Genomic DNA, 55,924 nt, shown 5'->3' with positions numbered 1-55,924 from the left:
GCGGCCGGCGAACAACAGCGCCGTGACCACCGGCCCCAGCTCGCGAAGCAGTGTGAGCGCCACCATCTGCCCAACGGCCTGCTCAGAGCCATAGCTGCTGAGAATGCTATAGCCCTGAAGGGCCAGCACCATGCCGATGAATACTCCGGAGACCACCACAATCGCAAGCGAGAGCACGCCAACGGAATAGAGCTGCCGCACCAACAGCGAAAATCGATTATCCAGGCCACTGGGACCGAACAAGGCATGAAAAAGAAACAGCGTCGCACGCCCAAGTGCTGCGACCACATTCATTCCACCCTCACCTACCAGACGGATCCGTTCGATCAAGGAACGCTTACGCATCGGTGCCTCGCAACAGATCATCGGCATACGCCGGCGCCGGAAAGTGGAAAGGCACGGGACCATCCGCAGCCCCCTTCATGAACTGCCGAATCCGCGGATTGGTCGACTCGTGAAGTTCGGCCGGCGTGCCCTGCCCCAGCACCTGTGCGTCTCCCACCACATAGATGTAGTCCGCGATGCTCGCCGTTTCGGCCAGGTCGTGGGAAACGACGATGCTGGTGATCCCCAACGCGTCGGTAAGCAATCGAATCAACTGCACCAGAACGCCCATGGCGATCGGGTCCTGCCCCGCGAACGGCTCGTCGTACATCAGAATCTGTGGATCCAGCGCAATCGCGCGCGCCAACGCTACACGCCGCTTCATTCCTCCCGACAGCTCTTCCGGCATCAGCTCGACCGCGCCGCGCAAACCAACCGCCTGAAGTTTCATCAAAACAATGTCGCGAATCATCTCTTCAGGCAGCTTAGTGTGAACACGCAGCGGAAAGGCGACGTTTTCGAACACATCCAGGTCCGTGAACAAGGCGCCGCTCTGGAACAGCACGCCCATCTGCTTGCGCATGTCGAATAGCTCACGGCGCGACAGCGTCGGCAAATTGGTGCCCGCCACCCAGACCTCGCCGCGGGTCGGTTTGAGTTGGGCTGCGATCAGGCGCAGCAAGGTAGTCTTGCCGCAGCCGGAAGGGCCCATGATGGCCGTCACCTTGCCGCGGGGAATGACTATGTCGACGTTATTGAAAATGCTCCGCTCACCGCGCTTGAAGGTGACGCCCTTCAGCTCGACGGCGTTAGCGTTGGCGGCGCTCATTGGATCTCCTCGGATACAGCCTGCGAATCAGACGCCCTCCGTTCTTTCGGAGGTACTTCGCAGAGCCGTTTTTAGCGGCGCGAACTATAGCACCGCGCCATGGGCCTCCCAAGCCGGTCTCTGTATCGATGCATGAGCGAGCGCACATTTGTTCAGCTTGGGTTCAGTTACAGGCGCGACGATCAGCACGACGCTTTTCAGTGGGCGGCGCCAGGTTTGCCGCTATAATCCCGCGTTTTCATTCAGGCGATCACACAGACATGAGCCAGAGCAGCCAGCTGATCGAGACTGCCCAGCGCACCATTCGCATGGAAATTGAGGCGGTGGAGCAGCTCCGCACACGCATCGATGAACATTTTGTCAGAGCCTGCGAGCTCATCCTTCAGTGCAAGGGGCGCGTCGTCGTTGTCGGCATGGGCAAGTCAGGGCACGTCGGCAATAAGATCGCCGCTACGCTCGCCAGCACGGGGACCACTGCATTCTTTGTTCATCCGGCCGAGGCCAGCCATGGCGACATGGGCATGATCACGCATGATGACGTGGTGCTGGCCCTGTCCAATTCAGGGACCACCAGCGAAATCGTGACATTACTGCCGCTGATCAAGCGCCTGGGTATCACCCTTATCAGCATGACGGGCAATCCCGAGTCGGTGCTTGCCAAGGCAGCGGCGGTCAACATCGATGCGAGCGTCGCCATTGAGGCCTGCCCGCTGAACCTGGCACCGACTTCATCGACCACTGTCAGCCTGGTATTGGGTGACGCGCTGGCAATCGCGCTACTGGAAGCACGCGGCTTCACCGCCGAGGACTTCGCTTTTTCACACCCGGGCGGCGCATTGGGTAGACGCCTTCTGCTGAAAGTCGAGCACGTGATGCATGCTGGTGATCGCCTACCACTGATCAGCCGCGGCACATCGCTCCGCGAGGCCTTGCTGGAAATGACTCAAAAAGGCCTCGGCATGACGGCGGTTGTTGAGGCAGACGGCCGCCTGGCTGGGATCTTCACCGACGGCGACCTGCGCCGCACACTGGACAAAGGCATCGACGTTCGCCAGGCAAGCATCGATCAGGTCATGACGCCTCACGGCAAGACAGCGCATGCCGACATGCTCGCCGCCGAAGCATTGAAAATCATGGAAGACAACAAGATCAACGCGCTGGTGGTGGTTGACGAAAACGATCGACCAATCGGTGCGCTGAACATGCATGATTTGTTACGCGCAGGGGTGATGTAAGTGAACGACCTGCTACGACGTGCCCGCGACATCCGCCTGGCCATATTCGATGTGGACGGCGTGCTAACTGACGGCAAGCTGTACTTTCTTGTCGATGGCAGCGAATTCAAGACCTTCAATACCCTGGACGGCCACGGCATCAAGATGCTGATCAACTCCGGCGTACGCACCGCAATCATTAGCGGCCGCAAGACGCCTGTGGTTGAGCGCCGCGCGCAAAACCTGGGCATTCAGCACCTGTATCAGGGACGTGAAGACAAGCTGGTGGTGCTCGACGAATTGCTCGGTGAACTCGGTCTCGACTACGCTGAAGTCGCCTACCTGGGCGATGACCTGCCCGACCTCCCGGTAATTCGCCGGGTAGGCTTGGGCATGGCGGTCGCCAGTGCCGACGCGTTCGTTCGCCAGCATGCCCACGGCGTGACATCCGCCCGTGGTGGCGAGGGCGCGGCGCGAGAGTTCTGCGAACTGATCATGCGTGCCCAGGGCAGTCTCGACGCGGCTCAGGCCGCTTACCTCTAGAGGCAATTATGCTAAGCAGGCTCCGCTTCCCCGCCATTCTGCTGCTGATCGCACTGCTTCTGGTCGCGATCGGCTACTGGAATATTCGCCCTGAAAGCTTTATGCAAGAGGCGCCGATCACCCAGGGCGTAGAGTCGCCCATTGACTTCTACGTCACCAATTCACGCACGGTGCAATATCAGCCGGACGGCAAGCGCAACTATGAGCTGATTGCCGAAAAGGTGGAGCATATCAAGGCCAGCGATATCAGCTTGCTGACGCGCCCCGATCTTCGTTCCTTTCGAGGTACCGAGCTGCCGTGGCATGTTACCAGTGAACGCGGCGAGGTCGGCCCGCAAGGTAAGGAAGTCGAGCTGATCGATAACGTCAAGGTCGAACGCAACGATGCCAAAGGGCGCCCGACCATTATCACTACCAGCCGGATGACCGTCCTTCCCGAGAAGGATTATGCCGAGACCCGCCAACCCGTTAGAATCGTCGCCGCAAACGGTGTGACGACCGCTACGGGCATGAAAGCGTATCTAGACGAAGGCAGGATGCTCCTGCTATCCAACGTAAGAGGCCAGCATGAGCTGCGTTAAGACCCTCCCCCTCCTGATCGGTTTAGGCATTTTTCTACTTGGCGCGAACGCCCACGCACTTCCCGAGGATCGCAACCAGCCTATCCGTGTCCAGGCCGATACCGCCGAACTGGACGACCGGCAAGGTGTAGCCGTGTATCGCGGCGATGTGGTCATCACCCAGGGAACAATGAAGATCACAGGCGACACTGTGACCATCACTCAAAACCAGAATGGCGATGTCGAGGTGTTCACCTCCATCGGCAAACCGGCCTACTACGAACAGAAACCAGCTGCAGACAAGGAGATCGTCAAAGCTTACGGCCTGACGATTCAGTATTTTGCCGCGAACGAGCGCATCGTCCTGATCGACCAGGCCAAGGTCGTCCAGGAAGGCAACACCTTCGAAGGCGAGAAGATCGTCTATGACACCCAGCGACAGATCGTCAACGCTGGTCGCGCCACCAATACCGATGTCACCACACCCCGCCCACGCGTGGACATGGTTATCCAGCCTCGCAAGAAAGAGCCGGCAACGGAGCAGCCCGAGTAATGGCGATTCTCAAGGCCCAGCATCTAGCGAAGAGCTACAAGAGCCGTCAGGTCGTACGCGATGTCAGCTTGTCCATCGAAAGCGGGCAGATCGTCGGACTGCTGGGGCCTAATGGCGCCGGCAAAACCACTTGCTTCTACATGATCGTTGGATTGGTCAAAGCCGATCAGGGCCGTGTACTGATCGACGACCAGGATGTGACACACCTTCCCATGCATGGCCGTGCACGCTCGGGCATTGGTTACCTGCCGCAGGAAGCATCGATCTTTCGCAAGCTTTCGGTCTCTAACAACATCATGGCCATCCTGGAGACGCGTAAGGATCTTGACCGAAACGGTCGCCAACAGGCCCTGGAAGGTCTGCTGCAGGAATTTCATATCCATCACATCCGCGACAGCCTCGGCATGAGCTTGTCGGGTGGCGAACGGCGTCGCGTTGAAATCGCCCGCGCGCTAGCCACGGCGCCCAAGTTTATCCTGCTCGATGAACCCTTTGCCGGCGTTGACCCTATTTCAGTCGGCGACATCAAGCAGATCATCCATCATCTCAAGGCCAAGGGCATCGGCGTATTGATCACCGATCACAACGTCCGCGAAACTCTGGATATCTGCGAAACCGCCTATATCGTGAATGACGGCCAGTTGATCGCCGAGGGCGATGCAGAGACCATTTTGGCCAACCAGCTGGTGAAGGAAGTCTATTTGGGACACGAATTCCGACTTTGATAGCGGTTTTTTCTGCTCGACGCACCGACAGGGCTAGGCAAAGGCTTTGTTGCCAGGCATATAATTTGCTTACATCGGCGCGCGGCGCCAGCGAAATCGGAACAGGCGCGGTTGCGCCGGCAAACAAGGTTCGAAGTCCTCTGCCATGAAACCATCGCTAGTCCTGAAGATGGGCCAGCAGCTGACGATGACACCGCAGCTGCAACAAGCCATACGATTGCTCCAGCTATCCACACTCGATCTTCAGCAGGAGATTCAGGAGGCGCTGGACTCCAACCCCATGCTCGAGCGCGAAGAAGACGGAGAAGATTTCGATAGCTCCGACCCGATGGCCGAGTCGGTCGAAAAGAAAAGCGAAAGTCCGACAACCGACTCGCCCGAGCACAGCGAGCCGGACAATCATTACGAGGAACCCATCAACACGGTGGAGAATCTCGAGGACGGCGATTGGGGCGACCGCATTCCCAACGAGCTTCCGGTTGACACTGCCTGGGAAGACATCTACCAGACCAGCGCCAGCAGCCTGCCGAGCAACGATGATGATGAATGGGATTTCACCACCCGCACATCATCAGGGGAAAGCCTGCAAAGCCACTTGCTCTGGCAGCTCAACCTCGCGCCGATGAGCGACACCGACCGCCTCATCGCAGCCACCTTGATCGACTGCATCAACCCTCAAGGTTATCTCGACGAAACGCTCGAGGAAGTCCTCGAGTCGTTTGACCCTGAGCTTGAAATCGAACTCGATGAGATCGAAGTGGTGCTGCGCCGCATCCAGCAGTTCGAGCCTGCCGGCATCGGCGCGCGCGACTTGCGCGAATGCCTGCTGCTGCAGCTTCGCCAGCTCCCCGAGCGCACCGACTGGTTAAGCGAAGCGATGCGATTGGTCAGCGATCACCTGGATATTCTCGGGGCGCGCGACTACAGCCTGCTGATGCGTCGCATGAAGCTCAAAGAAGACGAGCTACGCCAGATCATCGACTTGATCCAGACACTCAACCCGCGCCCGGGCTCGCAGATCGAAGCCGGCGAGCCTGAGTATGTCGTGCCTGACGTAATCGTACGCAAGCACAATGGCCGCTGGTTGGTCGAACTGAATCAGGAGGCGATGCCGCGCCTGCGGGTGAACGCTCAGTATGCCGGATTCGTCAAACGTGCCGACTCAAGCGCTGACAACACCTTCATGCGCAACCAGCTTCAAGAAGCCCGCTGGTTCATCAAAAGCCTGCTCAGCCGTAACGAAACGCTGATGAAAGTGGCCACCCAGATCGTCGAACACCAGCGAGGCTTTTTCGAGCATGGCGACGAAGCCATGAAACCACTCGTGTTGCACGACATCGCCGAGGCGGTGGGCATGCATGAGTCGACGATCTCACGGGTCACCACGCAGAAGTTCATGCACACGCCCCGCGGCATCTACGAACTCAAATACTTCTTCTCGAGCCATGTAAGCACTGCTGAAGGCGGAGAGTGCTCGTCCACCGCCATTCGCGCAATCATCAAGAAACTGGTGGCCGCGGAAAACCAGAAAAAGCCGTTGAGCGACAGCAAGATCGCTGGTCTACTGGAGGCACAAGGGATTCAAGTCGCGCGCCGCACCGTAGCCAAGTACCGCGAGTCACTCGGAATCGCCCCCTCAAGCGAGCGCAAGCGGTTGATGTAACACCAGGCGACCTGGTGGATTTGTTCCGGCGACGGGTGTTCAGCCCGTCAATTCGCACGTGGCAATAGGAGATGCAGTATGCAAGTCAACATCACTGGCCTTCACCTTGAAATCACTGAAGCCCTGCGTGACTACGTCGAGGAGAAATTCGAGCGGATAGAACGCCATTTCGACCGCATCATTGCCGTACAAGTCATCCTTCAAGTCGAAAAGCTCAGGCAAAAGGCCGAGGCCACGCTGCACGTAGCGGGGCGAGAGGTGGTTGCCAATGCCGAGCATGAGGATATGTACGCAGCCATCGACTTGCTTGCCGACAAACTCGATCGGCAACTGATCAAACATAAAGAAAAGCAGCTCGACCACCATCAGGGCGCCCTGGCTCGCTGACCCATCATGATCCGTATTGAAAACATACTGACCCCCGGACGCGCCCTGGTTGGCGTTCCGGGCGGCAGCAAAAAGCGCGTTCTGGAACAGATTGCCAAGGTTCTCGGCGCGGACCTGCCCGATATCGATAGCCAAGCTATTTTCGAAAGCTTCATCGCCCGGGAAAAACTTGGCTCCACAGGCTTCGGCAACGGCATCGCAATACCGCACTGCCGTATGCCCGGCTGCACATCACCGCTAAGTGCAGTGCTAAAGCTCGATACACCGGTGGACTTCGACGCCATTGACGGCGCGCCTGTCGACCTCTTGTTTGTATTGTTGGTGCCGGAGGCAGCAACCGACGAACACCTTGAGCTGCTTCGTCTGATTGCCAGCATGCTAGACCGCGAGGAAGTCCGTGACCGGCTGCGCCGGGCCACGTCGGATCATGAGCTGTACCAGACCGTGGTCGACATCCAGAACGGTCACTAGGGGCAGAGACCTCCGTCGCCCAACGCTGAGTGAGGAAAGAGACGTGCCCCCTATCTGCCTGCACACAATCTGCTGCGGCTACGCACAGCAATCTTCTCGTGGCCGAGCTTGGCCCTTCGGCGCCGCTCGATGCGCCTGATCATCGTCAGTGGGCGCTCTGGGTCCGGCAAGAGCACTGCCCTGGACGTACTTGAGGACAATGGTTTCTACTGCATCGACAACCTTCCCGCCGGCCTTCTTCCAGAGCTGGCGGAAAGGGCCCTGTTGCACACAGAGTTGCTGCAGCCCCAAGTCGCAGTGTCGATCGATGCGCGCAACCTGCCGAGTCAGCTAAAACGCTTCCCCGAGCTGCTCGAGGACGTCCGTGCCCGCTACATCCAATGCGATGTGCTTTATCTCGATGCGGCGGACGAGACGCTGCTGAAACGCTTTTCGGAGACGCGTCGGCGGCATCCGCTGACCAACCAGAACCGCTCCCTGGCCGAAGCCATCCGTGACGAAGAATTGCTTCTAGCGCCCATCATTGATCACGCCGACCTGAAGATCGACACCACACACCTTAATCTCTATCAGCTACGAGACACGCTGAAGCTGCGCCTGCTGAACAAGCCTGAACCGGGTACCGCTTTTCTCTTCGAGTCCTTCGGTTTCAAGCGAGGCATGCCAGTCGATGCCGACTTGGTGTTCGATGTGCGCTGTTTGCCTAACCCTTACTGGAAAGCTGATCTGCGCGATTTTTCCGGGCTGGACCAGCCCGTGATCGAATATCTCGCCGGGCAAGCGGACGTAGAGGAAATGTTTCAGGACATCCTGGCCTACCTGAGCAAATGGCTTCCGCGCTTCGCTGCCAGCAACCGCGCCTATGTCACCGTCGCCATTGGCTGTACGGGTGGGCACCACCGCTCGGTGTATCTGGCCGATCGGCTGGGCCAAGCGCTGCGCGAACCTCTGAAGAACGTCCAGGTCCGCCATCGCGACCTGGCTTAGGAATCCACATGCCTTCGTGCGAAGTTACCATCATCAACAAGCTCGGCCTGCATGCCCGAGCGGCAGCGAAATTTGTCGGAGTCGCCAATCAGTTTCCCTGTGACATCCGTGTCGGCCGCAGCCCTGCAAGCAGGGTCGACGGGAAAAGCATCATGGCCGTCATGATGCTGGCCGCCAGCAAGGGCACCACGCTGCAACTGCACACCCAGGGCGATCAGGAACACGAAGCGCTTGCAGCGCTGATCGCCCTGATCGAAGACTATTTCGAGGAAGGCGAATAGCGCTGCAACCGCGGCCGATACTTCAGGCCTGATATCGCCAGCGTCTCCAGATCTTTTTTATCTGGCTGTGGCTTGCAGCTGATTGCTACTGCCCCGCCACCTTCATTCGCTCGATCAGTACCGATCCGGTGTGAATGCTGCTGCGCCGCTCAACATCACGACCTACTGCAATGATCTGGCGGAACATGTCTCGCAGGTTGCCGGCTATGGTGACTTCCTGCACTGGAAACTGGATTTCGCCGTTCTCAACCCAGAAACCGCCGGCACCACGCGAATAATCCCCCGTCACCAGATTCAAGCCCTGTCCCATCAACTCGGTAACCAACAGCCCACGGCCCATACGACGGATAAGTTCAGCCTGGTCCTCATTTCCCTGAGTAACGAACAGGTTGTGCACCCCGCCCGCATTAGCGGTGCTAGGCATGCCCAGCTTGCGACCTGAATAGGTGCCCAGCACATAGGAGACCAGCTGGCCATTCTCGACAAACGGCTTGGCATAGGTCGCCAAGCCGTCGCTGTCATACGCCGAACTGGCCAGACCACGCGGCAGATGCGGTCGCTCGTCCAGATTGAGCCATTCAGGAAACAACACCTCCCCCAAGGCGCCTTCCAAATAGGATGACTGCCGATAGAGATTGCCTCCGGAAATCGCCGCAAGAAAGTGCCCGAACAGCCCCGTAGCGAGCTCCGCAGAAAACAGCACCGGCACATCGCAGGTCGGTACGGGACGCGCGCCCAAGCGGCGAACGGCACGCTCGGCAGCACGCCGGCCAATCGACTCCGCAGAGGCCAAGTCACCTGCTACGCGGGAGACATCGTAGTGATAATCCCGCTGCATCTGCCCGTCGGATTCAGCGATCATCACGCAGCTGAGGCTGTGACGCGAACTGCAGTAAGCCCCGATGAAGCCATTGCTGTTGCCGTAACCGCGGCAGCCCTGGTGCGTACTCAGGCTGGTACCGTCGGCATTGAGAATGCGCTTGTCCGTGGCGAAGGCCGACGCCTCACAGCTGAGCGCGAGTTCGATCGCTTGGTCGGGAGTGATCTGCCAGGGATGATAGAGGTCCAGATCTGGCACCTCTTTAGCCATCAGTGCCGGATCGGCGAGCCCGGCAAATTCGTCGGCAGACGCATGCTTGGCAATCGCCAGCGCGGCCGCCACGGTTTCGCGTACCGCTTCGTCACCGCTGCCGGTGGTGCTTGCCGACCCTTTGCGCTGCCCGACGTAGAGGGTGATACCGAAGCCCTGGTCGCGATTGAATTCGACCGTTTCCACCTCACGTTGACGGACCGTCGTTGACAGGCCCTGCTCCATCGAGACGGACACTTCACAGGCACTGGCCCCTTGTCGGCTGGCCTCTTCTAGGATCTTTGCGACCTTTTCACGCAAACCGGGCAACGCGTGCGGACCGATACCCTCGACTTCACTCATACATACTCCAACACTGATTCGATCAAGTTACAGCCAGCGGTGCTCGGCTGAGCTCCGTCGCCAGGCTGCTGTTATCATGGCGGCATTAACTACTGGACCAGCCCCATGTCTGATATTTCCGATCTCGACGGTTTCGAGGAAAAAAGCAAAACCCAGGTCAAACGCGAATTGCATGCTCTCCAGGACCTGGGTGAACGTCTTACTAGCCTCAAACCCGATGTGCTAGACCGGCTGCCTCTCACCGACGCACTGCGCAAGGCGCTCGCTGATGCGCCAAAACACACTGCGCACATTGCCCGCAAACGCCACCTGCAATACATCGGCAAGCTGATGCGCGATCAGGATGTCGACGCCATCCTCGCCTTGGTTGACCAACTGGATGCCTCGACCCGCCAGTACAACGAGCGCTTCCACGCCCTAGAGCGGTGGCGCGACCGTTTGATCGCAGGCAATGACGAGACCCTAGAAGCCTTCGTCAACGAATATCCCGAAACCGACCGTCAGCACCTGCGTGGCCTCATCCGTCATGCCCAGCACGAAGCGGCGCGAAACAAGCCGCCGGCGGCCAGCCGCAAGATTTTCAAATACATCCGCGAGCTGGACGAAACCCAACGAGGTTTGCGATAACCAATGACACAGGTCTGCTCGCGTCCAGCACAGCGCTTTTAGGCCCCGGTTCCTCCGACTGTGATCCCATCGATTTTCACGGTCGGCTGGCCGACACCGACGGGCACAGACTGGCCGTCTTTTCCACAGGTACCGACGCCGCTGTCCAGCGCCAGATCGTTACCCACCATTGAAACCCTGTTCATGACCTCTGGTCCGTTGCCGATCAGCGTCGCGCCTTTCACCGGCGCGGTGATCTTGCCGTCCTCGATCAGGTACGCTTCGCTGGTCGAAAACACGAACTTGCCGCTGGTGATGTCCACCTGCCCGCCGCCAAGACTCGCGCAGTAGATACCCTTCTTGACCGAGCGGATGATCTCCTCGGGGTCGCTTTCGCCCGCCAGCATGTAGGTGTTGGTCATCCGCGGCATGGGCAGATGCGCATAGGACTCGCGCCGCCCGTTTCCGGTAGGGGCAACCCCCATCAAGCGCGCGTTAAGCTTGTCCTGGATATAGCCCTTGAGTATTCCGTTCTCGATCAGCGTGGTGCACTGGGTCGGCGTGCCTTCATCGTCGACGCTCAGCGAGCCACGACGATTGGCCAGCGTGCCGTCATCGACGATGGTGCACAGCTTGGACGCAACCTGCTGGCCCATTCGGCCGCTATAAGCCGAACTGCCCTTGCGATTGAAGTCGCCTTCCAGCCCATGTCCGACCGCCTCGTGCAGCAAGACCCCGGACCAGCCGGGTGCCAACACTACAGGCAGTGTGCCGGCCGGCGCGGCAATGGCTTCCAGATTCACCAGTGCCTGACGCAGGGCCTCACGGGCATAACCCATCGCCCTATCCTCACTGAGGAAATATTCATAGCCGGTACGCCCACCACCGCCCTGGCCGCCGCGTTCGCGACGTCCGTTCTGCTCGACGATGACGCTGACATTGAAGCGCACCAAGGGGCGTATATCGGCTGCCATACCGCCGTCCAGACCGGCCACAAGAATATGCTCCCAGACACCCGCCAGGCTTACCGTGACCTGCTTGATACGCGGGTCCAGCGCACGAGTGGCAACATCGATCCGCTTGAGCAGCTCGACCTTCTCCGCCCGGCCAAGCCCGTCTAGCGGATTTTCCTGGCTATACAGCGGTGAAAAAGCAGCTTTGGATAGAACCTTCACTCGCCCCTGCTGGCCGCTTCTGGCGATGGAGCGCGCCGCCTCGGCGGCCTGCCGTAGTGCTTCAGCGGTGATGGCGTTGCTGTAGGCGAAACCGGTCTTCTCACCGGAGAGCGCGCGAACCCCCACGCCCTGCTCGAGGTGGAAGCCTCCCTCTTTCACAATCCCGTCTTCCAGCACCCAGGACTCGGTCACCTGGTCCTGGAAATACAGGTCGGCGGCGTCGATCCCGGGGCCCGCCAACTCACTAAGCAACTCGGGCAGATCATCGAGACCCAGCCCGCCGGGGGTCAGCAAACGCTCGGTGACAGGTAACAACAGTTCACTCATATCTACTCCAAAGTCCCCGAAACGATGCGGGGCGCGGTAAAACGACGATGATCCAGCACCGGCATACGTTGGCGCGCCGCCGTCTGCTCGGCCGTGTCTCGCCTGACGACCAACGCCGCCTCGCCGATTGTCTGCTCGCTTAGCACGCGCCCCCAGTAATCTACGATAGACGAATGGCCGTGGGTCAACCGTCCGCCAGGGTGTTCGCCACCCTGCGCCGCCGCCAGCATATAGCATTGCGTCTCGATAGCCCGCGCGCGTAACAACATCTCCCAATGCGCCTCGCCTGTCACAGACGTAAAGGCCGACGGGACACTAATCAATTCGGCTCCGGCAAGACGCAGGGCCGTATACAACTCAGCGAAACGCAGGTCGTAACAGACGCTCATGCCCAGCCGACCGACCGGCGTATCAACCACAACCAGACGATCGCCCGCCGCGTAATCATCCGACTCCCTGTAGCGACCACGCGCATCGCTGACGTGCGCGTCGAATAGATGCAGTTTGTCGTAGCGCGCCACCCGCTGCCCCTGATCATCAACGAGCAAAGAGCAGGCCCTGACCTTTGAACGCGGCTGCCCATCGGCCGGCAACGGCAAGGTGCCGGCCACTATCCATAACCTGAGGTCTATCGCCGCCTGTTTCAACCATGGGAGTATCGGCCCCTCGCGCTCGGCTTCGGCACGCCCGACCGCTGGCAGATCGGCGCGGCCCATGGCCGCGAAGTTTTCCGGTAGCACCGCAAGCTGCGCCCCCGCTTCAGCGGCGCTCTCCAAAAGGCGCCTGGCGTTGGCGAGATTCACCTGGATGTCGGCCTGGCTGGCCATCTGAATAACCGCTAGGGTCATGTTAGGTGCTCACTTGGGCGCGGCGCCCGACTGCCGGAACGAGGCTCAGTTGGGCTTTTCAAAAGGTTTGTCAAAGGTGATTTTTGGCGACTTCCACGGCCCCACGACGTTGTATTGAACCGTCGCAAAACGCGCGACCTTATCGCCGAGCAATTTATCGACCACAAACAGCGCGCCGCCGATGGCTGGCGCGCCGACAATCAGCGCGGCCAACGGCAGATTGTTGCTGACTGGGAGTGTCACCAGCAGCTTGGCGTCGATGCGATCCTCGACGAGGTCCAACCGACCGTCCAGCTCCAGGTTGCTGGACGGCCCGTCGACCGTCAGCGGCTCAGCCGTCACGTAAACGCCCTCTGTCGCACGCAAATCGGCCTTGATCCGGTCATAACTCAACCCCTTGCTGAACAGATCGGAAAAATCCAGCCGCAGCCGCCGACCAATCGAGTCGAAGTTCAGCAGTCCAAATATCCGCAGCGCCTGCGCGCCTCCATCCACCTCCCTGAGCTGACCTTTACGCAACCGCGCGTCAAGCCGGCCGGAGAATCGATTCAAGGCGAAGAAGGCCGGTGAGCCGGACCAGCCCCCGTCCACTTCCAACCTGAAGTCCTCGCTGGTAGTCGAAGGAGCAAAACCCCAGGCCTGCAGCACGTCGGCCAGATTGCCACCCTCAAGCCGCCCCTTGTAAGTGGTCGTTGCGCCGCCCCATCCGCCGCTCCCCGTGAGCTTGATCCCCTTAAGATCCAGGTCGAGGTCCTGAAATGAGACGCCCTCAGCGCTGGGGCGCATTTTCAATGCACCCGCGCCCAACAGTTCATTACCCAGAAACAACCCCTCTACCGAGATATCCACTGCTGGTAGATCTTTTGGATCGACGCCGGCCAGAAGATCCTGCTGCGATGCGCCATCTTTCTTCGGTTCGGCTGCGGGAAAGCGCAAGTGCGAAAGGTTCAGCACGATCGGCCTGTCCTCGGTATCTGGCAAGCGGACGTTCCCAGCCACGGTCTCACTCTGCAAGCCAAGCAGCCACGCCGTAGAACGACGCCGCAAGTCGACATGAAGATTGTCGACTTCTGTACCGAATCCGGAAAACACGCCTATCTCGAGTTGGACTCGTCTTAACATCGAGCTACCTGGGTTTGTCGCTGCGCCCGCATATTGATCGCCCAACGCCTGCCACTCGCTGAGATCAAACCGCGGCACGCTGCCACGCACGTAGAATCCCTGGTCGGTGCGCAGGTTCGCTGGGGCGCCACCGAGCACCAGCTCGCCGCCCCCCTCGCGCCAGTTTTCGCCTGGCGCAACAAAGGTGAGGGCTGCGAGGGCGTCATACCGAAGCGTATAGCGCTGTCGCTCACCGCCAAAGGTCATTCGCAATGTGGTATCGCGCCGATCCCCTGCCGGTTTACCGAAGGGTGCAGGCAACGCCAGAGAGGTTCCCAATAGCGAGGAATCAACCTGCAGATGATTGTCAGCGCTGCTCAGAAAGAGACTCAACCGGACAGGGACTTGCCCAGACGCGGGAACGGGCTGCTCGATTTTTCGCCAGGCCAGCAGGGGCGAAACACCTAAGGTTCCTGCCGCTTCGATTCGAGTGGATGGGACGCCCCGCTCTCCAGTCGCCGTCGCCCGGCCCTTGATCGCGCTGCCCAGTGCACGTCCGATGAACGCCGGTGCACTGAACCCACGCTCGCTTTCATAACGAAAGGCACCCTCTAACGCGTCCACCTTCAGATTCGCCTGTGCAATGAACAGCGAGGCATCGGCGGTAGTGAACTCGGCATCAACCTCAGGCCGCCCGCCTTTGCTCAGCGGAATCCCGAGCCTGAGCCTACCACTCAGCGACCCATCGCCTCGCCAGTCGGCGAATAACCCGTTCGTGCCGATGGGCGCGACCTGCATCAGGGTCAACGCATCCCGAACATAGCCGTCCACCTGCCCATCGATATCCAGCCTAGGTGGCTGGCCGTCGTGGTTGCGGAGGATTTCAGCCGTGGCGTCGTGCACGCGACTGTCGAGCATCCGGGCTTCGGCGAGGCGCACGCGTACGCCGCTGTTCTCGATAAGCACCTCTCCGCGCCCTTCACGCAACACCGGCCACCCGGGCTGAAACGCCAGCTCGGCGTCTTTCACCTTGAAATACAGACTCAGGCTGCGCGCTGTGGCAGCCGCTCCAGCAGCCAGCGCCCCCTGATACTCGAAATAGCCCTGCTCAACGGTGCCACCGCGAATTGCCGTATTGAGCCATTCGGTCAAAGCCGGGCTTAGCGCCGGCGAACGTGTCGGCAAATACTTTCCGGTGAAGCGCGCATCCCCGTTAGAGAGCCCAACACGCAGGTCCATATAATCTTCTGCCGCGCGATCGCGCATCAGACGTATCAGGAAATCGCCGGCTATATCGCCTTCGTCGCCCTCCACCTGCAAGTAAGGAGCAGCCAGGGTGACCGCCTCACCATCAAGGGACCAACGAAAGGTCCCACGGGCACGCCGGTAGTCCCAAGGACGTGGAAACAGCTTGGCCAGGTGCAGCTCGAAATTACGGTTGTCGAAACGCAGCTCTCCACCGCCTAGATCGCCCCGTACCGCGCCGCTCACATTGCGTATCGCCGGGACCCATTGATGCGCAGCGATACTGATCGCATCGAGATTGGCAGTGAAAGCCAGACGCTCGTCGCCGTCGAGCGCAGGCCGGTAGTCGAGCTGCAGATTGCGCAGTGTTCCGCTTGGCTCAAGACCACGCAAATACTCATCGGCCCGCTCAGGCAGCGGCATCATTGCAAGGATCAGCTCAGCCACCGGGGCAACAGCGATGCGGTCGGCCAGCAGATGCCAGCTCTCTTCGGCCATGTCCTGCTTGGCAACCAGCGTCGTATCACGCCAGCGGTTTTCCTCAAAGGTAAAAGCCAACCCGTCGAGCTGGAGCCGATAGCCATCGCTCGCGCGATCAAGGAAGGCGTTGACCACCAGATCATTCACCTGAACCGGATCACGGGACAGCCGACCCAGCCGCGTAGCCGGTGCATTTAGCCGAGCCACCGCCCGGGACAAGCCGCGGTCGCGCCACTCGAACCACATCTCGCCACCCGCTTGGAGTTGTCCGAGGTTCCAGCTGCCCGTCAGACTGGCCGGCAACCAGGTGGCCCAATCACTTTGCGGTAGGCTGAGGTACAGTTCTGCCTTGCTGCCCAGCCAGTCGTTCGGCTGAGCCTGCGCCTCGGCATGCAAGCTCAGGGGCTGACCGTCGGGCAGCAAAAGGCGACCATCCAACCACAGACGCTGCCCCTGGGTTCGCAACTGAAGGTTGGCATAGGTCAAGGTCATCGGCGCTTGATCGCGAGCCTCGACGGTAACTTGGCTGTCCAGCAACCGCAGCCGCCCGATGCTTTGTAACCGGGTGACCAGCCTCTGTATATCCAGCGGCTGGTCGCCGCGGTCTGGGAGCCCATCGACTCGCCATTGACCGTCAGAGGCTTGCACCAGACCGAGGTGAAGGCCGGCAAATTCCACGGTATCCAGCTTCAGCTGTCGCGCCACAAGACTGCCTGAAACGTCAGGGACCAGCGCCAAGCGATCCAGCCTTACCGCCCCCTCGCCCACACCAAGCATCACGTTGCGCGCGACCAGCTGCGGAGATAAACCCTGCCAACGGCCTTCCAGCTCGCCGAGCGTAACCGGCATATTGAGCAAGTCGCGAGCGGCGTTCTGTACCTCGAGGCGATATTCAGCCGCCAGCGGCACCAGCTGCCGGCCAAGGCTCACATAGAGCGCAAGCAAAATCAGGCCCATTGCACCCAGCCAGAGACTGCGGCGCAATGCGGCGAGTACGAAAGCCAAGAGCCGACTCATACGAAAACGCCCCACACACCTACGCCCGAACGGTCAGGCTTGCCTCTAATCAGAGCAGCACCACGTCGTACTGTTCCTGGGAATACATGGTCTCGACCTGGAATTTGATCGAGCGCCCGATGAAGCTTTCAAGGTCGGCAACGTTGCCCGATTCCTCATCGAGCAGCCTGTCGATAACCTTCTGGTTCGCCAGCACCCGATAACCTTCGGGCTGGTAGGCACGGGCCTCGCGCAGAATTTCGCGGAAGATCTCGTAGCAGACAGTTTCCGGCGTTTTCAGCTTGCCCCGCCCCTGGCAACACATGCACGGCTCGCACAGCACCTGCTCAAGACTTTCGCGGGTGCGCTTGCGGGTCATCTGCACCAGTCCAAGCTCGGTGATGCCGATGATGTTGGTCTTGGCGTGATCCCGCTCCAGCTGCTTTTCCAGCGTTCGTAGCACCTGGCGTCGATGCTCCTCGTCTTCCATGTCGATGAAGTCGATGATGATGATTCCGCCGATATTACGCAGGCGTAGCTGACGTGCAATCGCTGTCGCGGACTCGAGATTAGTCTTGAAAATGGTTTCTTCGAGGGTCCGATGACCGACAAAGGCGCCGGTGTTGACGTCGATGGTGGTCATCGCTTCGGCCGGGTCGATGATCAGATAACCGCCGGACTTGAGCATGACCTTGCGCTCGAGCGCCTTCTGAATTTCGTCCTCCACGCTGTACAGGTCGAAGATTGGCCGCTCGCCGGGGTAGTGCTCGAGGTGCTCACCAAGCTCGGGCATGAGCTCGCCGACGAACTGGCTGACTTTCTGAAAGTTCTCGCGCGAGTCGATGCGAATCTTCTCGATACGTGGATTGACCAGATCCCGCAGGGTCCGCATGGCCAGCGACAGGTCTTCATAGATAACCGAAGGCGCCCCGGCGGTTTTCATTTGCCCGTCGATCTGTTCCCACAGGCGGCGCAAGTAGCGGATGTCCATCAATATCTCGTCGCTGCCGGCCCCCTCCGCTGCAGTACGCAGAATGAAACCTCCGGTTTCCTTGATGCCCTCGGCCGCCACGCACTCAGCGACTACCTGCTTGAGGCGATCACGTTCGGCTTCGTCCTCGATACGCAGGGAAATTCCCACATGGCTGGTCTTGGGCATGTACACGAGATAGCGCGAAGGGATCGACAACTGGGTCGTCAGCCGTGCGCCCTTGGTGCCGATCGGGTCCTTGGTGACTTGCACGACCAGCGCCTGCCCGTCATGAACCAGGGCGCTGATAGGTTCGACAGCGTTACCCTCACGACTGGAAATCTCCGAAGCGTGGATGAAGGCCGCACGCTCCAGCCCGATATCGACGAAAGCCGCCTGCATGCCAGGCAGTACGCGCACTACCTTGCCTTTGTAGATGTTGCCAACAATGCCCCGGCGCTGGGTGCGCTCGACATGCACCTCCTGCAGGACACCGTTTTCCACCACCGCCACCCGTGACTCCATGGGGGTGATGTTCATCAGGATTTCTTCGCTCATTATTGTTCTCGGCCGATGGCGGTGGGTATAACAGCCGAAGCTGACCAGTTGCCTCGATTCTAACGGCATAAGCCGCCAAGCCACAGGCTCTATACCGAGCTTTTACACCAGTACGGAAGTCCGTATACGTCGAGCAGCTGGGCTGTTTCACACAACGGCAGCCCGACCACGGCCGAATAGCTGCCCTCCAGCGCGCTGACGAAGACCGCGCCCCAGCCCTGAATCGCGTAACTGCCGGCCTTGTCCTGAGGTTCGCCACTGGCCCAGTACGCCTCAGCCTCGTCGACATTGATCGGGCGGAAGCGCACCCGGCTGGTAACCAGACGCACCTCGCAACCCGAGCTGTTAGCTATCGCAACGGCCGTCATCACCTGGTGCTCACGTCCGGACAAGGCCCGCAACGTTGCCAGCGCATCCGCCTTATCGACAGGTTTACCCAGGATTCGCTGATCCAGTACGACCGTGGTGTCTGCGCCCAGCACACAGGCCGAGCCGTCGCTGACGATTGACAGGCCGGCCAAGGCCTTCTCCCGCGCCAAGCGCTGAACATAGTCCTCAGGCGTTTCCGCCGCGCTGGGCGTTTCGTCGATGGAAACAGAAAGAAGGGAGAACGGAACGCCGATCTGGGTCAGCAATTCACGGCGTCGTGGCGACGCGGAGGCGAGAAACAAAGTGGACATGCCGGCTCCTTGGTGGGTGAGAGCGCAGCAGATTCACACATCCGGACAACGACCGAAAGCCGTCCAGCGTGGCAGGAAGATCAGTACACGTTGAAGCGCCGCCGCGCCCATTCCAACCCGACGAAAACCCAAGGCCAGAAGAGTGCACTCACGGGCACGGGGACGAGGAACAACAGTGTCGGTGGACGATTTCCGGTCAGGGTATTGAGCCACAACTGCACCAATTGCCCGATGCCGAGAATCACCAGGAGCACCAAACTTTGCTGCAGCAATGGGAACATGCGTAGGCGCTGCTGCAGGCTCAGTACCAGAAAGATAATCAGCAGCAGCGGCAAGCCGTTTTGCCCAAGCAGGGTCCCGGACAGCACGTCCAGCATCAGCCCGAAGAAAAAAGCCGCCGCCATGCCGCCGCGATGAGGCAGGGCGATTGCCCAGTAGGCGATGAACACCCCAAGCCAAAGCGGACGCGCCAGACCGAAACTCTGGGGCATGGGGGCTACGCTGAGCAGCAGCGCCAACAACAGTGACAGCCAAATAACCCAACCATTGTTGGAACGACCGTGGATCATGGTCGCTCCTCCGATTCCGGCGCTGGAGCTGGCGCATCGGTCGATGTTGGCGCAGCGGGCTCTACGGAAGCCGGCCGTTCCGATGCGGGACTTCCGGCCGCTGCTCCCGCTTCTGCCTGGCGGTCGGCGGACTCCTGGGCCTGGGCAGCAGCAGTGGCCCGCTCTTCAGGTGTTCTCGAGTCACTGAACACCAGCAGCAGGTAGCGGCTGCGGTTGAGCATCGCGGTGGGAATGGCACGAACGATCAGGAAGGGTTGACCGGAGCCGCGAACCACCTCAGTGACCTGGGCTACCGGATAACCGCTGGGAAAGCGCTGCCCCAAACCGGAGCTGACTAACAGGTCGCCTTCCTTGATGTCTGCCGTTTCGGCGACGTGGCGCAGCTCCAGATAGTCGGGGCTACCCGTCCCGACCGCGATGGCGCGCAATCCGTTTCGATTGACCTGCACGGGAATGCTATGGGTCACGTCCGTCAACAGCAGCACACGTGCGGCATAGGGCATGACCTCGACAACCTGCCCCATCAGCCCGCTGGCATCGAGCACAGGCTGGCCGAGAAAAACACCGTCGCGCTCGCCCTTGTCGATCAGAATGCGGTGGGTGAAGGGATTCGGATCTAGCCCGATCAGCTCACTGACAATCACTTTGTCATCAACCAGCGCGGCAGAATTGAGCAGCTCGCGCAGGCGCACGTTCTGCTCCGTCAGCATCGCGAGCTTTTGCAAACGCCGCTGCATGAGCAATGCTTCAGCCTTGAGCTTTTCGTTTTCGGCCACCAGGCTGGTGCTGCTACTAATCTGCTCGGTAGCGCGCTGCCAGGTGCGCACCGGCAGGTCGGCCAGCCAGTAGAAAGGCGTGAGAACCAACCCCATCTGGCTGCGCAGGGGCTTCAGCGTGTCGAAGCGCGCATCCACCACCATCAGCGCGACACAAAGCACAGCGAGCACTAGCAGGCGCACACCGAGCAGCGGTCCTTTTGCGAATAGTGGTTTGATGGAGGGATCCTCGCAGCTGCAGGCTTCAAACTAAACGCGACAAGCCGAGAGCAGAATCCTGCTGTCGGCTTGTCGCTTGGAGCTTAGCGCTTCTGAGTCACTCGGTGGACAGCAGGTCCATGGCGTGACGGTCCATCATTTCCAGTGCGCGGCCGCCTCCACGCGCTACGCAGGTCAGCGGCTCTTCAGCGACGATAACCGGCAAACCGGTTTCCTGCGCCAGCAGTTTGTCCAGATCACGCAGCAGCGCGCCGCCGCCAGTCAGGACCAGACCACGCTCGGCGATATCGGAAGCGAGCTCTGGTGGTGATTGCTCCAGCGCACTCTTGACTGCCTGGACGATGGTGGCCAGGGACTCCTGCAGCGCTTCGAGGACCTCATTGGAATTGAGGGTGAAGCTACGCGGCACGCCTTCGGCCAAGTTGCGGCCACGGACGTCGACTTCACGGATGTCGCTGCTGGGGAAAGCGGTACCGATTTCCTGCTTGATGCGCTCGGCGGTGGACTCGCCGATCAGGCTGCCGTAGTTACGGCGCACGTAGGTCACGATGGATTCGTCGAAACGGTCACCACCGACGCGAACGGATTCGGCGTAGACCACGCCATTCAGCGAAATCAGGGCAATTTCAGTAGTACCCCCACCGATATCCACAACCATGGAGCCACGTGCTTCGTCTACTGGCAGACCGGCACCGATGGCGGCGGCCATGGGCTCTTCAATCAGGAACACCTCACGCGCGCCCGCGCCCAAAGCGGATTCGCGAATCGCACGACGCTCAACCTGAGTGGATTTGCAGGGAACGCAGATCAACACGCGGGGACTGGGCTGCAGGAAGCTGTTTTCGTGAACCTTGTTGATGAAGTACTGAAGCATCTTTTCGCAGACGCTGAAGTCGGCGATGACGCCATCTTTCATCGGGCGGATGGCGTTGATGTTACCCGGGGTGCGGCCAAGCATGCGTTTGGCGTCGGTACCCACGGCGACAACACTTTTCTGGTTACCATGAGTACGGATGGCAACGACCGAAGGCTCGTTCAGGACGATGCCGCGATCGCGCACATAAATAAGGGTATTGGCAGTGCCCAGGTCGATCGACAAATCGCTGGAAAACATGCCACGCAGTTTCTTGAACATGGGAAAAGGGCCCTGGGGCAAACGCGTGGGGAAAAAAGTGCCGCAAACTCTAACAATGGTGCGAAGTTAGGGCAAGGCGAGAGTCCGCGGTTATCGGGGCATACGTGAGCCACTGCGCGAAATACAGCCATCTCTGAAAAACCCCGCAAGCCGCAGCTGCGCTACCGAGAAGCCCCTCAGGCATGTAAGATTGACGGCTTTTCCGGGCTCGAATGCCCACCGCTGCGACTCGAACCCGCCGCCACTCGCCGCGCTTTGCCGACGAAAGGCACCCGACTCGCTTCCCGCTGGAGAATTCCAATGGCGCTTGAACGCTCCGAGGTGGAAAAGATCGCTCATCTGGCCCGCCTGGGTCTGAATGAAGACGACCTGCCCCGCACCACCGAGACCTTGAACAACATCCTCGGCCTGATCGATCGCATGCAGGCCGTGGACACCACTGGCATCGAGCCTCTGGCCCACCCGCTGGAGACCAGCCAACGCCTGCGCGCCGACACGGTCACCGAAACCAACCAGCGCGATGCCTACCAGGCCATTGCCCCGGCCGTGGAAGATGGCCTGTACCTGGTTCCAAAGGTGATCGAGTAATGAAGGACGCCGACATGCATCAATTGACCCTTGCAGAGATCGCTCGCGCACTGGCTGCTAAACAGTTTTCGGCCGAAGAGCTGACCCGCTCGCTGCTGACCCGCATCCAGCAGCTCGACCCACAGCTCAACAGCTTTATCACCGTCACCGAAGAGCAGGCCATCGCCCAGGCCAAGGCCGCCGACGCACGCCGCGCCAAGGGTGAAAATGGTGCGTTGCTAGGTGCGCCTATCGGTCACAAGGACTTGTTCTGCACGCAGGGCATTCGCACCAGCTGCGGCTCGAAGATTCTCGACAATTTCCAAGCACCCTACGACGCCACCGTCGTTAAGCGGCTTTCAGCCGCAGGCGCGGTCTCGTTGGGCAAGCTGAACATGGACGAATTCGCCATGGGCTCGGCCAACGAGTCGAGCTACTACGGCGCAGTGAAGAACCCGTGGGACATGAGCCGCGTACCAGGCGGCTCATCCGGCGGTTCCGCAGCAGCCGTCGCGGCGCGCCTGTTGCCTGCCGCTACCGGCAGCGACACTGGCGGCTCGATTCGCCAGCCAGCCGCACTGACCAACCTGACTGGCCTCAAGCCTACCTACGGCCGCGTTTCGCGTTGGGGCATGATCGCCTACGCCTCCAGCCTCGACCAGGGCGGCCCGATTGCCCGCACGGCAGAGGACTGCGCCTTGATGTTGGGCGCCGTGGCCGGTTTCGACCCAAAGGATTCGACCAGCGTCGACCAGCCGCTAGACGACTATCTCGGCGCACTGACCAAGCCGTTGACCGGCCTGCGCGTCGGCCTGCCGACGGAGTATTTCGGCGAGGGTCTCGATCGCAAGATCGCCGACTCGGTAATGGCGGCGGTTGAGGAGCTGAAGAAACTCGGTGCCACGGTGAAGGAGATCAGCCTGCCGAACATGCAGCATGCGATCCCTTCTTACTACGTGATCGCACCAGCCGAGGCCAGCTCCAACCTGTCACGCTTCGACGGTGTGCGCTTCGGCTACCGCTGCGAGAACCCCGCAGACCTGACTGACCTCTACAAGCGTTCCCGTGCCGAAGGCTTCGGCGACGAAGTTCGCCGCCGGATCATGGTCGGCACTTATGCGCTGTCCGCTGGCTACTACGACGCCTATTACCTGAAAGCGCAAAAGATCCGCCGGCTGATCAAGAACGACTTCGTCACCGCCTTCGAAGACGTCGACGTGATCCTCGGCCCAACCACGCCGAACCTGGCCTGGAAACTTGGCGAGAAGAACAACGACCCGGTCTCTGCCTATCTCGAAGACATCTACACGATCACTGCCAACCTGGCCGGCATTCCAGGCCTTTCGATGCCCGCCGGCTTCATCGACGGCCTACCTGTAGGTGTGCAACTGCTGGCCCCGTACTTCCAGGAAGGTCGCCTGCTCAACGTCGCTCATCAGTACCAGCAGGTCACCGAGTGGCACAAACAAGCACCGAGCGGATTCTGAGGACGAAAAATATGCAATGGGAAACCGTCATCGGGCTGGAAATCCACGCTCAGCTCTCCACTCAGTCGAAGATTTTTTCCGGCAGCGCCACCACCTTTGGTGCTGAGCCCAACACCCAGGCCAGCCTGGTCGACCTCGGCATGCCCGGCACCCTGCCGGTGCTCAACGCCGAAGCTGTGCGCATGGCCTGCAAGTTCGGTTTGGCCATTGACGCCGAGATCGCCGAGAAGAACGTCTTCGCCCGCAAGAACTACTTCTACCCCGACCTGCCCAAGGGCTACCAGACTAGCCAGATGGATCACCCGATCGTCGGCAAGGGCCACCTGGACATCACCCTGGAAGACGGCACCACCCGTCGCATCGGCATCACCCGCGCGCATCTGGAAGAGGACGCCGGCAAAAGCCTGCACGAAGACTTCCAAGGCATGAGCGGTATCGATCTCAACCGTGCCGGCACGCCGCTGCTGGAAATCGTTTCCGAGCCGGACATCCGCTCGGCCAAGGAAGCCGTGGCCTACGTCAAGGCAATCCACGCCCTGGTGCGCTATCTCGGCATCTGCGACGGCAACATGGCCGAAGGTTCGCTGCGCTGCGACTGCAACGTGTCGGTACGCCCTAAAGGCCAGGCTGAGTTCGGCACCCGCGCCGAGATCAAGAACGTCAACTCCTTCCGTTTCATTGAGAAGGCGATCAACCATGAGGTCCAGCGCCAGATCGAGCTGATCGAGGACGGCGGCAAGGTGGTGCAGGAAACCCGCCTGTACGACCCGAACAAGGACGAGACGCGCTCCATGCGCAGCAAGGAAGAAGCCAACGACTACCGCTACTTCCCCTGCCCCGACCTGCTGCCAGTGGTAATCGAACAGAGCTTTCTCGACGAGGTGCGCGCCAGCCTGCCTGAGCTACCCGTCGAGAAGCGTGAGCGCTTCGAGCGCGAGTTCGGCCTGTCCGCCTACGACGCCGACGTACTGGCCGCCAGCCGAGAGATGGCCGATTACTTCGAAGCGGTGCAGCGTGTCTGCGGCGACGCCAAGCTGGCCGCCAACTGGGTGATGGGCGAGCTGTCCAGCCTGCTCAACAAGGACAATCTGGGCATTGAGCAGTCGCCGGTTTCAGCCGAGCAACTGGGTGGCATGATTCAACGCATCAAGGACAACACCATCAGCGGCAAGATCGCCAAGATGGTCTTCGAAGCGATGGCGGCCGGCGAAGGCTCGGCTGACGAGATCATCGAGAAGCAGGGCCTCAAGCAGGTTACCGACACTGGTGCGATCGAAAAGATGCTGGAAGAAGTCCTGGCTGCCAATGCTGAGCAGGTCGAACAGTACCGCGCCAGCGACGAAGCCAAGCGCGGCAAGATGTTCGGTTTCTTCGTCGGACAAGCCATGAAGGCCTCGAAAGGAAAGGCCAACCCCGCTCAAGTCAACCAGCTGCTCAAGAGCAAGCTGGAAGGCTGACCGATACGGGCCCGACAGGGCCCGTTCCTGTACTGAGGCCAACCTCGCCCGCCGCAACTCGATGAGCGAGTGAACGGCCGCGCCCGTTGACGATCCAACACTGACGAGATTGAACCCGTAACCGCAGCCTGATCCGTTCAGGAAGGATTGCTTATGCAAACCCGAATGCTGACCGTCCCGATCCTGCTCGCCCTCGCCGCTGGTTGCACCGAGTCGCCAGAGGCGGACGCCACCGAAAGCACCGTTGTCCAGAAAGGCAAGGCTTCGTACTACGCTCGCAGTTTTCAAGGCAAGGAAACTGCAAGCGGCGAAACGTTCAACCAGAACGAACTGGTAGCCGCGCATAAAACGCTTCCCTTCGACACACGAGTGGAAGTCACTAACCTGGAGAACGGCAAGCAAGTCACCGTACGCATCAATGATCGGGGGCCTTTCAAGCCGGGCCGGATCATAGATCTCTCACGAGTGGCGGCGAATCGAATCGATCTGCTCGAAGACGGCATTGCGCCAGTACGGATCGAAACACTGGACTGATTGCCGAACTGCTTTCTAAGGAACGCTGATGAGCTTGATGACCCTGGCCTACCTGATCGGCGGCCTGGTGCTGCTGGTTGCTGGCGCCGAAGCGCTGGTACGAGGCGCCTCCAAACTGGCTGCACGCTTCGGCATTTCGCCACTGATCATTGGCTTGACCGTCGTCGCGTTCGGTACCAGCGCACCGGAAACGGCGGTGAGCATCCAAGCCTCGCTGAACGGTAGCGGGGATATCGCCGTTGGCAATGTGATCGGCAGCAACATAGCCAACATCCTGCTTATCCTCGGTCTATCGGCGCTGGTGGCGCCATTGGTGGTCTCTCGCCAATTGGTGCGCCTCGACGTGCCCGTGATGATCGGCGCAGGCCTGCTGACCTTCGCGCTGGCGTGGAATGGCCGCATCAGCCAGCTTGACGGGTTGATCCTGCTCGCATTGCTGCTGCTCTATACGGGCTTTCTGGTGATCGCCAGCAAGCGCGAAGCACGTGTTCAGGTTGACGAATTTCGGGACGAATACGGCCCAGACCGTAACGCCGCGCCGCTCGGCTGGGTTCTTCAACTGACCCTGGTGCTGGTCGGTCTGGGTTTGCTGATTCTGGGCTCAAACCTGCTCATCGAGGGTGCGGTGGCCCTGGCTCGGACGCTGGGATTGTCGGAGCTGGTCATCGGCCTGACCGTAATCGCTGTGGGGACATCCATGCCCGAACTCGCGACCTCCCTGCTTGCGGTCTATCGCGGCGAACGCGATATCGCCGTGGGCAATATTGTAGGCAGTTGCATCTTCAACCTATTGCTGGTGCTAGGTGCCGGTGCTGCGATTTCGCCAGAAGGTCTGTCCATTTCGCCCAACGCGCTGGCGTTCGATCTGCCCGTGATGCTTGCCGTGTTCGCCGCCTGCCTGCCGATCTTTTTCTCCGGTTACCGGATCAACCGCTGGGAAGGCACGATGTTCTTTGGCTACTACGTCGCCTATACGCTCTACCTGATCATGTTTTCCACTGGCCTACCGGCAATCAACCTGCTGCGCCATGCAATGACTTGGTACGTATTGCCATTGACCGCCATCACGCTTTTGGTGATCTTTCTGCGCGCTTGGAAACACCAGCGCTAAGCCCCTTCGTTTCCTGTCCCATTTGGAGTTACCCATCGTGTCTGCGATGACGTTTGTTTACTTGATAGCCGGTCTCGTACTGCTCGTGGCTGGAGCTGAGGTACTGGTCCGTGGCGCCGCAAAACTGGCCGCTCAGTTCGGTATCCCGCCGCTGATCATCGGCCTCACCGTGGTGGCTTTCGGCACCAGCGCACCGGAAACCGCGGTCAGCGTGCAGGCCGCCCTTAACGGCAGCGGTGACATCGCCATCGGTAACGTACTCGGCAGCAACATCGCCAACGTTCTGTTGATTCTCGGCGTGACGTCGCTGGTCGCACCACTGATCGTCTCCCGCCAGCTGATTCGACTCGATGTGCCGATCATGATCGGGGCCAGTCTGGTCACCTATGCCTTGGCCTGGGATGGCTCGCTTAGCCGCCTTGACGGCGCACTGCTGTTTTCGGCGGTGATCGCCTACACGGCGTTTCTGATCATCAGCAGCCGCCGCGCCACTGCAGCGGCCACAGCCGACGACGAGTTCGCCAAGGAGTTCGGCCTCGACGAAACACCCAAGCCTTACGCTTCTTTGATCAACGCCGGCCTGGTCGTTGCCGGTCTGGTTCTGCTGGTAACCGGCTCGAATTTCCTGGTGGAAGGCGCCGTGTCCCTGGCTCGCGCACTGGGGCTGTCAGAACTGGTCATCGGGCTGACCGTAATCGCTATCGGCACCTCGCTGCCGGAACTGGCCACTTCAATCCTCGCAGCCATACGCGGCGAGCGTGATATCGCCGTTGGCAACATCGTCGGCAGCAATATCTTCAACCTGCTCTGCGTCCTGGGCCTGGCATCGCTGGTATCCCCCGATGCGATCGGCGTGGCCGCCAATGCACTGGCTTTCGACTTCCCGGTCATGATCGCCGTCGCCCTGGCCTGCCTGCCGATCTTCTTTACCGGTTACGCCATCAATCGCTGGGAGGGTCTGCTTTTCGTCGCGTACTACGTCGCCTACACCGTCTACTTGGTCCTGGTCAGCACCGGGCGGCCTTTGGCTGAGGTCTTCGGCGACGCGATGATCGGCTACGTAGTACCTCTGACCATGGTCACCCTGCTGGTTATCTCCGGTCGCGCCTGGAAGACCCAGCGCCCCTGACGCAGGGGGTCGGCTGGTCAGATCCAGCCGGCCCATCCCAGCAGAAACAACCCGGCATTGATAGTCAGCGCCGCGCCAAGCGTGGTGATAACGATGATGGTAGCGGCCAGCTGGTGATTGGAATTGACCGCACGCGCCATGACGAAGCTGGACGATGCCGTCGGGCAGCCGAAGTAGAGGAACAGAATGCCCAGCTCGGCGCCTCGAAAGCCATATAGCCAGGCACCCAGCGTTGCCAACGCGGGGAACCAGATCATCTTCATCAGGCTTGAGCTCATCGCAATGCTGCTACTCTCGCGCAGCACGGAAATCGACAGCGTACCGCCGATGCAAATCAGAGCCAGCGGCAGGGTCAGCTGAGCGAAATATTGCCCAGACGTCATCAGCCAGTCGGGCAATGCGATTTGAAAGTAGGCGAAAGGTATCGCCGCCGTCACGCCGATGATCAAGGGGTTACGCAAGATGCTGCGAATGATTGCCCCCGCATCGGCCTCCCCGTCAGGGCTATAGATGGCCAGCACCACGGCGGACAGGCTGTTGTACAAGAGGATCACCAGGCCAGCCAGCACACCGCCGAGCGACAGCCCATAGTCGCCGTAGAGGCTGGTCGCCAAGGCCAGCCCCACTACACCGTTATTGCCGCGAAACGCGCCCTGAACGTAGACGCCGCGATCGGCAACCGGACAGCGCCAGATCGCCCAGACCCACGCCAGTAGAAACCCACCCACAGTGGCGGCTACGTAGTAAATGAGCAGCGTCGGCTGCAGCGCAGCGTTCAAGTCCGCTTTGATGACCGACAGGAACAGCAGGGTCGGCATCGTGGCCTTGAACACCAGCGTCGATGCGGTATGGATGAACGTGGCGTCGATCAAGCGCAGACGCATCAAGGCGACACCGATAAACAGCATCACGAATACCGGAGCGGTAACGCTCAGGGTCTGCAGAACCACGGGCAACATGGCGAGGCTCGAAAAGAAGAGTCAGAGGACGATACGGTAACGAAGATGCCGGATCGAGCCTTGGCAGGCTATCGATCCGGCATTGAAAGAACACTGCGCCAACAGCCGGAGCCATTGGCGCTGGGTGCGGTCAGCGCCGCACGGGGCGCTTCTGCAGTTTGCGCTGCAGCGTCCGCCGGTGCATGCCCAACGCACGTGCGGTCGCGGATATGTTGCCGTCATGCTCAGCAAGCACACGCTGAATGTGTTCCCACTGCAATCGGTCAACCGACATCGGGTTTTCCGGCACTAGCGTATCCAGATCGGCATGTTTGGACAGCAACGCAGCGAGCACATCGTCAGCGTCGGCGGGCTTGCACAGATAGTTGCAGGCCCCACGCTTGATCGCCTCCACAGCCGTGGCGATGCTCGAATACCCGGTCAGGATCAGAACCTTCATCTCCGGGTCCAGCTCGAGCAGCTTGGGCAGCAGCACCAACCCAGAGTCGCCTTCCATCTTAAGATCCAGCACGGCGTAGTCAGGCAGGTCCTGCTTGGCCATTTCCAGGCCCTCTTCTGCCGACCCGGCGATACTGACGTGCAGACCGCGGCGACTCATGGCGCGTGCCATGACGCGAGTAAAGGTCGGATCGTCGTCTACCAGCAGCAGATGAGGCTGTTCTTCGCCTTCGTGCTGCAACTCTTCGGTCATGTTTGCATTCCTCGCGTAATGATCGCGTCTGGTCAGGCCCTTACCGAGCCGTGCGGCAGACGCAGCTCGGTAAGGGTGCCACCCTCTTCGTGATTGTAAAGCTTCACGGTGCCACCCGCGCGCGTAACGCTTGCCTGACTCAGGAACAGGCCAAGACCAAACCCCTTGCCCTTGGTGGTGATAAACGGTCTGCCGATCTGCTCGGCAATGGCGAGCGGTACGCCAGCGCCGTGGTCGCGGATGGTCAATTTGATCCACTGTGCGTCCCAGTCCAGCCGAATGTCCAGATTGTCCGGGCTGGCATCGGTGGCGTTGTTCAACAGATTGAGCAGCGACTGCCCCAGATCCGCCGGCGGCATCAGCCGCGGCGGGGTGCCCTTACCCAGACACTGGAAACGATAGGTGGCTTCAGGGTGCATCAGGTGCCAGCGCTGCAACACCGACTCGACCCATTCACGTACGGTCTGCTCGACGATGGCTTGACGACGATCAGCTTCGGCCGCCCGTACCAACTGGCGCAGACTGTCCTTGCACAACTGAACCTGCGATTGCAGCAACGCGAGGTCCTCGCTGAGCTGCGCAGGCTCCTTGTAATCCTGACGCAACTCTTTGAGCAGCACACTCATGGTCGCCAGTGGCGTGCCCAGTTCATGAGCGGCACCGGCAGCTTGGGTCGCCACGGCCAACAGCTGCTGGTCGCGCATGCTTTCCTCTCGACGCTGAGCCTGGAGCTGCTCCTGACGCCGCAGTTGTTCGGCCATGCGCGCGACGAAAAAAGTGATCAACGCCGCCGCCAGCGCAAAACTCAACCACATGCCATAGACCAGCAGCGTGGTGCGATCGACCGGCGGCACAATGACAGGGTCGTACCACACCAGCATCAAGGTGTATCCAGCTAGCGCGAGTCCGGACAATGCCACCGAATACAGCCACGGAAGCGTTGCCGCCGCAATGGTAAGCGGCACCAGATAGTAGGAAACGAATGGATTGGTCGAGCCGCCCGAGTAATACAACAGGGCGCTGTGGATCAACAGATCGGTCGCCAGATGCCCGGCATATTCAAGCTCTGTGACCGGCCAAGGCCCGCGAAGTCGCAACGCCGTACCCAGACAGATCAGCGCCGATACACCAAGCGTGACGCCCAGATGAAACCACGGCAGACCGAACAGCTGGGTGGCGTAGGCAAGCCCTACCGCGCCTGCCTGGGCAGCCAGCACGAGGACGCGGATCAGGGTGAGCAGACGGAGGTTCTGGCGGCTGGCAGACAGCAGGTGAACGGATGCGTGCATGGGGTCTCCAAAGAAGCGCCGAGTATAACCAAACGGCCCGAAACTCAGCCTGTCTGTGGCAACACGCCGCACGGAAAAACTGCGCACTCGCGAGCAAAGGGCTAAAGTCTTTGCGTCGCACCGCTGGTGCCTCGAATTCAGGAGCTTCCATGTTCGTTTCCATTCCGCGCAGTATTGCGCTGCTGGCCTGCATTGCCTGCCTTCCCGCTGTAGCCGATGAGCAACACTACAATCAGATCTCGCTGCGCGCCGAGGCCAGCAGCGAGGTCGCCCAGGACCGCATGCATGTAACGCTGTTCACCGCGTCGCAGCACGAAGACCCAGCTCAGCTGGCAGCGCAGACCACTGGTGCATTGAACAAGGCGCTGCAGCGCGCCCGACAGGTAAAAAACGTCGAGGTCAGCCTGGGTAGCCGCAGCAGTAACCCGGTCTACGAAGAAAAAGGCCAGCAGATCACCGCCTGGCGTGAGCGCGCCGAATTGCGCCTGGAAAGCGGAGACTTTGCCGCGCTCTCGAAGCTCACCGGAGAGCTGATGAAAGACCTGCAGATGGGGAGCATGTCTTTCAGCGTGTCCGACTCGATCCGCCAACAGAACGAAGACGCCCTGCTCAAGGACGCTGTAACCGCCTTCCGCGCCCGCGCACAGCTGGCCACCGAAGCGCTGGGCGGGACCGACTACAAGATCGTCAGCCTCAACCTGAACAGCGGCGGCAATTACCGCCCCGAAATTATGCGCAGCATGTCAATGAAAAGCATGGACGCCATGCCCACGCCGGATGTCGAGGCTGGCACTCGGCAAATCACCATGACCGCCGATGGTGTGATCGAAGTTCAGATGCCCTGAAGCCTTGCCACGCGGCCCGTGGCGGGCCGCGTCTCTAGCGCACAAGCACGCTCCACTGTAAGCATCGATCAGCCGATGCTGACAGAACGCTAGCGCTGCAGAATGGCGGAAACAAAAACGCCGCGAACATCGCGGCGTCTTGCAGGGTGAAGGCGCTTAGATGTAATACGCCTTCAGCGGCGGGAAGCCGTTGAATTCCACCGCGCTGTAGCTGGTGGTGTAGGCACCGGTGGAGATCCAGTACATGCGATCACCGATGGCCAGGTTCAATGGCAAACCATATTTGTAGTTCTCATACATGATGTCGGCGCTGTCGCAGGTCGGACCGGCGATCACAACCTCCTCCATCTCGCCTTTCTTCTCGGTCCAGATCGGAAACTTGATGGCTTCGCCCATTGTTTCGATCAGGCCGGAGAACATGCCGACGTCGGTGTAGACCCAACGCTCCACTGCAGTACGCGACTTGCGCGCCACCAGGACCACTTCGCTGACCAGGATGCCGGCATTGGCGATCAACGAGCGGCCCGGTTCGAGGATGATCTCCGGCAGTTCGTCGCCGAAATCTTCCTTGAGGAAGCGGATGATTTCCTCGGCGTAAGTTTCCAGGCTGTTGGTACGGGTGATGTAGTTGGCCGGGAAGCCGCCACCCATGTTGATCATCTTCAGCTCGATGCCGTCTTCTTCCTTCAGGCGCTCGAAGATCACCTTGACCTTGGCAATCGCGGCATCCCATACGGAAATGTCGCGCTGCTGCGAACCGACGTGGAAGGAAATGCCGTAGGGTTCCAGCTTCAGCTGACGCGCGAGGATCAACAGATCCATCGCCATGTCGGTCTGGCAGCCGAACTTGCGCGACAAGGGCCAATCGGCCGTGGTCGAGCCCTCGGTGAGGATGCGGACGTATACTTTCGAACCCGGTGCGGCCTTGGCGATGTTGCGCAGATCGGCTTCCGAGTCGGTGGCGAACATGCGCACGCCCCTGTCGTAGAAGTAGCGGATGTCCTTGGCTTTCTTGATGGTGTTGCCGTAGCTGATGCGCTCCGGCCCGACACCGCGGGACATGACCTTGTCCAGCTCGTAGATCGAGGCGATATCGAAGCTCGAGCCCTTGTCACGCAACAAGTCGATGATTTCGACTGCTGGGTTGGCCTTCACCGCGTAGTAGACCTTGGCGAACTCGAAACCGGCGCGTAGATCGTCGTACGCCTTGTCGATGGTTTCGGTATCAATGACCACGAACGGCGTCTCGTGCTGGTCAGCGAAGGACTTCATCTTCTGGAAGGTGGATCGGGAATAGTAGTCTTCGATCTTGATCGACATGCAAGGCTCCAAATCGGGAAACGTAAAGTCGGATTAGGGGTGAGCAAGAACGCCTGATCAGTTTCCCCACTTTGGTTCGCCTACTTCCCAAGGCATGTCGCCGAGTATCATGGCCAAATCGTCGCAACAGGGCGGCGACCTGGTAAATCCTGATCTCTCGTCGTCAGTACTTGAGCCGGATGGATCGTTGCCAGCATGGACGTTCGGGCGCGAACTTTAGAACCACAGCTGTTTCAGATCAATGAAAAATCCGCACTCACTCCCTTTTTTATCGCTCCAGGCGAACCTACCGTATTCAAACCGACAGATACGCTGCGGGGATGTTCCATCCGTCTCGCCCCGCTGCGGCTGAGCGGGCTTCAGCTACGGCAATCCTCCGGCGCCCTTTGCGCTATAATCGCCGGCTTTTTCCGACACGCTTTCTATACCGGGACCGCCATGACCTCTCAGGCCGCCGAAGTCGCGAAGCGCCGCACCTTCGCCATCATTTCCCACCCCGACGCGGGCAAGACCACCATCACCGAAAAACTGCTGCTGATGGGCAAGGCGATTGCCGTGGCCGGTACTGTGAAGTCGCGTAAATCCGACCGTCACGCGACTTCCGACTGGATGGAAATGGAAAAGCAGCGCGGCATTTCCATTACCACCTCGGTGATGCAGTTCCCCTACCGCGAGCACATGATCAACCTGCTCGACACCCCCGGCCACGAAGACTTCTCGGAAGACACCTACCGCACCCTGACCGCGGTGGACTCAGCGCTGATGGTGCTCGACGGCGGCAAGGGCGTCGAGCCACGCACCATCGCCCTGATGGACGTCTGCCGCCTGCGCGACACGCCCATCGTCAGCTTTATTAACAAGCTCGACCGCGACATCCGCGACCCCATCGAGCTGCTCGACGAAATCGAAGCGGTCCTCAAGATCAAGGCCGCGCCAATCACCTGGCCCATCGGCTGCTACCGCGACTTCAAAGGGGTGTACCACCTCAAGGACGACTACATCATCGTCTACACGCCGGGGCACGGACACGAGCGCACCGACGTCAAGATCATCCAGAACCTGGATTCAGACGAAGCGCGCCAGCACATCGGCGACGAGTACGACCGGTTCGTCGAACAGCTGGAGCTGGTCCAGGGTGCCTGCCATGAGTTCGATCAGGACGAGTTCATCAAGGGTCAACTGACTCCAGTGTTCTTCGGCACGGCGCTGGGCAATTTCGGTGTCGACCATGTGCTCGACGCCGTGGTCGACTGGGCGCCGCGCCCGCTGCCGCGTGAAGCCAACGAGCGCCTCGTCGAGCCGGTCGAGGAGAAGTTCACCGGCTTCGTCTTCAAGATTCAGGCGAACATGGACCCCAAGCACCGCGACCGCATCGCCTTCATGCGCATCTGCTCGGGCAAGTACGAAAAGGGCATGAAGCTGCGCCACGCGCGCATCGGCAAGGACATCCGCATCGCCGACGCCCTGACCTTCTTCTCCAGCGAGCGTGAGCAGCTGGAAGAAGCCTGGGCGGGCGACATCATCGGCCTGCACAACCACGGCACCATCCAGATCGGCGACACGTTCACCGAAGGCGAAAACCTGGGCTTTACCGGCATTCCGCACTTCGCCCCGGAACTGTTTCGCCGCGTACGCCTGAAGGACCCGCTGAAATCCAAGCAACTGCGCCAGGGGCTGCAGGAGCTGGCCGAGGAAGGCGCTACCCAGGTCTTCTTCCCCGAGCGCAACAACGACATCATTCTCGGCGCGGTCGGCGTGCTGCAGTTCGATGTCGTCGCCAGCCGCCTGAAAGAGGAATACAAAGTCGAGTGCGCTTACGAGGCGATCAACGTCTGGTCCGCACGCTGGATTGATTGCGACAACGAAAAAAAACTCAAGGAATTCAGCGACAAGGCCTACGAAAACCTGGCGGTCGATGGTGGCGGACACCTGACGTACCTGGCACCGACGCGGGTTAACCTGAGCCTGATGGAAGAGCGCTGGCCGGATGTAAAATTCAGAGCGACGCGCGAGCATCACTAAGCGAGAGATGCTCCGCAGCCAGCACTGGGTCGATAGGCTATGTTCTGCTATCGACCCAGGAGACACGACATGCGCCACGTTCTATTTCTTTCAGCGTTGCTGGCCTCTGCCGCTCAGGCAGGCGTACTGATCAACAGCCCCTATTACGTCGTTGCATTGACCTGCTCGAACAATCAGGCGTGCTACGCCGCAAGCAACGGCAGCTACACCGGTTCATTGAACGGCGCACGCCGTTTCGATGATCAAACCCAAGCGACGAGGTTTCTGGATAGCCTAACGTCCAGTCTTCGAGGGAAATCTCCCCGCCTGGAGGAACACTCGGAGCCGCAATGCGTAGAGCCCAGCGGCAGCCGCTCCTATCAGGGCCGCCCCTGCTGAACTGTGTGGCCTGAGCCAGCACGTTATTTCACGCGGATGGTGAAATGCAGAACGGCGAACTCCACCCGAGAAATCCGTGTTCGCCAGGCAGGCTCGCGCAGCTCTCCGGCTGCGGGCGCCTGCCTGGCGACAAGTCGCACCAGAAGCGACAGGGGGCGTGCTAGTCATCCTCCAATGTAAACGCCACCACCGAATCGCCGATCTTCGTGCCGAACGAACCATGCCCGCCGGCCACTTGCACCACGTACTGCTTACCGGTCTGCTCGGACACATAGGTCATCGGCGTGGCCTGGCCGCCGGCTGGCAGGCGCGCTTTCCAGAGCTCTCTGCCGTTCTGCAGGTCATAGGCGCGAAGGTAGTAGTCCAGCGTACCGCTCATAAAAGCCACGCCACCTGCCGTCACGATGGGCCCTCCGAGCGCGGGCGTGCCCACAGGAAACGGAAGGCCAAGCGGCGCGCTATCGCGGCTGGTGCCGTTCTTGTGCATCCATACCTTTTTCATGGTGCGCAGATCCACAGCCGTCACATAGCCCCACGGTGGGCTCTGGCAGGGCAGCCCTAGTACGGACAGCAAAGGCTTCAGGCTGACCATATAGGGCGCGCCAAGGTTGGGTTGCAGACCGGTTTCACCGCCGCCGGTACGCGCCTGGGGATCGACCTCGCTACGCTTGTACATCTTCGAGACGAACGCCAGGTAATTGGGCGCACCGAAGAGCAATTGCCGGCTTGGATCGACCGCTACAGATGGCCAGTTGAAGGTTCCGACGTTGCCTGGATAGATCAGCGAGCCCTTCTGAGAGGGCGGCGTGAAGTCGCCCTCATAGCGCAGCTCGCGGAACTGGATGCGGCACATCATCTGATCCAGCGGCGTCCCGCCCCACATGTCCTTCTCGTACAGCGGCTCCTGCGGCGCATAGGTCAGCGCCGAGACCGGCTGAGTGGGCGCGGTGAAATCGCCATAATCGGTGCCTTGCGGTACAGGCACCTCTGTGACCGGTACGATGGGCTCACCGGTACGGCGGTCGAGCACATACAGGTCACCGCGCTTGGTCGGCTGGATGATGGCAGGCACCTTGCCGTCCGGCCGGTCGATATCGACCAGCGTCGGCTGGGAGGGCAGATCCCGGTCCCAGAGATCATGGTGAACGGTCTGAAACTCCCAGCGAACCTGACCGGTTGCCAAGTCCAGCGCGACCAAGGTGTCGGTGAAGCGCTCGGCCTGAGCGGAGCGCTCGAGTGCCCATTGGTCCGGCGTCTGGTTGCCGGTCGGGATATAGACCAGGCCAAGCGACTCGTCGGCCACGGCAGTCGTCCACCAGTTGGGCGTGCTGCGCGTATAGGTTTCACCTGGCGGCAACGGCTCGGTGGCGTCTGGATTGCCCGGATCGAAATTCCAGACCAGGCGCCCAGTCTTCACGTCGTAGGCACGAACCACGCCGCCGGGAGAATCCACAGCGCCGTTATCGGTGACGGCACCGCCAATGATGACCAGCTTTTCCGTGACCACCGGCGGCGACGTCGGTAGATAAACCCCCAGCGCCCCTTCGCCCAGCCGCAGCTTCAGGTCGACCACACCGCCATTGCCGAAATCCTCACAGGGTTTGCCATCCTCGACGTCGAGGGCGACCAGCGTGGCGTCGTTGGTGGGCAGGAACAGCCGACGCGCACAACGGGTCTCCGATTGATTTGCCGGCGCCTCAGCAGAGGCCGAAGAGCGGTAGCGGTCGCCATCGTGGTAGGCCAGACCACGACAGGTCATGTGCTGGTAGTACCCGGCATCACGGTTGATGCTGGGGTCATAGCGCCAGCGCTCCTCACCGGAATCGGCATCAATGGCGATAGCGATGCTATGCGGCGTGCAGATGAACAGGTTGTTGCCCACTTTGAGCGGTGTCACCTCATAGGTGAATTCACCCGGATCGTTCGGCCCCGGCAGGTCGCCGGTGTGGTACTCCCAGGCTTTAACCAGGTTGCCGACGTTGTCCGGCGTGATCACGCTAGCAGTGGAATAGCGGTCGCCCTGTTCCGATCCGCCGTACGAAGGCCACTCGCTCTTCGAGCGACCGGCCTGGCCTTGCGCGTCCAGCCCCTGCATCTGCGCATCGCTGAATTCGCCCGTGATCGAGTGGTAATCCTGCGTCAGCGAGTAGCCCGCCATCAGCGCACCGACCAGCAAGCCGAGCCCGAGCAACCCGCTCGCACCATCTCGCCAGACCAGCCTGTCGCTGACGTAGCGATTGACGAAGGGCAGGATCAGCCAGAGCCCGAGGATGCACCAGAGATCGATCCGGGGCGCCAGTTGCCACCAGTCGAAACGCACCTCGTAAAGCGTCCACGCCAGGGTCGCCAACAGCAGCAACGCGTACAACCAGATAGCCGCGCGGCGCCGCGCGAACAGCAGGACGGCCACCACCAGCAAACCGATGCCGGCCAGCACGTAGTACCAGGAGCCACCGAGCACGGCCAGGTAACCGCCCCCAGCTGTCATCAGCACACCCAGCACCAGAACGACGACAGCCGTCAGGGTGATCCGCAAGGGCCGCGGCCCGTAATCGTTGCTCATTCAACATGCTCCAGCGATGAAATATACAGAAAAGCGGATAGAAACCTTTTGTCACAGATTTCAACCCGCTTTCTGTGGATGCGGCACAGAGCACTTGGTTCAGCTTCTTAGTTTCGCGCATTGCTTAGCAGCACATATGCAAGCGAGGCTCAACCTTATGAGGCGATCCGCTTCAATCTGTATTCGCCCTCCTGCTCAACCAACTTGCGAAGCAAACGCCGGACTTTTACTGGCGCAACGTCGTTGCTCATCAGAACAGGGTTCAGCAAAAAGAAATCGGCCTCGCCCATCTCCGCTTGCACCGCCCGGATGATTGGACCGTCCTCGTCTTCGAAGGCTGCATGCATGCCCTGGATCTTGAGCCGGTTATATTCGCCGTCTTCTTCGTTGTGATTACGCCGGGTAGCAAAGAAGTAGTGGGTGCTGAATTCGCTTTCCGGCGTGCAGGTGTGCAGGTCGTACTGGCTGATGGCTTCATCGAAACCTTTGTCGCCCTGCACCGCCCCTACCGAGAGCTGGATGTTGGCTGGCGGCGTCCAGGTGATGTCGAAATAGTGCCGGGCCGCCGCATCAGGATCGGGAAGGAACTGGGCGAAAATCATCATGGCCGGCGTCTGGCTCCACTCCCAGCGTGCGGAGACCGAGCGCGACGCTTCCTGGACCTTCGGCACGATGGGCGACAACTGACCGCGGGTGGTGATGATTTCACCATGCACGTGATCGATGTGGCTGAGATCCATCACGTTGTCGATGATCAGCTCGTAATTGGCCTTCATGTACATGTAGGTGAAAGCCACGCCGTTGGGGTGCCCCTCGTCCAGCGGACCGAAGTCCGGCAGCAGCGCTAGGTCCGCCTGGTCCTCACTCATCCAGATCCAGAGAAAGCCGTAGCGCTCGACCAGCGGGAACTCGCGCACTTTCGCGGCCTTGGGAATCATGCCTGTCCCGTGCGGGTTGTGAGTGCATTGGCCGCTGCAATCGAAGCGCAGCGCGTGATACGGGCAGACCACCTCGTCACCCTCGCGGCGGCCCATGCTCAACGGCGCGAAGCGGTGCGGACAACGGTCGTGCAGCGCCACAGCCGTGCCGTCCTGCTTGCGGTAAAGCAGCACCGAGGTATCGAGTATCTTGCGGTTGAACAGCGCCTCGGGGCCAACTTCCGAAGCCACCGCGGCGACGTACCAGGCGTTCATCAGGTAACGGTTGTTCGGGTTCATCGTATTCACCTCTTGTTGTTGTTTGCAGTGGCAACGGCCGCCGGCGCGGGTCGGACGTTGCTAAAAATGATCGATCACGAGCCGCCCTGCCTTGGCGCGGGAGCAGCAGGGCGTAAAACGGTCGACTCGTTCCTCGTCGCTAAGGGCCATGTCCCTGTGTTCCACCTCACCCTCCAACACGCGCATCACGCAGGTGCCGCAGATACCCTGTTCACAGGACAGCGGCACCTCGACACCTGCGGCCAGCAGCGCTTCGGCCACACTCTGGTCGGCCTTCACCAGCACGACCTGCCCGGTGCTGGCCAGCTGGACATCGAAACAGCCATCGGTCGCGCACTCGACAACCGCGCCGCTGAACGACTCGAAGTGGATGGTTCCTTCGGGCCACCCGAGCTCCGTTGCCGTTTCGATAACGTGGTCCATGAACCCACGCGGTCCGCAGACGTACAGATGCCGATCCGAGGCGGGCTCGGCCAGCACCGTATTTAGATCGACGCGCAAGGCCGCGTCGCCCTCGTCGAAATGGAAATGCACTTGGTTTGCGAAAGCGGACGCCCGCAGGCGTTCGACAAAGGCTGTGCGCGCCGGAGACCGGCTGCAGTAATGCAACTCGAACGACGCCCCTTCGGTCGACAGGTGCTCGGCCATGCACAGCAGCGGCGTAATACCGATACCGCCAGCAAGCAGGATGGAATGGCGCGCTGGCTTCAGCGCAAACAGATTGCGTGGCGGGCTGATGCGCAACACTACGCCTTCCTGCAACTGCTCGTGTACGCAGCGCGAACCGCCGCGGCTGGTCGGATCGAGCAGAACGCCGACTTCGTAGCGGTCACGTCTAGCCGGAGCGCTGCACAGCGAGTACTGGCGGACCAAGCCGTTGGGCAGCTCTAGGTCCACATGGGCACCGGCGCTGAAGGTGGGTAGCCAGTCATCATTTACCGCCACCAACTCCAGGGCGACGATGTTCTCGGCGACCGGGGTACGCCGGGCGACCCGTACTTCGATCCAGGATTGATTCATATCGCCCCCTTTGCGCTACAGCGGCACGGTCATTTTCAACCAGAAGGCTTCCCCCTCCGGGCGATTGCGTACTTGAGATTCGTGTTCCCATTTCGCAGTGACGAACCATCCGCTGTCGCTGGCATATTTGATCGACGGACCGATGGCGAACGCACGACCCTTGTTGTTTTCGACTGTGTCGCCGTTCTGACGATCATCGGTGGTCTGCAGGTAGGCATAGCCGCCTATCCCCAACACCCAACCGTTACCGAGCCCCCAGCCAATCGAATAATCGGCGTGCAGCTCCTGTCCGGAGCGGTAATCAGTGTCCGGATTCTCCAGGTTGAAGGTGTACATCGCCTTGATGTCCGCGTTCAGTCCATTGGGGTCGAGCCACGAGACCGCCAGCACCGGCAGTACCGCCCAGTGATTGCGACCGAGGTTGGCCAGATCGTCCCTGTCGTAGCGTCCGGTCGGCGCGATTACGTCCAGCGCGGCAATGCTGTGCAGCTTGTCGCTCCAGTGGTGACCGATCGCTACGCCGAAGGTGGCATCGCCCAGTCCCCGTTCACGCTGGCTCTGGCTATTGAGCTCGACCTCAAGATCTACCAGCGGAAGAATGCTGTGAAACGCCAACTGACCGCCTAGCACCTTTTGCTCAGTGACCCACACAAGCCGCGGCGCGATGACGTTGGCGGCAAGCTCGAAATCCACCGGTACCTTGTCGCCGTCGTCGTCACGCAGGCTATCGGCGCGGTAGCGGTTGACGAACACCTGCCCGTAAAAACCGGGCTGGGGTAACGCGCCGGACAGGTAGTTTTCCGCGCCCATGGCGTACGAGGAAGCGCCACCCTCAGTGGCCTGTGCAAGGCCCGTCCACATGTCCAGCGCGGCAATGCAAGCTAACGAAGTAACACGACACATAAGCTGTCCACCTGATGTTGTTTTTATCGAGTCGGTGAGCCGGCGACAGGCACCGAACGGCGCCTGTGCAGCAAGCTTTACGCCTCCAGCGCGCGCAGCCGTTCGCGACGCTGTTGGCGGGTCTCTTCCGTGGCGGGACGCAATGTGAAATCAAACTCGATTTCCGCGAATCGCCCGTCTACGCCCTGCTCGGCCGCTCTGGCCTGATCATCCACGTGCTTGATGTGCGCGATGAGTTCATCGCGAGTGGCATAGGCGAAGTCGTCGTGCAGGTACTCATCGCCATCGAGGTTGATCTGGGTCGTCAGGTGCTCGTAGCCTTCGGCCGAGATAAAGAAGTGGATATGCGCCGGGCGCTGCCCATGGCGACCCAGTTGGTCGAGCAATTGCTGTGTAGGCCCCTGCGGCGGGCAGCCATAGCCGGACGGCACGATGGAACGAAAGCGATAGCGCCCCTCGGCATCGGCGACGATGCGCCGGCGCAAGTTGTACTCCGATTGCGACGGATCGAAATAGGAGTACATGCCCTTGGTGTTGGCATGCCAGACGTCGACCAATGCATTTGCGACAGGCTTGCCGTTCACATCCAGAACCTGACCCTGCATGAACAGCGCCTCGCCCGGATCGGTGCCGTCGTCAAGGCGCGCTTCCTGCTGGCACAACGGGGCGTTCGCCACATACAGCGGGCCCTCTATGGTACGCGGCGTTCCTCCTTCGGCACCCGCCCGCGCGTCTTCAGCATCCATGCGCAGATCGAGGTAATGCTCGAGCCCCAGCCCGGCCGCGAGCAGCGCAGTTTCTTTGGCCGTGCCCAGCGCGTTGAGGTAGTTCACCGCTTTCCAGAACTCCTCCGGCCGAATATCGAGGTCATCGATGGCTCGGCATGCATCGGTCAGCAGGCGCTGCATGATCGTCTTCAAGCGCGGGTTGCCCTGCCCATTGTCCAACCCGCTGACCTGTTCGAGAAAGGCCGCGACTTCGGGTTGATTGGCCAGCTTGACCGGCTGGGCCAGTTGGTTCTGCTGTGCAAGATTGCTAGTCATACGGGTGTCCTCTTTTATTGTTGTAGTAACGGCTTATGAGCGACCCTAGCGGTCGTCCTCATGGATCGACGACGGGTGACGACAGAGCGCCGTCACCTCGATCTGCATGTAGGGAAACAACGGCAGCTGGCTGAGGATGTCATGCAGCTGGGCATTGTCTCTGACGTCGAAAATGCTGACGTTGGCGTAATGGCCAGCCATTCGCCAGAGGTGCCGCCAGATGCCTTCATGTTGCAGGCGCTGGGCCATTTCCTTCTCGGTCTGCTTCAGTTGTGTGGCTTTGGCAGGGTCCATGTCCACGGGCAGGCGGACGGTCATCTCGACTTGAAACAGCATCGTGGCGCTCCTCAGCAGAAGGTCGTACGGCGAACTCCGTCACGGCGGAAACGGGCCAGCTGTGACTCGTTCAGGCAAATGCCCAGTCCCGGCCGGTCGGGAATATGCAGTTCGAAATCGGCATAGCGCAGCGGCTCTTCAAGCAGCTCCTCAGTAAGCAGCAGCGGCCCGAACAACTCCGTGCCCCAGGTTAGGCGTGGCAGGGTGGAAAAGGCGTGAGCCGAAGCGAGGGTGGCGATGCCACCCTCCAGCATGGTGCCACCATAGAGCCCGATACCCGCAGCATCGGCAATCGCTGCCGTGCGCAGCATGGCGCTGGGACCGCCGTTCTTGGCGAGCTTCAGGGCAAAGATCTGCGCGGCACCGAGGCAGGCCAGATTGAAAGCGTCCTCAACCGACTCGATGGCTTCGTCCGCCATGATCGGAATCTGGCTGCGGGCGCTGAGCCGGGCAAGGCCGGCGAAGCTATGCCGCGCAATCGGCTGTTCGACCAGATCGACCCCGGCATCGGCCAGTGCCGCGAGGGCCCGCAGCGACGTCGCCTCGTCCCATGCCTGGTTGACGTCGACCCGAACACTGGCGCGGTCGCCCAGAGCGCGTTTGACCGCAGCCACATGGGCTACGTCTTGCGCAGGCTCGCGCGCTCCAATTTTGAGTTTGAATGCATTGTGGCGACGCTGATCGAGCATGCATTCGGCTTCCTCGATGTCCCGGCCGGTATCGCCGCTGGCCAGCGTCCAGAGCACCGGCAGCGCCTCGCGAAGCCGACCACCGAGCAGCTCACTGACCGAAAGCCCCAGGCGCTTGCCCTGCGCATCCAGCAGGGCAATCTCGATGGCAGACTTGGCGAAGGTATTACCTCGCACCTGGCTATCAATACGGCGCATGGCCGCATTGATCTTGCGCGCATCCTGGCCAACCAGCAGCGGTGCCAGATAGCTGTCGATGTTTTGCTTGATGCTTTCCGGGCTTTCCGGACCGTACGCCAGACCGCCTATAGTCGCTGCCTCGCCGAGTCCTTCGATGCCATCGGCGCAGCGCAGGCGGACGATGACCAGTGTCTGTCCCTGCATGGTGGCCATGGCCAGGCGGTGCGGCCGGATGGTGGGGAGGTCCACCAGAATCGCCTCGACTGACTCGATGAGGTGGTCGCTCATGTCATATCTACCTAGTTGTTTTCGTCATGGGCCTGAGCTTGGACGCAGATGGGGCGTGGGTCTAATATCGTTTTGGTTGCCTTTGATACCTGTGAGGTATGGAGTATGGAGCTCAGACACTTACGTTATTTTCAGGCGGTGGCGCAGACACTGAACTTCACGCGTGCCGCCGAACGCCTGCACATTGCCCAACCGCCGCTGAGTCGACAGATTCAACAGCTTGAGGAGCAGCTCGGCGTGCCGCTGATCGAACGCGGCTCGCGCCCACTGCGGCTGACCGAGGCAGGTAAGTTCTTTCATGAACACTCGGCGCAATTGCTGGCGCAGCTCGACGAGGTTTGCGAGAGCACCCGACGCATTGGCAAGAACCGCCGCCGTTGGTTTGGGATTGGCTTCGCGCCCTCGACGCTCTATGGCGCGCTGCCGGAGCTCATTCGGCAGTTGCGCGCAGAAGAAGATCTGGATGTCGGCTTGTCGGAGTTCGTGACCCTGGAGCAGGTCGCCGCGCTGAAGGCTGGACGGATCGATGTGGGCTTTGGCCGGATGTACTTCGACGATCCGGCGCTGATACAGGAGGTCTTGGCCGAAGACCCGCTGGTCGCTGTATTGCCGCTGGGCCATCGGCTGGTCGCCGACAGCCTTTCACTTCGGGAATTGGCCGGTGAGCCATTCATCCTGTATCCAGGCCGGCCTCGGCCGAGTTACGCCGACCATGTGCTCGGGCTGTTCCGTGCCCGTGGGCATAGCTTGAAGGTGGCGCAACTGGCCAACGAGCTTCAGACGGCTGTAGGCCTGGTGGCCGCGGGCATGGGCGTTACGCTGGTGCCCTCCATGGTGCAACGCATGCACCGGGAGGATGTGATCTACGTACCGGTCAGCGATCCGGGAGTCGTCTCGCCGATCCTGATGATTCGCCGCAAGGACGACCATTCGCCACTGCTTGAGCGCTTCGTTGCTCTGGTGCATGACCACTTCGACACGAGAACGAACTGACCAGGTCAGAAAAGGCTGCTCACCCCGGCTGACTGGCACACACACCTTGAATCAAGCCGGGCTGACTTCGGTCAGCAGACCTTGCTTTTCGGGACGTTTGATCACTGCGTAAATCACGCCCGTCACCAAGCTTCCGGCGAGGATGGCGACCAAGTACAGCAGCGCATGGTTGATGGCATTAGGGATCAACAGCACGAACAGCCCACCGTGGGGCGCCAGCAGCTTGGCACCGAAGGCCATGGACAATGCGCCGGTCAACGCCCCGCCCGCGATGCTGGCCGGAATGACCCGCAGCGGGTCTTTCGCAGCAAAGGGGATCGCACCTTCGGAGATGAAGCAGCAGCCCAGCACCAGCGCCGCCTTGCCGGCTTCGCGCTCGGTCTGGGCGAATTTGCGTCGCGCGATCAGCGTGGCGATGCCCATGCCGATGGGCGGCACCATGCCAGCGGCCATGGTGGCGGCCATCGGTGCGTAGCTCTGCGAGGCGAGCAGTCCGACCGAGAAGGCGTAAGCCGCCTTGTTCACCGGCCCGCCGAGGTCGACGCACATCATGGTGCCGAGCAGCAGCCCGAGCAGAATGGCATTGGAGGTGCCCATGGTGTTGAGGAATTCGGTCAGACCTGCAAGCAGCTTGGCCACCGGCGTGCCGACGATGTAGATCATCACGAGGCCCGTCACCAGGCTCGCCAGCAGCGGAATGATCAGGATCGGTTTCAGTGATTCGATACTGGCCGGCAATGGAATCCAGCGGCTGACGGCCTTGGCCGCATAACCGGCGACGAAGCCGGCGATGATCCCGCCGATAAAACCCGCGCCAAGCGTACCGGCCAGCAGACCGCCGATCATCCCCGGCGCCAGGCCAGGGCGGTCGGCGATGGAATAGGCGATGTAACCGGCCAGCAGCGGCACCATCAGTTGGAAGGCCGTTTCGCCACCGATCTTCATCAAGGCGGCGGCCAACGTGCCCTCCTCCTTGAAGGCTTCAATGCCGAAGACGAACGACAGCGCGATCAGCAGACCGCCCGCGACCACCATCGGCAACATGTAGGACACCCCGGTCAACAGGTGTTTGTAGACGCCCGTTTTCTCCCCATTCTGCTCACCACCCGCCTCACTGGCCGCCGCGCCGCCGCTGAACACCGCGCCTTCCTTCAACGCCCGGTCCAGCGTTGCCTCGGGCTGCTTCAGCGCCACGCCGGTGCCACAGCGGAACACCCGCTTGCCCGCGAAACGGGCCATATCCACTTCGATGTCCGCCGCCAGCAGCACCACATCGGCCTCTTCGATGGCCTGAGCTTCGAGCACGTTACGCGCGCCTACCGAACCGCGGGTCTCGACCTGCAGGTCATAGCCTTTGCGCACCGCAGCCTGTTGCAGAGCTTCAGCCGCCATGAAGGTGTGCGCGACGCCGGTCGGGCAAGCGGTGATCGCCACCAGCCTGGGCTTGCCGCTCGCAGGCGTTTCGTCGGCATCATCGGCCTGCTGCAGTTCGGTCGCCGTCTCCGCGGCGCTGCGCAGGAAAGCTTCCGGGTCGAGCAGCGCCTCGGATGGGGTGGACTGGGTGACGCGCTTGCCGACAAAGCGTTGCAAGGCGAGCGGCCCGGTTTTCACCACCACCACCAAATCGGCATCGGCGATTTGCGCCGGTGTGAGCGGCGAGCCGATGGCCTTGGGGTCGAGGACCTCCACGGCGGTCGACCAGCCCAGACGCTGGGCCGCCGCTTCGAGCAAGCGTGACGTCAGCACGCTGGTGACCATTCCGTTGGGGCAGGCCGTGACGATGAGAAGATTCATTCCTTCACCTCTTGTTCGATTTATTGGCTCAGCGGCTGGAGGCGCACTGCGGCTTCGAGCTCGGCCAGTCGGGCCGCGTCGGTGATACCAAAGCCGACCTGCCCGACCGCCTGCGCGGCAATTGCGGTGGCATGCGCAAGGGTGCGCTCGGCGGGCCAGCCCTCCAGCAGGCCGTGGAGCATGCCGGCGAGCAACGAGTCGCCAGCGCCCACGGTACTGACGACCTGAACCTTGGGCGGATGGGCGTGCAGCGCCGCACCCGGCGAAAACCAGCTGACGCCATCGGCGCCCTGCGAAACCACCACGTGCGTGATGCCTTCGGCTTGCAGGCGTCGAGCCTCGGCGGACAGCGCCGACGACCCGTTGAGCGCCATGCCTAGAGCCTCGCCCAGTTCTTCCTCGTTGGGTTTGATCAGCCAGAGCGCAACCGAAAGGCCTTCGCGTAGCGCGGCGCCACTGGTGTCCAGCGCCACGCGCGCGCCGATTCGCTTGAGCCGTTGCAGCAATTCGGTGAACCACTGCATCTCGATACCGCGCGGCAAGCTGCCGGCGACCACCACCAGGTCATGGCCGGGCGCCAACCGCTCGACCCGCCCCAGCAGCTCGGTGCAGTGCGCCTCGTTCACCATCAGCCCTGGACCGTTGATGTCGGTGACCTGCCCGCCCGCTTCGGCCAGCTTGATGTTGCTACGGGTTTCGCCCGGCACGCGGACGAACTCGTCGGCAAAGCGCCGGGCAGCAAACAGCTGTTCGAACGCCTGCAGATTGCCCTCGCCGAGAAAGCCGGTGACAGTCAACCGATGGCCGAGATCGGCCAGCACTTGGGCAACATTCAGCCCCTTCCCGGCCGCGTGTACCTGCAGACATTCACTGCGGTTGACCTCGCCCAGGCGCAGCGCGGGCAGCTGCACAGTCAGGTCGAGGGCAGGATTGAGCGTGACAGTGAGGACGCGGGCCATCAGCAGTGCTCCCCGACGAAGGCGCGGACTTCATGCGCACCGGGCAGCATCAGCGCTTGCTTGGCCAGTTGCTGGCAGGCGGCGAAATCCAGCTCGCGCACCCGCGCCTTCACCAGCGCAATACTGCGCGCCGAAACGCTCAGTTCGTCCACGCCCAGCCCCACCAGCATCGGCACGGCAAGCGCGTCGGCGGCCAGCTCGCCGCACACCCCGACCCACTTGCCATGGGCATGAGCGGCCTCGACGGTCATGCCGATCAGGCGCAACACGGCAGGGTGCAAGCCGTCAGCCTGCCCGGAAAGCGTCGGGTGGCCGCGATCGATCGCCAGGGTGTACTGCGTGAGGTCGTTGGTGCCGATGCTGAAGAAGTCGACTTCCTGTGCCAACACCGGGGCGATCAGCGCGGCGGACGGTATCTCGATCATGATGCCGACCTGCAGATCGGCCACCGGCATTTCTACACGCAGGCGATCGACCATGGCCTTGGCGCTGCGCCATTCCTCGATATTGCCGACCATAGGGAACATGATCCGCAGCGGTCGCCCGTCCGCCGAGGCGAGCAACGCCCGAAGCTGGGTTTCGAGGATGTCCGGGCGCTGCAGGCTCAGGCGAATGCCGCGCACGCCAAGGAAGGGGTTTTCCTCAGCGGGCATCGGCCAGTACGGCAACGGTTTGTCGCCGCCGACATCCAGGGTTCGCACCACCAGCGGACGGCCTTCGAGCGCTTCCAGCACGCGGCGGTATTCGGCTTCCTGGGTGGCCTGATCCGGCGCTTGGGAATGATTCATGAACACCAGTTCAGTACGCAGCAGGCCGATGCCCTCGGCGCCCATCGCCACGGCTTCCGGCGTCTCGCCGGCCGCGCCGATGTTGGCGGCGACTTCCACCGGATGGCCATCGCGGGTCACAGCCGGCTCCAGCCGCCGCTCGTTCGCCAGACGCTTGCGTTCCTCTCGGGTCGCGCGCTCGCTGCGGGCCTGATCGAGCTGGGCGTCGGTTGGCGCGACCAGCAGCTCACCGCGCTCACCGTCGAGCAGCACCAGGGTATTGGGCGCCAGCCCGAGCACTCCCGGCCCGGCGCCGACGATGGCGGGAATACCCAGCGCGCGGGCGATGATCGCGCTGTGCGACGTAGCGCCGCCGCCAGCGGTGAGGATGCCGGCGACGCGCTGGGCATTGAGCGTGGCGACGTCCGAGGGCGCTACCTCGTCCATCACCAAGATGTAGGGTTCGTCCGGTGCCTGCTCGGCTTCGACACCGGTCAGACAGGCCAGCACGCGGCGACCCACATCACGCAGGTCCGCAGCGCGCTCGGCCAGCAGCTTGTCGTGCAGGGCTTCCTGTTGCTGCGCTGCGTTGTCGATTTCCTCCATCCAGGCTGCTTCGGCGCTCAAACCCTTTTGCAAGCGCACCTGGACTTCTTCGCGTAGCGCCGGGTCTTTTAGCATGGCCTGGTGAGTGGTGAAGATGTCGCGGATGCTGGCGACCTGGCTTTCCTTGATCAGCGTGCCGATTTCCGCATGAACCTTGTCCAGCGCGGCATCCAGCCGCTGCAGTTCAGCTGCCGGCGACTCGCCGCGTTTCGGGTAATCAATTACCTGCGGTTTGCGCACCAGCACCGGACCGATGGCGATACCCGGCGACGCCGCGATGCCGTTCACCTGCTCACCGGCGCGCAGCGCGGCCTGCTCGATGGTTGACGCTGCAGGGCCCTCGGTGATCTCGAACGGCTCGCTTGCGTTCCCCGCGACCGGTAGCGGTTCGATCTCTTCGCCCAAGCCTTCCTCGACAGCGCGCACCAGCGCCGGCAGCGCATCGTCGGCAATGCCGGGCTCGGCCATGAATTCCAAAACCTGACCGCGCTGCGCGCCCATCGCCAACAGTTTGCTCAGGCTCTTGACCGACACGCCGGCATTTTCGCTGCCAGCCTGACGGACGCGAATCTCTCCCTCGAAGGACTGGGCAATTTCAGTGAGCACCTTGGCCGGGCGCGCGTGCAAACCATGGGCGTTGGCCAGCGGCACCTGCGCGCTTGGCCAGTCGGCGGGCACCTCTCCGCCCAGGGCTTCGAGCACCGTGCGGCTGGAAGTCGCCTGACTAAGCTCCTGCCCGCGGCCTTCGATCAGCAGGTTGCACAGCCGCTCAAGCATGGCCTGATGCGCTTCGCCGAGACTGGCCAGTACGAACAACCCCTTCAGCGGTTGGCCAACGTGGTCCAACGTCGAGGCGGGTGTGACGAATGCCAATCCCGGGCTTTGCACTGCCTGTTCACTGCTCAGCCACCACAGACCGTCGCCCAGCGGCAACGCCTGACCGAGCGGCAGGCTGGCGTTGAATCCGGGCTCGACGCATTGCGCGCGCTTGAGCAGTTTGACGCCCTGCCACGCCAACTCATCAAAGTCGTCGGCGGCAACGCCCAGCCCCACCAGCTCGCCATCCAGCGCCAATGCCTGTGGCGCGCCTTGCAAGAGATCGATGATGGCTTCGGGGCTCTGCGCGTTCTGCAGCGCATCGCTCAGATCACCCTCCCCCAGCGCTCGGGTCAACAGCTGCAGCAGCCGCAGGTGCTCATCCGAACGCGCTGCGATGCCAATGGCGAGATACACCTGCTGACCGTTGCCCCAATCGACCCCCGCCGGAAAGTGCAGCAGCCGCACGCCGGTGGTGAACACCTGATCACGAGTCTCCGGCGTGCCGTGGGGAATCGCGATGCCCTGACCGAGAAAGGTCGAGCCCTGCGCTTCGCGCGCGCGCAACCCATCGAGGTAACCGGGCGCCACCAGGCCGTCGGCGACCAGCACCTCGCCCAGCAGAGCCAGCGCCGCGGGCTTATCTGCTGCGGCTTGATGCATGTGGATGTGCTGTGCATTCAACTCAAGCATGGGAGAACTCCTGCGGGGCTCGCGATTGTTGTGGCCGACGGCTGCGCCGGCATTGCCCGAATCCTGGGCTGGCGCTTCAGACCTAAAGGCTGCTGAAACGTTTCACCTAAGGCTGGCACATTACGCAATATTGGGTAATTCTAGAAGCCCGATTTCATACCACCCGTCTCAGGACCCTCTGTTTGAAACTGACCGACATCGCCCGCCTTGCCAACGTTTCGGTAACCACGGCCAGCTACGTGCTCAACGGCAAGGCCGCTCAGCGGCGGATCAGCGCGACCACGGTCGAACGGGTGATGGCTGTGGCAGAACAGCAGGGTTTTCAGCTCGACCAGCAGGCGGCTGGCCTGCGTCGAGGGCAGTCGCGCACCCTGGGCTTCGTTGTTCCGGATCTGGAAAACCCCAGTTATGCACGCCTGGCCAAGCTGCTGGAGCAGCGGGCACGTCAGCGCGGCTACCAGCTGCTGATCGCCGGAACCGATGACGAGCCGGACACCGAGCGCCAGGTCATTCAACTGCTGCGCTCGCGCCGCTGCGATGCCTTGATCGTCGCCAGCTGCCTGCCAGAGGACGACGCCAGCTATCAAAAACTGCTCGCCGCAGGCCTACCGGTAATCGCCCTCGACCGGGCGTTGGATGCCGAGCGTTTTTGCTCGGTGGTCAGCGCCGACTGTGAGGCGGCGGTGCAATTGACCCGCTCGCTGCACCTCCCGACCACCGCCCACATCGCATTGATCAGTGCACGGCCAGCCCTGCGGATCAGCCAGCAGCGCGAGGAAGGTTTCCATCGCGCCTTGGCTAGTCATTCCGGTCAGGTCAGCGTGCTGCGGGCCGAGCAATTCAGCCGCGCGTGTGGGCGGCAGCAGATGCTCACCCTGCTCGATGAAGGGCCGCTACCTGACGCCCTGATCACCACCGCCTACGTGTTGCTCGAAGGCGTCTTCGATGCGCTGCGCGAGCGTGATTTGTTGTGGCCGGACAATCTACAACTGGCCACCTTCGGCGATGCGCAATTGCTGGACTTCCTGCCAATCAAGGTCAACGCGATCTCGCAGCAGCACGAGCAGATCGCCGAGCAAGCGCTAAGCCACGCAATCCGCGCCATCGAGCAAAGCGACTACCGCCCCGGCGTTATCGCCATCGAGCGGGTCCTAAAACTGCGCCGTCACTGACGCCCCTTGCGGGCGCCGACGCGCTGGCGGAAGCTTGTCGCCTTTCAACGAGCCGCCCTAGCCCAGATGAACATCGAACAGATCACCCAACGTCTGCACGCGATCCGCGATCAGAACGACTGGCAGCGTTATCACAGCCCGAAAAACCTTGCGATGGCCGCCAGTGTGGAAATGGCCGAGCTGGTGGAAATCTTCCAGTGGCAGACCGAAGATGAGTCGCGTCAGCTGCCAAGCGACAAGCTCGAGCACGTCGGTCAAGAGGTTGGCGACATCCTCATGTACCTGCTGCTGATGTGCAGCGAACTGGGCATCGACATGGAGCAGGCCTTGCTGGCCAAGCTCGCCGACAACGAGCGGCGGTTCGCCCCATGAGCGACCGACATTTCGACGAACTGGCGACGCGCTTCGCCGAGAAAATCTACGGTGGCGCCAAGGGCGCGATCCGGCTTGCGGTGCTGCAGGCGGATCTCACCGAGGTACTGCCAGAGCGGCCCTTGCGCATTCTGGATATCGGTGCCGGCCTCGGTCACATGAGCCTGTGGCTGGCGCAGCAGGGCCATCAGGTGACGCTGACCGAACCCGCCGAACCCATGCTCGAAGGCGCGCGCAAGCAGTTCGCCGAAGCAGGCCAGGCCGGTACTTTTATTCAGGCGCCCTGGCAGGATGTGGAAAGCCAGGTCGAGGGCCGCTTCGATCTGGTCATCTGCCACGCCGTGCTGGAATGGCTGGCCGAACCGCAGGCGATCCTGCCGGTGCTGCGCCGCCTGATCACCGAAGACGGCTGGCTATCGCTGGCCTTCTACAACCGCGATGCGCTGATCTATCGCAATTTGCTCAAGGGCCATTTCAAGAAGCTGCGCACCCAGACCTACGCTGGCGAGCGTCAGAGCCTGACCCCGCAACAGCCGCTCGACCCGCGCGAACTGGCGGCGCAACTCGCACCGCACTGGCAGGTCGAATCAAGCAGTGGCGTGCGCGTATTCCATGACTACATGCCCGCCGATTTCCAGGCACGCACCGAGCCCTCCGAGCTGATCGAGATGGAACTGGCCTACCGCCGCCATCCGACCTTCGCCGGCCTTGGGCGTTACCTGCACTGGTTGTGTCGGCCGCGCTGAGCCGACCGGGAGGCCCCGATGTCTATCCGCCCTGCGTTGCCCCTGTTTTACTCGCTGCTTGGATTGAGCCTCGCGGCATGCCAGGGCAGCAACCCGTACACCAACGACTCTGCACCGATTCCACCGGCACCGCCCATCGAGCGCATTCAGTCACCTACTTACCCGGCGGCACCGCAGGACTTTTCCAGCTACCAGAACTGGAGCTGGCGCAAAGTTCCGGCGGGGACGGCTTCGCTGGGTGCCGAAGAGCTGCAGGAGATGATCTCCGGCGCGCTCGATCAACGCGGCTTGCGCCCGGCCCCAACCGGCGCCAAGGGCGATGTGCAGATCAGCGCCAGCGCACAGATGGAGACGCGCGTGCGGCAGGTCTACGATGATTATGGCCCCCGAGTAGCCGTCGGTGCCGGGCGCTATGGCGGCTACGGCCCGGGGTACAACACCGGTTATGGCTTTGGCGGCAGCACCCCGGTGGTACGCAACTACGAAGAAGAGGTAGTCACGGTGCGTATAGAAATGATCGACAGCGCTTCAGGCCAGACGGTGTGGAGCAATCGCGCCGAAGCCCGCAGTGGCGCGAATCAGGCCGAACGCAAGGACGCTGCGCGAGAAGCCGTGAAGCGGGCCCTCGCCGATTATCCGCCGCGCTGAGACTGCGTCATTTACGTAAGGAGAACCGAGATGCTCCGTTCACTGCTGATGCTGCCCCTGCTGCTTGTGCTGGCTGCCTGCCAGAGCACCCAGCTGCAACGCGACTTCGACCCGCAGCGCGACTTTTCCGCCTACCGTACCTGGAGTTGGAAAGAACCGGCCCTGCAGTACCGGCCCGATGATCCCCGCATCAAGAGCGACCTGACCGAACAGCGCATTCGCAGCGCAGTGAGCGAACAGCTGGACCAGCGCGGCCTGCGCCAGGCAGGGTCAGGCGCGCAACCGGATCTGTTGGTTCAGGCCTGGTTTCTCGTCGATGAGCGCAGCCAGCAATACACCACCTCGTCGATCGGCGCCTGGGGCGGTCCCTGGCACGGTTACTGGGGTGGCCCGGTGATTGCCGACACCCGCACCATTCACTATCAGGTCGGCACCTTGCAGCTGGATCTGTACGACGCTGACGACGGCAAACTGGTGTGGCGCGGGAGTGCAGAACAGGTCCTGCGTGACAACCCCGGCAGCCCTCAGGAGCGGGCGGGGATGTTCCGCGAAACCGTCAACAAGGTTCTCTCACAATACCCGCCGCGCTAGCATTGTCGGCTGGCTTCCATTCAACCCGCCGTCATGGCGGGTTTTTATTTCGTTTTCGGAGACATTCGCATGCCTGTCGCAGCCTGGTGGCTTCTCGTGATGCTCTTGATTGCCGGGGCCTTTCTGCCCTTACAAGCCGGCATCAATGGACAGGTCGCCAAGCAGTTCGGCAGCGTCATGGGCGCGGCAATGCTCTCCTTTGCGGTGGGCACCGCGGCGCTGATCTGCGTCGTGTTGTTCCAGCGAGACATGCCGGGCGCCCAGGCGCTACGCGGACTCAATTGGTATCACTGGTGCGCCAGCCTGCTGGGCATGTTCTTTATCGCCACGGCCGCCTTTGCCGGACCGCGCATCGGTGCGCTGCTGTTCATGGCGTTGGTGCTGGCCGGGCAGCTGGGCATGGCGTTGTTGCTGGATCATTTCGGCTGGGCAGGCTTTCGCCAGTCGTCAATCAGCCTGGGCAAACTAGGCGGGCTGGCGCTGATTGTCGCGGGTGTGTGGATGATCCGCCGCGGCTGAGCGGCGGCGGTCGATCTATTGACGTTCGAAGGCGTAGAACAGGTTCGGCTCGCTGACCAGATACAGACCGCCACGGTCGTCAAAGGTCATGCCTTCAGCCTGAGGCACGCTCTTGTCGAGACCGGCGAAGCCGCTCCACAGTGAGCGGAAGCTGACCAGTTCACCCTCACCGTCGAGCTCGAGCATCATCTTCGCTTCGTCACTGAGCAGCACCAGATGGCCGGTGCGCTGGTCGTAGTGCACCGAGGCGAGATCGCTGGCCATGTCCTTGTCTTCGATCCAGGCCTCGCGGTCGATGATGTTCAGATTCAGCTGTCCGTTGAAACTGGCCTTGATGCCCTGAATTTCGTAGAGCTTGCGTGGCGAGTGTTCTTTCACCACGAACAGCCGGTCACCGGCACGGTCGTAGCCCAACCCCTCGAAACCCTCATTTTCCGCGGCGCCGATCGACAGCGAAACAGCGGCGTAATCTTCCCGCACCAGCTCACCGGGCTGCGTGGGGACGGGCAGGATCACGATCGACTGGCTGCGCTCTTCGGCAACCGCCAGCAGGTTGTCACCCAGGTAGGTGACCGCCTCGACATCGACGAAACCCTTGAGCGGATAACGGGCGATGAATTCGCCATCAAGGTCCAGCGCGATCAGCTCTTCGGGGTTGTTCACCACGGCCCATAGCTGGTTGCGCTGCTCATCGAAGGTCAGCCCGGAGAGGTTGTTGCTGACCGTCGCCACCGGCTTTGCCTCGACCCGCACCTGATATTCGGGCAACCAGAGGCTGCGCGCCTGGTGCGTCTCTGCATGCCAGGCTGACTGCAGCGCATAGAACACACGCTCATCGAGATGAAAGGTGGCAACGGTGTGCAGCAGACCGGCCGCCAACATTCCCAACGCCCAAACCTGCGGACGAGCATCGGGCCACCAACGTGGGCGGGTACTGGTAACAAGCGGCATCGTCTTTCTCTCGTGGGGTGCTAGCGAGGTAGCCTGATCGGGAAGGGTTGCAATTGCATGACGGTGCGCACTGCAGCGACGATCAGCCTGCTACTGACCCACCACCGCAGTGCCGGTTCAATCTCAACGCCGGGAACTGCCACACCATTTGACAGCCCAAGGGACCTAGGGAACGGCTGCGCTTGCGGTCGTGGATCGACAAGCAGGAGTGCAATATGCAGGTGGAAAGCTTTTTCGAATGGTTGGGCCAGGCGCTCGGCACCGTGATCCGTTACATCGTCGATGCACTCAGTGGTTTTTTCGGACTGTTCGCCGATGCGGGGGCCAATTTTCTTGAGGGTCTTTCGCGCACCCTGGGCATGGACCGCTCGCTGATCAGCCTCATTGCACTGGCCATCGGCCTGATGCTGCTGGTCGGCGCCTTTCGCGCCTTTTTCCGCCGTTCGATCATCGCTGGGGTGATCTATCTGTTTCTGGGCCTCTGGCTGTTGAGCTGGTTGATTCACTGAGCAATCGGTAGCGCCCTGAGCCCCCAATCCCCAGCCCAAACACGCCATCACCTCATCGCTCGGCTGCGCTCCGGACCCTCGCGACGTATCATGTCCGGCTGTTCTG

General features: G+C 61.3%; 54 protein-coding genes (1 of these 54 running past the window's edge). 28 read left to right on the top strand and 26 right to left on the bottom strand.

Going from position 1 to position 55,924, the window contains the following annotated elements; genetic code table 11:
• Together mlaE and AAGW23_RS15755 are read right to left on the bottom strand one after the other, a co-directional pair.
• Positions 1-345, bottom strand: partial view of a lipid asymmetry maintenance ABC transporter permease subunit MlaE gene (gene mlaE / locus AAGW23_RS15760; protein WP_342407311.1) — the start only. Its footprint begins 453 nt before the window's first position; 345 of the gene's 798 nt are visible here — the first part of the coding sequence; it begins with the start codon at positions 343-345; the stop codon falls past the left edge of the window.
• Entirely contained in the window at positions 338-1,153 is an 816-nt protein-coding gene (locus AAGW23_RS15755) for an ATP-binding cassette domain-containing protein (protein ID WP_342407310.1), read from the bottom strand. The genes mlaE and AAGW23_RS15755 overlap by 8 nt, the downstream gene beginning before the upstream one ends.
• 260 nt (positions 1,154-1,413) lie before the next feature.
• Here AAGW23_RS15755 and AAGW23_RS15750 point away from each other — a divergent pair, with 260 nt between their 5' ends.
• The 10 genes from AAGW23_RS15750 to AAGW23_RS15705 all read left to right on the top strand — a co-directional run bounded on the left by AAGW23_RS15750 (position 1,414) and on the right by AAGW23_RS15705 (position 8,537).
• Entirely contained in the window at positions 1,414-2,388 is a 975-nt protein-coding gene (locus tag AAGW23_RS15750; RefSeq protein WP_342407309.1) for a KpsF/GutQ family sugar-phosphate isomerase, read from the top strand.
• Positions 2,389-2,910, top strand: coding sequence for an HAD family hydrolase (locus tag AAGW23_RS15745; protein WP_342407308.1), 522 nt, complete (start codon positions 2,389-2,391; stop codon positions 2,908-2,910).
• A gap of 8 nt (positions 2,911-2,918) precedes the next feature.
• Positions 2,919-3,491: an LPS export ABC transporter periplasmic protein LptC gene (gene lptC / locus AAGW23_RS15740; RefSeq protein WP_342407307.1), complete on the top strand. Its 573-nt coding sequence runs from the start codon at positions 2,919-2,921 to the stop codon at positions 3,489-3,491.
• A complete protein-coding gene (lptA, locus tag AAGW23_RS15735; RefSeq protein ID WP_342407306.1) occupies positions 3,478-4,023 on the top strand; it encodes a lipopolysaccharide transport periplasmic protein LptA in 546 nt (181 codons plus the stop codon). Before lptC ends, lptA begins: the two co-directional genes overlap by 14 nt.
• Positions 4,023-4,748 (top strand): LPS export ABC transporter ATP-binding protein, encoded by a 726-nt coding sequence (lptB, locus tag AAGW23_RS15730; protein WP_342407305.1) that lies wholly within the window; start codon positions 4,023-4,025, stop codon positions 4,746-4,748. Before lptA ends, lptB begins: the two co-directional genes overlap by 1 nt.
• A gap of 145 nt (positions 4,749-4,893) precedes the next feature.
• On the top strand, positions 4,894-6,411 hold the full coding sequence (locus tag AAGW23_RS15725) for an RNA polymerase factor sigma-54 (protein WP_342407304.1): 1,518 nt from the start codon (positions 4,894-4,896) through the stop codon (positions 6,409-6,411).
• Between the two features lie 78 nt (positions 6,412-6,489).
• The gene (gene hpf, locus AAGW23_RS15720; protein WP_102836882.1) at positions 6,490-6,798 is read left to right on the top strand and encodes a ribosome hibernation-promoting factor, HPF/YfiA family; all 309 of its coding nucleotides are present in this window, start codon (positions 6,490-6,492) and stop codon (positions 6,796-6,798) included.
• Positions 6,799-6,804: 6 nt separating this feature from the next.
• Positions 6,805-7,269, top strand: a complete 465-nt coding sequence (gene ptsN / locus AAGW23_RS15715) for a PTS IIA-like nitrogen regulatory protein PtsN (protein ID WP_342407303.1) — start codon at positions 6,805-6,807, stop codon at positions 7,267-7,269.
• 129 nt (positions 7,270-7,398) lie between these two features.
• Positions 7,399-8,256, top strand: a complete 858-nt coding sequence (gene rapZ / locus AAGW23_RS15710; RefSeq protein WP_342407302.1) for an RNase adapter RapZ — start codon at positions 7,399-7,401, stop codon at positions 8,254-8,256.
• 8 nt (positions 8,257-8,264) lie between these two features.
• Positions 8,265-8,537, top strand: a complete 273-nt coding sequence (locus AAGW23_RS15705; protein WP_342407301.1) for an HPr family phosphocarrier protein — start codon at positions 8,265-8,267, stop codon at positions 8,535-8,537.
• 85 nt (positions 8,538-8,622) lie between these two features.
• Here AAGW23_RS15705 and pmbA read toward each other — a convergent pair whose 3' ends face one another.
• Complete coding sequence (pmbA, locus tag AAGW23_RS15700) at positions 8,623-9,969, bottom strand: metalloprotease PmbA (protein ID WP_342407300.1); 1,347 nt, start codon at positions 9,967-9,969, stop codon at positions 8,623-8,625.
• Between the two features lie 105 nt (positions 9,970-10,074).
• Here pmbA and yjgA point away from each other — a divergent pair, with 105 nt between their 5' ends.
• The gene (yjgA, locus tag AAGW23_RS15695; protein WP_342407299.1) at positions 10,075-10,596 is read left to right on the top strand and encodes a ribosome biogenesis factor YjgA; all 522 of its coding nucleotides are present in this window, start codon (positions 10,075-10,077) and stop codon (positions 10,594-10,596) included.
• A 38-nt stretch (positions 10,597-10,634) separates the two neighbouring features.
• Here yjgA and tldD read toward each other — a convergent pair whose 3' ends face one another.
• The 8 genes from tldD to mreB all read right to left on the bottom strand — a co-directional run bounded on the left by tldD (position 10,635) and on the right by mreB (position 21,654).
• Positions 10,635-12,077 (bottom strand): metalloprotease TldD, encoded by a 1,443-nt coding sequence (tldD, locus tag AAGW23_RS15690; RefSeq protein ID WP_342407298.1) that lies wholly within the window; start codon positions 12,075-12,077, stop codon positions 10,635-10,637.
• A 2-nt stretch (positions 12,078-12,079) separates the two neighbouring features.
• Positions 12,080-12,925 carry a carbon-nitrogen hydrolase family protein gene (locus AAGW23_RS15685; protein WP_342407297.1) on the bottom strand — a complete coding sequence of 282 codons (846 nt, stop codon included), beginning with the start codon at positions 12,923-12,925 and terminating at the stop codon, positions 12,080-12,082.
• 45 nt (positions 12,926-12,970) lie between these two features.
• Positions 12,971-16,768: a YhdP family protein gene (locus AAGW23_RS15680; protein ID WP_342407296.1), complete on the bottom strand. Its 3,798-nt coding sequence runs from the start codon at positions 16,766-16,768 to the stop codon at positions 12,971-12,973.
• 49 nt (positions 16,769-16,817) lie between these two features.
• Positions 16,818-18,275, bottom strand: a complete 1,458-nt coding sequence (rng, locus tag AAGW23_RS15675) for a ribonuclease G (RefSeq protein ID WP_342407295.1) — start codon at positions 18,273-18,275, stop codon at positions 16,818-16,820.
• Positions 18,276-18,364: 89 nt separating this feature from the next.
• On the bottom strand, positions 18,365-18,955 hold the full coding sequence (locus AAGW23_RS15670) for a Maf family protein (protein WP_342407294.1): 591 nt from the start codon (positions 18,953-18,955) through the stop codon (positions 18,365-18,367).
• A gap of 80 nt (positions 18,956-19,035) precedes the next feature.
• Positions 19,036-19,524, bottom strand: a complete 489-nt coding sequence (gene mreD, locus AAGW23_RS15665) for a rod shape-determining protein MreD (protein ID WP_342407293.1) — start codon at positions 19,522-19,524, stop codon at positions 19,036-19,038.
• Positions 19,521-20,492 carry a rod shape-determining protein MreC gene (gene mreC / locus AAGW23_RS15660; RefSeq protein ID WP_425540835.1) on the bottom strand — a complete coding sequence of 324 codons (972 nt, stop codon included), beginning with the start codon at positions 20,490-20,492 and terminating at the stop codon, positions 19,521-19,523. The genes mreD and mreC overlap by 4 nt, the downstream gene beginning before the upstream one ends.
• A 124-nt stretch (positions 20,493-20,616) precedes the next feature.
• A complete protein-coding gene (gene mreB / locus AAGW23_RS15655; RefSeq protein WP_045424672.1) occupies positions 20,617-21,654 on the bottom strand; it encodes a rod shape-determining protein MreB in 1,038 nt (345 codons plus the stop codon).
• 300 nt (positions 21,655-21,954) lie between these two features.
• Between mreB and gatC the strand changes: the two genes are divergently transcribed.
• The 6 genes from gatC to AAGW23_RS15625 all read left to right on the top strand — a co-directional run bounded on the left by gatC (position 21,955) and on the right by AAGW23_RS15625 (position 27,939).
• Positions 21,955-22,242 (top strand): Asp-tRNA(Asn)/Glu-tRNA(Gln) amidotransferase subunit GatC, encoded by a 288-nt coding sequence (gatC, locus tag AAGW23_RS15650; RefSeq protein WP_148925119.1) that lies wholly within the window; start codon positions 21,955-21,957, stop codon positions 22,240-22,242.
• A gap of 14 nt (positions 22,243-22,256) precedes the next feature.
• The gene (gatA, locus tag AAGW23_RS15645) at positions 22,257-23,708 is read left to right on the top strand and encodes an Asp-tRNA(Asn)/Glu-tRNA(Gln) amidotransferase subunit GatA (protein ID WP_342407292.1); all 1,452 of its coding nucleotides are present in this window, start codon (positions 22,257-22,259) and stop codon (positions 23,706-23,708) included.
• 11 nt (positions 23,709-23,719) lie between these two features.
• A complete protein-coding gene (gene gatB, locus AAGW23_RS15640; RefSeq protein ID WP_342407291.1) occupies positions 23,720-25,165 on the top strand; it encodes an Asp-tRNA(Asn)/Glu-tRNA(Gln) amidotransferase subunit GatB in 1,446 nt (481 codons plus the stop codon).
• A 153-nt stretch (positions 25,166-25,318) separates the two neighbouring features.
• Positions 25,319-25,699 carry a septal ring lytic transglycosylase RlpA family protein gene (locus AAGW23_RS15635; RefSeq protein ID WP_342407290.1) on the top strand — a complete coding sequence of 127 codons (381 nt, stop codon included), beginning with the start codon at positions 25,319-25,321 and terminating at the stop codon, positions 25,697-25,699.
• A gap of 28 nt (positions 25,700-25,727) precedes the next feature.
• Entirely contained in the window at positions 25,728-26,810 is a 1,083-nt protein-coding gene (locus AAGW23_RS15630) for a calcium/sodium antiporter (RefSeq protein WP_342407289.1), read from the top strand.
• 37 nt (positions 26,811-26,847) lie between these two features.
• Entirely contained in the window at positions 26,848-27,939 is a 1,092-nt protein-coding gene (locus AAGW23_RS15625; RefSeq protein ID WP_342407288.1) for a calcium/sodium antiporter, read from the top strand.
• A 17-nt stretch (positions 27,940-27,956) separates the two neighbouring features.
• Here the strand turns inward: AAGW23_RS15625 and AAGW23_RS15620 are convergent, their stop codons facing one another.
• The 3 genes from AAGW23_RS15620 to AAGW23_RS15610 form a co-directional block, all read right to left on the bottom strand.
• On the bottom strand, positions 27,957-28,898 hold the full coding sequence (locus tag AAGW23_RS15620) for an AEC family transporter (RefSeq protein WP_342407287.1): 942 nt from the start codon (positions 28,896-28,898) through the stop codon (positions 27,957-27,959).
• 130 nt (positions 28,899-29,028) lie between these two features.
• A complete protein-coding gene (locus AAGW23_RS15615) occupies positions 29,029-29,589 on the bottom strand; it encodes a response regulator transcription factor (protein ID WP_102836901.1) in 561 nt (186 codons plus the stop codon).
• 32 nt (positions 29,590-29,621) lie between these two features.
• Entirely contained in the window at positions 29,622-30,878 is a 1,257-nt protein-coding gene (locus AAGW23_RS15610) for an ATP-binding protein (protein WP_342407286.1), read from the bottom strand.
• Positions 30,879-31,027: 149 nt separating this feature from the next.
• Here AAGW23_RS15610 and AAGW23_RS15605 point away from each other — a divergent pair, with 149 nt between their 5' ends.
• The gene (locus tag AAGW23_RS15605; protein WP_342407285.1) at positions 31,028-31,723 is read left to right on the top strand and encodes an SIMPL domain-containing protein; all 696 of its coding nucleotides are present in this window, start codon (positions 31,028-31,030) and stop codon (positions 31,721-31,723) included.
• Positions 31,724-31,879: 156 nt separating this feature from the next.
• Here the strand turns inward: AAGW23_RS15605 and AAGW23_RS15600 are convergent, their stop codons facing one another.
• Positions 31,880-33,043: a type III PLP-dependent enzyme gene (locus AAGW23_RS15600; protein WP_342407284.1), complete on the bottom strand. Its 1,164-nt coding sequence runs from the start codon at positions 33,041-33,043 to the stop codon at positions 31,880-31,882.
• 438 nt (positions 33,044-33,481) lie between these two features.
• Between AAGW23_RS15600 and AAGW23_RS15595 the strand changes: the two genes are divergently transcribed.
• Together AAGW23_RS15595 and AAGW23_RS15590 are read left to right on the top strand one after the other, a co-directional pair.
• Positions 33,482-35,065, top strand: a complete 1,584-nt coding sequence (locus AAGW23_RS15595; protein ID WP_342407283.1) for a peptide chain release factor 3 — start codon at positions 33,482-33,484, stop codon at positions 35,063-35,065.
• Between the two features lie 69 nt (positions 35,066-35,134).
• Entirely contained in the window at positions 35,135-35,443 is a 309-nt protein-coding gene (locus tag AAGW23_RS15590) for a hypothetical protein (RefSeq protein ID WP_342407282.1), read from the top strand.
• Between the two features lie 160 nt (positions 35,444-35,603).
• Here the strand turns inward: AAGW23_RS15590 and AAGW23_RS15585 are convergent, their stop codons facing one another.
• The 7 genes from AAGW23_RS15585 to AAGW23_RS15555 all read right to left on the bottom strand — a co-directional run bounded on the left by AAGW23_RS15585 (position 35,604) and on the right by AAGW23_RS15555 (position 43,682).
• Positions 35,604-38,006 (bottom strand): membrane-bound PQQ-dependent dehydrogenase, glucose/quinate/shikimate family, encoded by a 2,403-nt coding sequence (locus AAGW23_RS15585; protein WP_342407281.1) that lies wholly within the window; start codon positions 38,004-38,006, stop codon positions 35,604-35,606.
• A gap of 155 nt (positions 38,007-38,161) precedes the next feature.
• Entirely contained in the window at positions 38,162-39,223 is a 1,062-nt protein-coding gene (locus tag AAGW23_RS15580) for an aromatic ring-hydroxylating dioxygenase subunit alpha (protein WP_342407280.1), read from the bottom strand.
• A gap of 60 nt (positions 39,224-39,283) precedes the next feature.
• Positions 39,284-40,243, bottom strand: a complete 960-nt coding sequence (locus AAGW23_RS15575; RefSeq protein WP_342407279.1) for a PDR/VanB family oxidoreductase — start codon at positions 40,241-40,243, stop codon at positions 39,284-39,286.
• A 15-nt stretch (positions 40,244-40,258) separates the two neighbouring features.
• Positions 40,259-41,146 carry a SphA family protein gene (locus AAGW23_RS15570; protein ID WP_342407278.1) on the bottom strand — a complete coding sequence of 296 codons (888 nt, stop codon included), beginning with the start codon at positions 41,144-41,146 and terminating at the stop codon, positions 40,259-40,261.
• Between the two features lie 77 nt (positions 41,147-41,223).
• Complete coding sequence (gene catA / locus AAGW23_RS15565) at positions 41,224-42,189, bottom strand: catechol 1,2-dioxygenase (RefSeq protein ID WP_342407277.1); 966 nt, start codon at positions 42,187-42,189, stop codon at positions 41,224-41,226.
• 45 nt (positions 42,190-42,234) lie between these two features.
• Positions 42,235-42,525: a muconolactone Delta-isomerase gene (gene catC, locus AAGW23_RS15560; protein WP_342407276.1), complete on the bottom strand. Its 291-nt coding sequence runs from the start codon at positions 42,523-42,525 to the stop codon at positions 42,235-42,237.
• A gap of 11 nt (positions 42,526-42,536) precedes the next feature.
• Positions 42,537-43,682: a muconate cycloisomerase family protein gene (locus AAGW23_RS15555; RefSeq protein ID WP_342407275.1), complete on the bottom strand. Its 1,146-nt coding sequence runs from the start codon at positions 43,680-43,682 to the stop codon at positions 42,537-42,539.
• Positions 43,683-43,787: 105 nt separating this feature from the next.
• Here AAGW23_RS15555 and AAGW23_RS15550 point away from each other — a divergent pair, with 105 nt between their 5' ends.
• Complete coding sequence (locus tag AAGW23_RS15550) at positions 43,788-44,675, top strand: LysR family transcriptional regulator (protein ID WP_342407274.1); 888 nt, start codon at positions 43,788-43,790, stop codon at positions 44,673-44,675.
• A gap of 51 nt (positions 44,676-44,726) precedes the next feature.
• Here the strand turns inward: AAGW23_RS15550 and AAGW23_RS15545 are convergent, their stop codons facing one another.
• From AAGW23_RS15545 to ptsP, 3 genes are read right to left on the bottom strand one after another with little or no spacing between them, the layout of a single operon-like run.
• Complete coding sequence (locus AAGW23_RS15545; RefSeq protein WP_342407273.1) at positions 44,727-46,469, bottom strand: PTS fructose-like transporter subunit IIB; 1,743 nt, start codon at positions 46,467-46,469, stop codon at positions 44,727-44,729.
• Between the two features lie 20 nt (positions 46,470-46,489).
• Positions 46,490-47,428, bottom strand: coding sequence for a 1-phosphofructokinase (pfkB, locus tag AAGW23_RS15540; protein WP_342407272.1), 939 nt, complete (start codon positions 47,426-47,428; stop codon positions 46,490-46,492).
• Complete coding sequence (gene ptsP / locus AAGW23_RS15535; RefSeq protein WP_342407271.1) at positions 47,428-50,310, bottom strand: phosphoenolpyruvate--protein phosphotransferase; 2,883 nt, start codon at positions 50,308-50,310, stop codon at positions 47,428-47,430. Before ptsP ends, pfkB begins: the two co-directional genes overlap by 1 nt.
• Positions 50,311-50,492: 182 nt before the next feature.
• Here ptsP and cra point away from each other — a divergent pair, with 182 nt between their 5' ends.
• From cra to AAGW23_RS15505, 6 genes are all read left to right on the top strand, one after another.
• Complete coding sequence (gene cra, locus AAGW23_RS15530; protein ID WP_342407270.1) at positions 50,493-51,482, top strand: catabolite repressor/activator; 990 nt, start codon at positions 50,493-50,495, stop codon at positions 51,480-51,482.
• A gap of 66 nt (positions 51,483-51,548) precedes the next feature.
• Positions 51,549-51,854, top strand: coding sequence for a nucleotide pyrophosphohydrolase (locus AAGW23_RS15525; RefSeq protein WP_342407269.1), 306 nt, complete (start codon positions 51,549-51,551; stop codon positions 51,852-51,854).
• Complete coding sequence (locus AAGW23_RS15520; RefSeq protein ID WP_342407268.1) at positions 51,851-52,600, top strand: methyltransferase; 750 nt, start codon at positions 51,851-51,853, stop codon at positions 52,598-52,600. The genes AAGW23_RS15525 and AAGW23_RS15520 overlap by 4 nt, the downstream gene beginning before the upstream one ends.
• Positions 52,601-52,618: 18 nt before the next feature.
• Positions 52,619-53,248, top strand: a complete 630-nt coding sequence (locus tag AAGW23_RS15515) for a DUF4136 domain-containing protein (RefSeq protein ID WP_342407267.1) — start codon at positions 52,619-52,621, stop codon at positions 53,246-53,248.
• A 30-nt stretch (positions 53,249-53,278) separates the two neighbouring features.
• Positions 53,279-53,839 carry a DUF4136 domain-containing protein gene (locus AAGW23_RS15510; RefSeq protein WP_342407266.1) on the top strand — a complete coding sequence of 187 codons (561 nt, stop codon included), beginning with the start codon at positions 53,279-53,281 and terminating at the stop codon, positions 53,837-53,839.
• Between the two features lie 69 nt (positions 53,840-53,908).
• On the top strand, positions 53,909-54,358 hold the full coding sequence (locus tag AAGW23_RS15505; RefSeq protein ID WP_342407265.1) for a DMT family transporter: 450 nt from the start codon (positions 53,909-53,911) through the stop codon (positions 54,356-54,358).
• Between the two features lie 15 nt (positions 54,359-54,373).
• On the opposite strand, the gene AAGW23_RS15500 is transcribed toward AAGW23_RS15505, so the two are convergent.
• A complete protein-coding gene (locus AAGW23_RS15500) occupies positions 54,374-55,309 on the bottom strand; it encodes an SdiA-regulated domain-containing protein (RefSeq protein ID WP_342407264.1) in 936 nt (311 codons plus the stop codon).
• Between the two features lie 215 nt (positions 55,310-55,524).
• Between AAGW23_RS15500 and AAGW23_RS15495 the strand changes: the two genes are divergently transcribed.
• The gene (locus AAGW23_RS15495; RefSeq protein WP_045424622.1) at positions 55,525-55,818 is read left to right on the top strand and encodes a hypothetical protein; all 294 of its coding nucleotides are present in this window, start codon (positions 55,525-55,527) and stop codon (positions 55,816-55,818) included.
• Positions 55,819-55,924: the final 106 nt, after the last annotated feature.

This window comes from Stutzerimonas chloritidismutans, from assembly GCF_038562055.1.
Lineage (GTDB): Bacteria > Pseudomonadota > Gammaproteobacteria > Pseudomonadales > Pseudomonadaceae > Stutzerimonas > Stutzerimonas chloritidismutans_A.
This window is presented reverse-complemented; position numbering and strand designations above follow the sequence as displayed.

What these genes read in the sequence shown, in the direction of transcription:
- AAGW23_RS15755 (WP_342407310.1), bottom strand. Translation starts at nt 1,153, where the DNA reads ATGAGCGCCGCCAACGCTAACGCCGTCGAGCTGAAGGGCGTCACCTTC.
- AAGW23_RS15750 (WP_342407309.1), top strand. Translation starts at nt 1,414, where the DNA reads ATGAGCCAGAGCAGCCAGCTGATCGAGACTGCCCAGCGCACCATTCGC.
- lptC (WP_342407307.1), top strand. Translation starts at nt 2,919, where the DNA reads ATGCTAAGCAGGCTCCGCTTCCCCGCCATTCTGCTGCTGATCGCACTG.
- lptA (WP_342407306.1), top strand. Translation starts at nt 3,478, where the DNA reads ATGAGCTGCGTTAAGACCCTCCCCCTCCTGATCGGTTTAGGCATTTTT.
- lptB (WP_342407305.1), top strand. Translation starts at nt 4,023, where the DNA reads ATGGCGATTCTCAAGGCCCAGCATCTAGCGAAGAGCTACAAGAGCCGT.
- AAGW23_RS15725 (WP_342407304.1), top strand. Translation starts at nt 4,894, where the DNA reads ATGAAACCATCGCTAGTCCTGAAGATGGGCCAGCAGCTGACGATGACA.
- hpf (WP_102836882.1), top strand. Translation starts at nt 6,490, where the DNA reads ATGCAAGTCAACATCACTGGCCTTCACCTTGAAATCACTGAAGCCCTG.
- ptsN (WP_342407303.1), top strand. Translation starts at nt 6,805, where the DNA reads ATGATCCGTATTGAAAACATACTGACCCCCGGACGCGCCCTGGTTGGC.
- rapZ (WP_342407302.1), top strand. Translation starts at nt 7,399, where the DNA reads ATGCGCCTGATCATCGTCAGTGGGCGCTCTGGGTCCGGCAAGAGCACT.
- AAGW23_RS15705 (WP_342407301.1), top strand. Translation starts at nt 8,265, where the DNA reads ATGCCTTCGTGCGAAGTTACCATCATCAACAAGCTCGGCCTGCATGCC.
- pmbA (WP_342407300.1), bottom strand. Translation starts at nt 9,969, where the DNA reads ATGAGTGAAGTCGAGGGTATCGGTCCGCACGCGTTGCCCGGTTTGCGT.
- yjgA (WP_342407299.1), top strand. Translation starts at nt 10,075, where the DNA reads ATGTCTGATATTTCCGATCTCGACGGTTTCGAGGAAAAAAGCAAAACC.
- tldD (WP_342407298.1), bottom strand. Translation starts at nt 12,077, where the DNA reads ATGAGTGAACTGTTGTTACCTGTCACCGAGCGTTTGCTGACCCCCGGC.
- AAGW23_RS15685 (WP_342407297.1), bottom strand. Translation starts at nt 12,925, where the DNA reads ATGACCCTAGCGGTTATTCAGATGGCCAGCCAGGCCGACATCCAGGTG.
- AAGW23_RS15680 (WP_342407296.1), bottom strand. Translation starts at nt 16,768, where the DNA reads ATGAGTCGGCTCTTGGCTTTCGTACTCGCCGCATTGCGCCGCAGTCTC.
- rng (WP_342407295.1), bottom strand. Translation starts at nt 18,275, where the DNA reads ATGAGCGAAGAAATCCTGATGAACATCACCCCCATGGAGTCACGGGTG.
- AAGW23_RS15670 (WP_342407294.1), bottom strand. Translation starts at nt 18,955, where the DNA reads ATGTCCACTTTGTTTCTCGCCTCCGCGTCGCCACGACGCCGTGAATTG.
- mreD (WP_342407293.1), bottom strand. Translation starts at nt 19,524, where the DNA reads ATGATCCACGGTCGTTCCAACAATGGTTGGGTTATTTGGCTGTCACTG.
- mreB (WP_045424672.1), bottom strand. Translation starts at nt 21,654, where the DNA reads ATGTTCAAGAAACTGCGTGGCATGTTTTCCAGCGATTTGTCGATCGAC.
- gatC (WP_148925119.1), top strand. Translation starts at nt 21,955, where the DNA reads ATGGCGCTTGAACGCTCCGAGGTGGAAAAGATCGCTCATCTGGCCCGC.
- gatA (WP_342407292.1), top strand. Translation starts at nt 22,257, where the DNA reads ATGCATCAATTGACCCTTGCAGAGATCGCTCGCGCACTGGCTGCTAAA.
- gatB (WP_342407291.1), top strand. Translation starts at nt 23,720, where the DNA reads ATGCAATGGGAAACCGTCATCGGGCTGGAAATCCACGCTCAGCTCTCC.
- AAGW23_RS15635 (WP_342407290.1), top strand. Translation starts at nt 25,319, where the DNA reads ATGCAAACCCGAATGCTGACCGTCCCGATCCTGCTCGCCCTCGCCGCT.
- AAGW23_RS15630 (WP_342407289.1), top strand. Translation starts at nt 25,728, where the DNA reads ATGAGCTTGATGACCCTGGCCTACCTGATCGGCGGCCTGGTGCTGCTG.
- AAGW23_RS15620 (WP_342407287.1), bottom strand. Translation starts at nt 28,898, where the DNA reads ATGTTGCCCGTGGTTCTGCAGACCCTGAGCGTTACCGCTCCGGTATTC.
- AAGW23_RS15615 (WP_102836901.1), bottom strand. Translation starts at nt 29,589, where the DNA reads ATGACCGAAGAGTTGCAGCACGAAGGCGAAGAACAGCCTCATCTGCTG.
- AAGW23_RS15610 (WP_342407286.1), bottom strand. Translation starts at nt 30,878, where the DNA reads ATGCACGCATCCGTTCACCTGCTGTCTGCCAGCCGCCAGAACCTCCGT.
- AAGW23_RS15605 (WP_342407285.1), top strand. Translation starts at nt 31,028, where the DNA reads ATGTTCGTTTCCATTCCGCGCAGTATTGCGCTGCTGGCCTGCATTGCC.
- AAGW23_RS15600 (WP_342407284.1), bottom strand. Translation starts at nt 33,043, where the DNA reads ATGTCGATCAAGATCGAAGACTACTATTCCCGATCCACCTTCCAGAAG.
- AAGW23_RS15595 (WP_342407283.1), top strand. Translation starts at nt 33,482, where the DNA reads ATGACCTCTCAGGCCGCCGAAGTCGCGAAGCGCCGCACCTTCGCCATC.
- AAGW23_RS15590 (WP_342407282.1), top strand. Translation starts at nt 35,135, where the DNA reads ATGCGCCACGTTCTATTTCTTTCAGCGTTGCTGGCCTCTGCCGCTCAG.
- AAGW23_RS15585 (WP_342407281.1), bottom strand. Translation starts at nt 38,006, where the DNA reads ATGAGCAACGATTACGGGCCGCGGCCCTTGCGGATCACCCTGACGGCT.
- AAGW23_RS15580 (WP_342407280.1), bottom strand. Translation starts at nt 39,223, where the DNA reads ATGAACCCGAACAACCGTTACCTGATGAACGCCTGGTACGTCGCCGCG.
- AAGW23_RS15575 (WP_342407279.1), bottom strand. Translation starts at nt 40,243, where the DNA reads ATGAATCAATCCTGGATCGAAGTACGGGTCGCCCGGCGTACCCCGGTC.
- AAGW23_RS15570 (WP_342407278.1), bottom strand. Translation starts at nt 41,146, where the DNA reads ATGTGTCGTGTTACTTCGTTAGCTTGCATTGCCGCGCTGGACATGTGG.
- catA (WP_342407277.1), bottom strand. Translation starts at nt 42,189, where the DNA reads ATGACTAGCAATCTTGCACAGCAGAACCAACTGGCCCAGCCGGTCAAG.
- catC (WP_342407276.1), bottom strand. Translation starts at nt 42,525, where the DNA reads ATGCTGTTTCAAGTCGAGATGACCGTCCGCCTGCCCGTGGACATGGAC.
- AAGW23_RS15555 (WP_342407275.1), bottom strand. Translation starts at nt 43,682, where the DNA reads ATGAGCGACCACCTCATCGAGTCAGTCGAGGCGATTCTGGTGGACCTC.
- AAGW23_RS15550 (WP_342407274.1), top strand. Translation starts at nt 43,788, where the DNA reads ATGGAGCTCAGACACTTACGTTATTTTCAGGCGGTGGCGCAGACACTG.
- AAGW23_RS15545 (WP_342407273.1), bottom strand. Translation starts at nt 46,469, where the DNA reads ATGAATCTTCTCATCGTCACGGCCTGCCCCAACGGAATGGTCACCAGC.
- pfkB (WP_342407272.1), bottom strand. Translation starts at nt 47,428, where the DNA reads ATGGCCCGCGTCCTCACTGTCACGCTCAATCCTGCCCTCGACCTGACT.
- ptsP (WP_342407271.1), bottom strand. Translation starts at nt 50,310, where the DNA reads ATGCTTGAGTTGAATGCACAGCACATCCACATGCATCAAGCCGCAGCA.
- AAGW23_RS15525 (WP_342407269.1), top strand. Translation starts at nt 51,549, where the DNA reads ATGAACATCGAACAGATCACCCAACGTCTGCACGCGATCCGCGATCAG.
- AAGW23_RS15520 (WP_342407268.1), top strand. Translation starts at nt 51,851, where the DNA reads ATGAGCGACCGACATTTCGACGAACTGGCGACGCGCTTCGCCGAGAAA.
- AAGW23_RS15515 (WP_342407267.1), top strand. Translation starts at nt 52,619, where the DNA reads ATGTCTATCCGCCCTGCGTTGCCCCTGTTTTACTCGCTGCTTGGATTG.
- AAGW23_RS15510 (WP_342407266.1), top strand. Translation starts at nt 53,279, where the DNA reads ATGCTCCGTTCACTGCTGATGCTGCCCCTGCTGCTTGTGCTGGCTGCC.
- AAGW23_RS15505 (WP_342407265.1), top strand. Translation starts at nt 53,909, where the DNA reads ATGCCTGTCGCAGCCTGGTGGCTTCTCGTGATGCTCTTGATTGCCGGG.
- AAGW23_RS15500 (WP_342407264.1), bottom strand. Translation starts at nt 55,309, where the DNA reads ATGCCGCTTGTTACCAGTACCCGCCCACGTTGGTGGCCCGATGCTCGT.
- AAGW23_RS15495 (WP_045424622.1), top strand. Translation starts at nt 55,525, where the DNA reads ATGCAGGTGGAAAGCTTTTTCGAATGGTTGGGCCAGGCGCTCGGCACC.